Source organism: Exiguobacterium sp. s21, assembly GCF_018617975.1.
GTDB lineage: Bacteria > Bacillota > Bacilli > Exiguobacteriales > Exiguobacteriaceae > Exiguobacterium > Exiguobacterium mexicanum_A.
In genome coordinates this window covers 113,328-170,763 of record NZ_JACSLF010000003.1, presented here as the reverse complement: position 1 = coordinate 170,763, position 57,436 = coordinate 113,328, and the positions used below count along the sequence as shown (strand labels likewise).

58 protein-coding genes, 2 riboswitches and 2 other annotated features (2 of these 62 only partly in view) are annotated in these 57,436 nt (G+C 53.2%); of the genes, 40 read left to right on the top strand and 18 right to left on the bottom strand.

Going from position 1 to position 57,436, the window contains the following annotated elements:
- Positions 1-1,285, bottom strand: partial view of a magnesium transporter gene (mgtE, locus tag KNP06_RS05430; protein ID WP_214788027.1) — the 5' portion only. Its footprint begins 74 nt before the window's first position; the window shows 1,285 of its 1,359 coding nt (coding positions 1-1,285); the start codon lies at positions 1,283-1,285; its stop codon lies beyond the left edge, outside the window.
- Positions 1,286-1,627: 342 nt separating this feature from the next.
- On the opposite strand from mgtE, the gene arcA reads away from it, so the two are divergent.
- The 8 genes from arcA (at position 1,628) to cydC (ending at position 13,311) form a co-directional block, all read left to right on the top strand.
- Positions 1,628-2,857 carry an arginine deiminase gene (gene arcA / locus KNP06_RS05425; RefSeq protein ID WP_031199961.1) on the top strand — a complete coding sequence of 410 codons (1,230 nt, stop codon included), beginning with the start codon at positions 1,628-1,630 and terminating at the stop codon, positions 2,855-2,857.
- Between the two features lie 16 nt (positions 2,858-2,873).
- Complete coding sequence (argF, locus tag KNP06_RS05420) at positions 2,874-3,902, top strand: ornithine carbamoyltransferase (RefSeq protein WP_214788024.1); 1,029 nt, start codon at positions 2,874-2,876, stop codon at positions 3,900-3,902.
- A 53-nt stretch (positions 3,903-3,955) separates the two neighbouring features.
- Positions 3,956-5,431 (top strand): arginine-ornithine antiporter, encoded by a 1,476-nt coding sequence (gene arcD / locus KNP06_RS05415; protein WP_138858664.1) that lies wholly within the window; start codon positions 3,956-3,958, stop codon positions 5,429-5,431.
- Between the two features lie 15 nt (positions 5,432-5,446).
- Positions 5,447-6,409: a carbamate kinase gene (arcC, locus tag KNP06_RS05410; RefSeq protein WP_138858665.1), complete on the top strand. Its 963-nt coding sequence runs from the start codon at positions 5,447-5,449 to the stop codon at positions 6,407-6,409.
- Positions 6,410-6,588: 179 nt separating this feature from the next.
- Positions 6,589-8,931 carry a glycoside hydrolase family 31 protein gene (locus KNP06_RS05405; RefSeq protein WP_029594558.1) on the top strand — a complete coding sequence of 781 codons (2,343 nt, stop codon included), beginning with the start codon at positions 6,589-6,591 and terminating at the stop codon, positions 8,929-8,931.
- A gap of 129 nt (positions 8,932-9,060) precedes the next feature.
- On the top strand, positions 9,061-9,750 hold the full coding sequence (locus tag KNP06_RS05400) for a Crp/Fnr family transcriptional regulator (RefSeq protein WP_029594559.1): 690 nt from the start codon (positions 9,061-9,063) through the stop codon (positions 9,748-9,750).
- A 124-nt stretch (positions 9,751-9,874) separates the two neighbouring features.
- Positions 9,875-11,599, top strand: coding sequence for a thiol reductant ABC exporter subunit CydD (gene cydD, locus KNP06_RS05395; protein ID WP_214788022.1), 1,725 nt, complete (start codon positions 9,875-9,877; stop codon positions 11,597-11,599).
- On the top strand, positions 11,596-13,311 hold the full coding sequence (gene cydC / locus KNP06_RS05390) for a thiol reductant ABC exporter subunit CydC (protein WP_214764434.1): 1,716 nt from the start codon (positions 11,596-11,598) through the stop codon (positions 13,309-13,311). The genes cydD and cydC overlap by 4 nt, the downstream gene beginning before the upstream one ends.
- A 247-nt stretch (positions 13,312-13,558) precedes the next feature.
- On the opposite strand, the gene KNP06_RS05385 is transcribed toward cydC, so the two are convergent.
- From KNP06_RS05385 to KNP06_RS05375, 3 genes are all read right to left on the bottom strand, one after another.
- A complete protein-coding gene (locus KNP06_RS05385; RefSeq protein ID WP_138858668.1) occupies positions 13,559-14,083 on the bottom strand; it encodes a hypothetical protein in 525 nt (174 codons plus the stop codon).
- Between the two features lie 146 nt (positions 14,084-14,229).
- Entirely contained in the window at positions 14,230-15,300 is a 1,071-nt protein-coding gene (locus tag KNP06_RS05380) for a GGDEF domain-containing protein (protein WP_214788019.1), read from the bottom strand.
- Between the two features lie 90 nt (positions 15,301-15,390).
- A complete protein-coding gene (locus KNP06_RS05375) occupies positions 15,391-15,726 on the bottom strand; it encodes a hypothetical protein (RefSeq protein WP_214711292.1) in 336 nt (111 codons plus the stop codon).
- Between the two features lie 88 nt (positions 15,727-15,814).
- Between KNP06_RS05375 and KNP06_RS05370 the strand changes: the two genes are divergently transcribed.
- From KNP06_RS05370 to KNP06_RS05345, 6 genes are all read left to right on the top strand, one after another.
- Complete coding sequence (locus KNP06_RS05370) at positions 15,815-15,997, top strand: hypothetical protein (protein WP_138858671.1); 183 nt, start codon at positions 15,815-15,817, stop codon at positions 15,995-15,997.
- 81 nt (positions 15,998-16,078) lie between these two features.
- On the top strand, positions 16,079-17,029 hold the full coding sequence (gene msrA / locus KNP06_RS05365; protein ID WP_214711262.1) for a peptide-methionine (S)-S-oxide reductase MsrA: 951 nt from the start codon (positions 16,079-16,081) through the stop codon (positions 17,027-17,029).
- A gap of 13 nt (positions 17,030-17,042) precedes the next feature.
- Positions 17,043-18,338: a DUF2252 domain-containing protein gene (locus KNP06_RS05360; RefSeq protein ID WP_214711263.1), complete on the top strand. Its 1,296-nt coding sequence runs from the start codon at positions 17,043-17,045 to the stop codon at positions 18,336-18,338.
- 68 nt (positions 18,339-18,406) lie between these two features.
- On the top strand, positions 18,407-18,679 hold the full coding sequence (locus KNP06_RS05355; RefSeq protein ID WP_058764957.1) for a DUF5327 family protein: 273 nt from the start codon (positions 18,407-18,409) through the stop codon (positions 18,677-18,679).
- 105 nt (positions 18,680-18,784) lie between these two features.
- Positions 18,785-19,150: a rhodanese-like domain-containing protein gene (locus tag KNP06_RS05350; protein ID WP_035385631.1), complete on the top strand. Its 366-nt coding sequence runs from the start codon at positions 18,785-18,787 to the stop codon at positions 19,148-19,150.
- Positions 19,151-19,299: 149 nt separating this feature from the next.
- Positions 19,300-19,932, top strand: a complete 633-nt coding sequence (locus KNP06_RS05345; RefSeq protein WP_029594572.1) for an HAD family hydrolase — start codon at positions 19,300-19,302, stop codon at positions 19,930-19,932.
- Positions 19,933-19,970: 38 nt separating this feature from the next.
- Here the strand turns inward: KNP06_RS05345 and KNP06_RS05340 are convergent, their stop codons facing one another.
- Entirely contained in the window at positions 19,971-21,383 is a 1,413-nt protein-coding gene (locus KNP06_RS05340; protein ID WP_214711264.1) for an NAD-dependent succinate-semialdehyde dehydrogenase, read from the bottom strand.
- Between the two features lie 88 nt (positions 21,384-21,471).
- Between KNP06_RS05340 and KNP06_RS05335 the strand changes: the two genes are divergently transcribed.
- On the top strand, positions 21,472-21,987 hold the full coding sequence (locus KNP06_RS05335) for a glycerol-3-phosphate acyltransferase (protein ID WP_029594574.1): 516 nt from the start codon (positions 21,472-21,474) through the stop codon (positions 21,985-21,987).
- Positions 21,980-23,572 carry a GNAT family N-acetyltransferase gene (locus tag KNP06_RS05330; protein WP_214711265.1) on the top strand — a complete coding sequence of 531 codons (1,593 nt, stop codon included), beginning with the start codon at positions 21,980-21,982 and terminating at the stop codon, positions 23,570-23,572. Before KNP06_RS05335 ends, KNP06_RS05330 begins: the two co-directional genes overlap by 8 nt.
- Here KNP06_RS05330 and KNP06_RS05325 read toward each other — a convergent pair.
- Complete coding sequence (locus KNP06_RS05325) at positions 23,511-25,148, bottom strand: ABC1 kinase family protein (RefSeq protein ID WP_214711266.1); 1,638 nt, start codon at positions 25,146-25,148, stop codon at positions 23,511-23,513. The genes KNP06_RS05330 and KNP06_RS05325 overlap by 62 nt on opposite strands.
- Before the next feature lie 100 nt (positions 25,149-25,248).
- On the opposite strand from KNP06_RS05325, the gene KNP06_RS05320 reads away from it, so the two are divergent.
- The 3 genes from KNP06_RS05320 to KNP06_RS05310 all read left to right on the top strand — a co-directional run bounded on the left by KNP06_RS05320 (position 25,249) and on the right by KNP06_RS05310 (position 28,223).
- A complete protein-coding gene (locus tag KNP06_RS05320) occupies positions 25,249-25,848 on the top strand; it encodes a trimeric intracellular cation channel family protein (protein ID WP_214711267.1) in 600 nt (199 codons plus the stop codon).
- Positions 25,849-25,862: 14 nt separating this feature from the next.
- Entirely contained in the window at positions 25,863-26,228 is a 366-nt protein-coding gene (locus tag KNP06_RS05315; protein WP_029594578.1) for a DUF423 domain-containing protein, read from the top strand.
- Positions 26,229-26,687: 459 nt separating this feature from the next.
- Positions 26,688-28,223: a murein hydrolase activator EnvC family protein gene (locus tag KNP06_RS05310; protein ID WP_029594579.1), complete on the top strand. Its 1,536-nt coding sequence runs from the start codon at positions 26,688-26,690 to the stop codon at positions 28,221-28,223.
- A 96-nt stretch (positions 28,224-28,319) separates the two neighbouring features.
- Here the strand turns inward: KNP06_RS05310 and KNP06_RS05305 are convergent, their stop codons facing one another.
- On the bottom strand, positions 28,320-29,687 hold the full coding sequence (locus KNP06_RS05305; RefSeq protein WP_371743441.1) for an amino acid permease: 1,368 nt from the start codon (positions 29,685-29,687) through the stop codon (positions 28,320-28,322).
- 189 nt (positions 29,688-29,876) lie between these two features.
- Positions 29,877-30,106: a binding site (T-box leader), on the top strand.
- A gap of 50 nt (positions 30,107-30,156) precedes the next feature.
- Positions 30,157-30,381, top strand: a binding site (T-box leader).
- Between the two features lie 56 nt (positions 30,382-30,437).
- Here KNP06_RS05305 and trpD point away from each other — a divergent pair.
- From trpD to trpA, 5 genes are read left to right on the top strand one after another with little or no spacing between them, the layout of a single operon-like run.
- On the top strand, positions 30,438-31,427 hold the full coding sequence (gene trpD / locus KNP06_RS05300) for an anthranilate phosphoribosyltransferase (RefSeq protein ID WP_138858678.1): 990 nt from the start codon (positions 30,438-30,440) through the stop codon (positions 31,425-31,427).
- Positions 31,424-32,185, top strand: coding sequence for an indole-3-glycerol phosphate synthase TrpC (gene trpC / locus KNP06_RS05295; protein ID WP_214711268.1), 762 nt, complete (start codon positions 31,424-31,426; stop codon positions 32,183-32,185). The genes trpD and trpC overlap by 4 nt, the downstream gene beginning before the upstream one ends.
- Positions 32,161-32,733 carry a phosphoribosylanthranilate isomerase gene (locus KNP06_RS05290; protein ID WP_058764939.1) on the top strand — a complete coding sequence of 191 codons (573 nt, stop codon included), beginning with the start codon at positions 32,161-32,163 and terminating at the stop codon, positions 32,731-32,733. Before trpC ends, KNP06_RS05290 begins: the two co-directional genes overlap by 25 nt.
- Positions 32,715-33,896 carry a tryptophan synthase subunit beta gene (trpB, locus tag KNP06_RS05285; RefSeq protein ID WP_021066001.1) on the top strand — a complete coding sequence of 394 codons (1,182 nt, stop codon included), beginning with the start codon at positions 32,715-32,717 and terminating at the stop codon, positions 33,894-33,896. The genes KNP06_RS05290 and trpB overlap by 19 nt, the downstream gene beginning before the upstream one ends.
- Complete coding sequence (gene trpA / locus KNP06_RS05280; RefSeq protein ID WP_138858681.1) at positions 33,896-34,672, top strand: tryptophan synthase subunit alpha; 777 nt, start codon at positions 33,896-33,898, stop codon at positions 34,670-34,672. The genes trpB and trpA overlap by 1 nt, the downstream gene beginning before the upstream one ends.
- A 26-nt stretch (positions 34,673-34,698) precedes the next feature.
- On the opposite strand, the gene KNP06_RS05275 is transcribed toward trpA, so the two are convergent.
- Both KNP06_RS05275 and KNP06_RS05270 read right to left on the bottom strand, forming a co-directional pair.
- On the bottom strand, positions 34,699-35,142 hold the full coding sequence (locus KNP06_RS05275) for an Hsp20/alpha crystallin family protein (protein WP_214709815.1): 444 nt from the start codon (positions 35,140-35,142) through the stop codon (positions 34,699-34,701).
- Positions 35,143-35,257: 115 nt separating this feature from the next.
- Entirely contained in the window at positions 35,258-36,754 is a 1,497-nt protein-coding gene (locus tag KNP06_RS05270) for a potassium/proton antiporter (RefSeq protein WP_138858682.1), read from the bottom strand.
- 154 nt (positions 36,755-36,908) lie between these two features.
- Between KNP06_RS05270 and KNP06_RS05265 the strand changes: the two genes are divergently transcribed.
- Entirely contained in the window at positions 36,909-37,844 is a 936-nt protein-coding gene (locus tag KNP06_RS05265; RefSeq protein WP_214711269.1) for an ATP-grasp domain-containing protein, read from the top strand.
- 15 nt (positions 37,845-37,859) lie between these two features.
- Here KNP06_RS05265 and KNP06_RS05260 read toward each other — a convergent pair whose 3' ends face one another.
- Positions 37,860-38,006 (bottom strand): hypothetical protein, encoded by a 147-nt coding sequence (locus KNP06_RS05260; RefSeq protein WP_021066006.1) that lies wholly within the window; start codon positions 38,004-38,006, stop codon positions 37,860-37,862.
- A 77-nt stretch (positions 38,007-38,083) separates the two neighbouring features.
- Positions 38,084-38,857: a hydrogen peroxide-dependent heme synthase gene (hemQ, locus tag KNP06_RS05255; protein WP_021066007.1), complete on the bottom strand. Its 774-nt coding sequence runs from the start codon at positions 38,855-38,857 to the stop codon at positions 38,084-38,086.
- 338 nt (positions 38,858-39,195) lie between these two features.
- On the opposite strand from hemQ, the gene pta reads away from it, so the two are divergent.
- The 4 genes from pta to KNP06_RS05235 all read left to right on the top strand — a co-directional run bounded on the left by pta (position 39,196) and on the right by KNP06_RS05235 (position 41,481).
- Positions 39,196-40,185, top strand: a complete 990-nt coding sequence (pta, locus tag KNP06_RS05250; protein ID WP_138858684.1) for a phosphate acetyltransferase — start codon at positions 39,196-39,198, stop codon at positions 40,183-40,185.
- Positions 40,186-40,261: 76 nt separating this feature from the next.
- Positions 40,262-40,981 (top strand): DUF2711 family protein, encoded by a 720-nt coding sequence (locus KNP06_RS05245; RefSeq protein ID WP_138858685.1) that lies wholly within the window; start codon positions 40,262-40,264, stop codon positions 40,979-40,981.
- A 36-nt stretch (positions 40,982-41,017) separates the two neighbouring features.
- Positions 41,018-41,317, top strand: a complete 300-nt coding sequence (locus tag KNP06_RS05240; protein WP_021066010.1) for a rhodanese-like domain-containing protein — start codon at positions 41,018-41,020, stop codon at positions 41,315-41,317.
- Positions 41,293-41,481 (top strand): hypothetical protein, encoded by a 189-nt coding sequence (locus KNP06_RS05235; protein WP_138858686.1) that lies wholly within the window; start codon positions 41,293-41,295, stop codon positions 41,479-41,481. Before KNP06_RS05240 ends, KNP06_RS05235 begins: the two co-directional genes overlap by 25 nt.
- A gap of 35 nt (positions 41,482-41,516) precedes the next feature.
- On the opposite strand, the gene folE2 is transcribed toward KNP06_RS05235, so the two are convergent.
- Complete coding sequence (folE2, locus tag KNP06_RS05230) at positions 41,517-42,425, bottom strand: GTP cyclohydrolase FolE2 (RefSeq protein WP_021066012.1); 909 nt, start codon at positions 42,423-42,425, stop codon at positions 41,517-41,519.
- 266 nt (positions 42,426-42,691) lie between these two features.
- On the opposite strand from folE2, the gene KNP06_RS05225 reads away from it, so the two are divergent.
- The 3 genes from KNP06_RS05225 to KNP06_RS05215 all read left to right on the top strand — a co-directional run bounded on the left by KNP06_RS05225 (position 42,692) and on the right by KNP06_RS05215 (position 45,274).
- A complete protein-coding gene (locus KNP06_RS05225) occupies positions 42,692-43,525 on the top strand; it encodes a TerC family protein (RefSeq protein WP_214711270.1) in 834 nt (277 codons plus the stop codon).
- A 144-nt stretch (positions 43,526-43,669) separates the two neighbouring features.
- Complete coding sequence (locus KNP06_RS05220) at positions 43,670-44,542, top strand: HipA domain-containing protein (RefSeq protein WP_214711271.1); 873 nt, start codon at positions 43,670-43,672, stop codon at positions 44,540-44,542.
- Positions 44,543-44,545: 3 nt separating this feature from the next.
- Entirely contained in the window at positions 44,546-45,274 is a 729-nt protein-coding gene (locus KNP06_RS05215) for an HIRAN domain-containing protein (RefSeq protein WP_214711272.1), read from the top strand.
- 161 nt (positions 45,275-45,435) lie between these two features.
- Here the strand turns inward: KNP06_RS05215 and KNP06_RS05210 are convergent, their stop codons facing one another.
- Genes KNP06_RS05210 through KNP06_RS05195 form a run of 4 tightly spaced genes read right to left on the bottom strand, consistent with a single transcriptional unit; the run spans position 45,436 to position 48,401 of the window.
- Positions 45,436-45,969: a 1,2-dihydroxy-3-keto-5-methylthiopentene dioxygenase gene (locus KNP06_RS05210; RefSeq protein WP_021066014.1), complete on the bottom strand. Its 534-nt coding sequence runs from the start codon at positions 45,967-45,969 to the stop codon at positions 45,436-45,438.
- A 13-nt stretch (positions 45,970-45,982) separates the two neighbouring features.
- Positions 45,983-46,600, bottom strand: a complete 618-nt coding sequence (locus KNP06_RS05205) for a methylthioribulose 1-phosphate dehydratase (protein WP_128123584.1) — start codon at positions 46,598-46,600, stop codon at positions 45,983-45,985.
- A complete protein-coding gene (locus KNP06_RS05200) occupies positions 46,597-47,247 on the bottom strand; it encodes a 2-hydroxy-3-keto-5-methylthiopentenyl-1-phosphate phosphatase (RefSeq protein ID WP_214788016.1) in 651 nt (216 codons plus the stop codon). The genes KNP06_RS05205 and KNP06_RS05200 overlap by 4 nt, the downstream gene beginning before the upstream one ends.
- Entirely contained in the window at positions 47,244-48,401 is a 1,158-nt protein-coding gene (locus tag KNP06_RS05195) for a 2,3-diketo-5-methylthiopentyl-1-phosphate enolase (RefSeq protein ID WP_214788013.1), read from the bottom strand. Before KNP06_RS05195 ends, KNP06_RS05200 begins: the two co-directional genes overlap by 4 nt.
- A gap of 69 nt (positions 48,402-48,470) precedes the next feature.
- Positions 48,471-48,572, bottom strand: a riboswitch (SAM riboswitch).
- 203 nt (positions 48,573-48,775) lie between these two features.
- A riboswitch (SAM riboswitch) is annotated at positions 48,776-48,878 on the top strand.
- Between the two features lie 81 nt (positions 48,879-48,959).
- Between KNP06_RS05195 and mtnK the strand changes: the two genes are divergently transcribed.
- The 5 genes from mtnK to KNP06_RS05170 are packed head-to-tail and all read left to right on the top strand — an operon-like array spanning position 48,960 to position 54,587.
- A complete protein-coding gene (gene mtnK, locus KNP06_RS05190; RefSeq protein ID WP_214711275.1) occupies positions 48,960-50,111 on the top strand; it encodes an S-methyl-5-thioribose kinase in 1,152 nt (383 codons plus the stop codon).
- The gene (gene mtnA, locus KNP06_RS05185; RefSeq protein WP_214764417.1) at positions 50,108-51,142 is read left to right on the top strand and encodes an S-methyl-5-thioribose-1-phosphate isomerase; all 1,035 of its coding nucleotides are present in this window, start codon (positions 50,108-50,110) and stop codon (positions 51,140-51,142) included. The genes mtnK and mtnA overlap by 4 nt, the downstream gene beginning before the upstream one ends.
- Positions 51,135-52,211 carry a sugar ABC transporter substrate-binding protein gene (locus KNP06_RS05180; RefSeq protein ID WP_214788010.1) on the top strand — a complete coding sequence of 359 codons (1,077 nt, stop codon included), beginning with the start codon at positions 51,135-51,137 and terminating at the stop codon, positions 52,209-52,211. Before mtnA ends, KNP06_RS05180 begins: the two co-directional genes overlap by 8 nt.
- Complete coding sequence (locus KNP06_RS05175) at positions 52,211-53,584, top strand: sugar ABC transporter ATP-binding protein (RefSeq protein WP_214788007.1); 1,374 nt, start codon at positions 52,211-52,213, stop codon at positions 53,582-53,584. Before KNP06_RS05180 ends, KNP06_RS05175 begins: the two co-directional genes overlap by 1 nt.
- A gap of 1 nt (position 53,585) precedes the next feature.
- Positions 53,586-54,587, top strand: a complete 1,002-nt coding sequence (locus KNP06_RS05170; protein ID WP_214711277.1) for an ABC transporter permease — start codon at positions 53,586-53,588, stop codon at positions 54,585-54,587.
- A gap of 9 nt (positions 54,588-54,596) precedes the next feature.
- On the opposite strand, the gene KNP06_RS05165 is transcribed toward KNP06_RS05170, so the two are convergent.
- Positions 54,597-55,082, bottom strand: a complete 486-nt coding sequence (locus KNP06_RS05165; protein ID WP_214711278.1) for a GNAT family N-acetyltransferase — start codon at positions 55,080-55,082, stop codon at positions 54,597-54,599.
- A 79-nt stretch (positions 55,083-55,161) separates the two neighbouring features.
- On the opposite strand from KNP06_RS05165, the gene KNP06_RS05160 reads away from it, so the two are divergent.
- Positions 55,162-55,542: a VOC family protein gene (locus KNP06_RS05160; protein WP_214788005.1), complete on the top strand. Its 381-nt coding sequence runs from the start codon at positions 55,162-55,164 to the stop codon at positions 55,540-55,542.
- A gap of 26 nt (positions 55,543-55,568) precedes the next feature.
- Here the strand turns inward: KNP06_RS05160 and KNP06_RS05155 are convergent, their stop codons facing one another.
- Entirely contained in the window at positions 55,569-55,874 is a 306-nt protein-coding gene (locus KNP06_RS05155; protein WP_021066025.1) for a winged helix-turn-helix transcriptional regulator, read from the bottom strand.
- A gap of 117 nt (positions 55,875-55,991) precedes the next feature.
- Between KNP06_RS05155 and KNP06_RS05150 the strand changes: the two genes are divergently transcribed.
- Positions 55,992-56,483 (top strand): lactoylglutathione lyase family protein, encoded by a 492-nt coding sequence (locus KNP06_RS05150; RefSeq protein WP_214711280.1) that lies wholly within the window; start codon positions 55,992-55,994, stop codon positions 56,481-56,483.
- Between the two features lie 2 nt (positions 56,484-56,485).
- Positions 56,486-57,436: the 5' portion of a zinc-binding dehydrogenase gene (locus tag KNP06_RS05145; RefSeq protein ID WP_214711281.1), read on the top strand. It continues 30 nt past the right edge of the window; 951 of the gene's 981 nt are visible here — the first part of the coding sequence; it begins with the start codon at positions 56,486-56,488; its stop codon lies beyond the right edge, outside the window.

Here is a 57,436-nt window from a genome sequence, read left to right as displayed (position 1 = left end):
TGAACGGACCGGACGCGACGGCCGGATCAAGTTTCAATCGATTGATGAGGAGCGGCACGAGTGTCCCGACGATGGTCGCCACGCTGAGCGACGCAAAAATCGACAGACCGACAATCATACCGATTAAGGCACTGTCATAGAGGACGGTGATGACGCCGAAGATGACGACCATACAGGCGAGACCGAGCAATAGCCCCGTCCCGAACTCACGGCGAATCATCTTCAACACGTTCTTTCGATTGATTGTGCCGAGCGCAATCGAGCGGACGGCGACGACGAGCGATTGGGTGGCGGCATTACCGGCCGAACCCATGACGAGCGGCATGAAGACGGCGAGCAAGACGATCGTTTCGAGCGTGTCCTCGAAACCGCCGATCGTCGACGCCGTGATCATCCCGAGAAACATGAGGCTGATAATCCACGGTGCCCGTTTCATCGCCGCCTCGACCGGTCCCATGTTGATGTCGGACGAACCTTTCGTCGCCGACAGCTCTTCGAAATCCTCGGTCGTCTCTCGTTCGATGACGTCCATGACATCGTCGACCGTGATGATTCCAAGCGGATGGTCCTCGCTATCGATGACAGGCAGGGCCAATAGGTCATATTTCTGAACGGTCCGGGCCAAGTCTTCCTGGTCGGCGAGGACGTGGGCCGACACGACGCGCCGGCCCATGATGTCCGCGATTTGCACGTCGAGCGGGGAGACGATCAAGTCGCGTAGCGAGACGACGCCGACGAGCCGGCGATCAGTATCGATGACATACAAGTAATAGATTGTCTCAGCTTCCGGTCCAAGTTCGCGCAAGTCTTCGAGCGTCGCACCGACGGTCTTGTCCGCTTTCAACACGATAAATTCGGTCGTCATGATGGCACCGGCCGTATCGTCCGGATAACGCATCAAATCTTTGACCTCGGTCGCCTCGGTCTCGTCCATCAACTCGAACAGTTCGTTCATGAAGTCGTCAGGGAGCTCGGTCATCAAGTCGGCGGCGTTATCCGAGAACATGTCGTTCAACACACGCACGGCGAACGGACGGGGCATCTCTTGGATGAACTGTTCCTGCTCATCGAGCTCAAGCTTTTCAAACAGGTCAGTAAACTCTTCCGGGGACAGCGCCTCATAGACGAACTCACGGCCCGGACGTTCAAGTTCGATGAACAGGTCGGCCTGTTCACCGGGGTGGAGGGTGAGGAACACGTCGCGGAAATCGACCGGGTCCCCTTTTTGAATAAGCGCTGTCACTTGGGCTTCATGACGGGCGCGTTCTGTACGTTCGATTGCCATCGACTCACTTCCTTTTCACATCATTTGTCTATATTATGGCACGACTGGCGAAAGGCTCAAACAAAATCAAAAAAACGCTATGATTTTTTTTCACAATCTATACAGCGTGTATACGTCACTTTCCCTCGATTCGAGGGACCACACCGTTTCTCGAGTGATTGTTCATTCAAATCATGTCATGCTCTATGCACTATTCTGTGGAATCCACCACAGTCCGAACGTCGGACTTGCCCATCGTGGAAATGGGTAAGTTGATAATGTAAGGGTAGCAACACACCCGAATCACAAGGAGGAAGCGAGATGATATCGATGACGGATCAACAAACCGCACGGGACACGACGCTGAAACATCCGATCCACGTGTATTCAGAAATTGGTGAACTCAGGACCGTCCTGTTAAAACGTCCAGGACGCGAACTCGAAAATTTGACCCCGGAATATTTGGAACGACTCTTGTTTGACGACATTCCCCATCTTCCAGTCATTCAAAAAGAACACGACTACTTTGCGAGCGTGCTGCAAAATCGAGGCGTCGAAGTGCTTTATCTCGAAAACTTAATGGCTGAGACGTTGTCGTTGCCGGGTGTCCGTGAACGTTTCGTCGCTGATATCTTGTCAGAGTCCAAATCAAATATCAACGGTTCGTACGAGACGCTGAAAGAGTATTTGCTCGCCTACGACAATGAAAAGTTGATTGAGACCGTCATGGCCGGAATTCGAAAGTCCGAGATTAAGCCCGAAAAACGGCGCCACTTACACGAGATGATTGAGGACACGTATCCGTTCTATCTCGATCCGATGCCGAACTTATACTTCACCCGTGACCCGGCGGCAGCAATCGGCAACGGGCTATCCATCAACCGGATGAAAGAGCCGGCTCGTCGTCGTGAATCGTTGTTCACGCAATATATTATGCGCTATCACCCACGATTCGCGAAACATGACATCCCGATTTGGTCGGACCGCGACTACCGCTTCGCGATGGAGGGTGGGGACGAGCTCGTATTGTCGAAGGAAGTCGTCGCCATCGGGATTTCCGAGCGGACGACGGCCCAAGGGATTGAACGGGTCGCCCTCAACTTGTTGAAAAACGGCGGCACATTCAAAAAAGTCATCGCCATCGAAATTCCGAAGTCACGTGCGTTCATGCATCTCGATACGGTCTTCACGATGGTCGACCATGACAAGTTCACGATTCATCCGTTCATCCAAGGTCCAGGAGGCAAGATGAATATCTTTGAACTGACGTTGAACGCTGAAGGCGAACTTCACATCACGCAGCATACGGATCTGTTGAACGTGTTGAAAGCCGCACTCGGTCTCGATGAGATCGTCTTAATCCCATGTGGGGGCGGGGACCCGATTGCCGCTGCCCGCGAGCAATGGAACGATGGGTCGAACACGCTCGCCATCGCCCCAGGCGTCGTCGTCACGTACGACCGCAACTACGTTTCGAACGAGTTGCTCCGTTCCGAGGGCGTTGAAGTCATCGAAATCATGTCGAGTGAACTGTCGCGTGGCCGTGGGGGTCCACGCTGTATGAGCTGTCCGATTATCCGCGAAGACATTTAACGAGGAGGAAACGAGCATGTCCACAACGTACAACTTTGATTTGAAAGGCCGTCATTTTCTATCATTGAACGATTTTTCAGGAGACGAGTTGAACTATTTGATCGATTTATCGGCCGCCTTCAAGCGTCAAAAGCAACAAGACGTCCCGCACCGCATCTGTGAAGGGAAGAACGTGGCGCTCTTGTTTGAAAAACCATCGACACGGACGCGTTGTGCGTTTACCGTGGCGGCCATCGATCTCGGCATGCATCCGGAATACCTCGGGAAATCGGATATCCAGTTCGGCAAAAAAGAATCGGTTCGAGACACGGCCATCGTGCTCGGACGTATGTTCGACGGCATCCAGTTCCGTGGGTTCGCCCATGAGACGGTCGAAGGTTTGGCCAAAGATGCTGGTGTCCCGGTATGGAACGGGTTAACGGACTTATATCATCCGACTCAAATCTTGGCCGACTTCTTGACCGTCAAAGAACAGAAAGGCGAGTTGTCTGGCATTCGCTTCGTCTATGTCGGCGATGGACGCAACAATATGGGCAACACACTCTTGATTGGTGGTGCCAAAGTTGGGATGGACATGCGTATCTGTGCACCGAAATCGCTTTGGCCGTCGGATGAAGTCGTCGATTTTGCCCGCTCGGTCGCTGCTGAGACCGGGGCGAAGATCACGTTGACCGAAAGCATCGACGAAGCGGTCGCCGACGCCGACGTGATTTACACCGATGTGTGGGTGTCGATGGGCGAAGAGGCCGAGTTCGCCGAGCGCATCAAACTGCTTCACCCGTATCAAGTGAACATGGACATGCTCATGAAGACGAATAATCCGGACGTCATGTTCCTCCACTGTCTGCCTGCCTTCCACGACTTGGAGACCGAAGTCGGCCGGGCGATCTATGCGGAGTACGGATTGACCGAGATGGAAGTCACGGACGAGGTGTTCCGGAGTCGTCATTCCTTCGTCTTTGATCAGGCGGAGAATCGGATGCACACGATTAAAGCGGTGATGGCGGCGACGCTCACCGACACGAACGAATGGCTTGAACGCTGACGGACGGGAGGGGTTTCCCCTCCGGTTCGTACTAAACGAAAGGGATGAGTTCAATGTCTACGAAAATAGCGCATGACTCAAGTGGAACGGCTGGCGTACAACCGGAGAAAAAGGATCGACGATTAGGGCTCGGGGCGTTGACGGCACTCGTCGTCGGTTCGATGATTGGCGGGGGAGCCTTCAACTTGGCGGCCGATTTGGCCCAAGGTGCGAACGCGGGGGCGATTTTGATTGGGTGGGTCATCACCGGAATCGGGATTATCGCACTCGGTCTCAGTTTTCAAAATTTGACGATGCGTCGTCCAGACCTCGACGGAGGGGTGTACAGTTACGCCCGGGCCGGCTTCGGTCAGTTCATGGGGTTCAACTCGGCGTGGGGCTACTGGCTCTCCGCATGGCTTGGTAACGTCGCCTATGCGACGCTCCTGTTCAGTTCGGTCGGTTATTTCTTCCCAATCTTTGAAGGCGGTCAAAACATCGCCTCCATCATCGGCGCCTCGATTATGCTGTGGCTCGTTCATTCGCTCATTTTACGAGGCATTCATGAAGCATCCATGATCAACATCATCACGACGATCGCGAAACTCGTACCGATTTTTGCTTTTATCACCATCACCTTATTCTTCTTCAACCTCGATAATTTCACGTTCGATTTCTGGGGCCAGGGTGGTTTCTCATGGGGTAGTGTGAGAGACCAGGTCGTCTCGACGATGCTCGTCACACTATGGGTGTTCATCGGGGTCGAAGGGGCGGTCGTCTTATCCGGACGGGCCCGCAAGCGCTCGGACGTCGGGAAAGCGACGGTCATAGGATTGCTCGGGACGCTCATCATCTATCTGCTCATCTCGGTCATGTCGCTCGGTCTCATGAATCCAGAGAACGTGGCGAACGCCTCGCAACCGGCGATGGCGTACTTGCTCGAGTCGGCGGTCGGACCGTGGGGCGCGATGCTCATCAACGGCGGTCTCGTCATCTCTGTCCTCGGGGCGTGGCTCGGGTGGACGTTACTTGCCGCCGAGATTCCATTCGTGGCCGGGAAAGACGGCGTGTTCCCGAAATGGTTCACGAAAGAGAATAAGAACAGCGCGCCGGCCAACGCACTCTGGCTCACGAACGGATTGATCCAGCTGTTCCTCTTCACGTTCCTGTTCTCGGATGCGGCGTATAATTTCGCTTTCTCGCTCGCTTCGAGCGCCATCTTGATCCCGTACGTCTTCTCGGCCTTCTATCAAGTCAAAGTCGCGAAGAACGGCATCGGCTATAACGCCGGTGAACGCCGGACCCGCGACCTCATCATCGGAGCCGTCGCCTCGATTTACGGGATTTGGCTCATCTATGCGGCTGGAATCGACTATCTGCTCTTGACGACCTTACTGTACGCACCAGGTACGTTGCTCTATATCAAGGCGCAACGTGAGAACGGCATCAAGACGTTGACGAAGACGGAATGGATCGTGGCCGGGGTCTTGACCGCGCTCGCCATCTTGGCCGTCGTGCGCATCGTCTCAGGAAATATCTCAGTCTTTTGATCGGGGGAAACCAATATGCGGAATAAACGAGTAGTCATCGCACTAGGTGGAAATGCGATTCAACAAGGAAAAGATGCGACGGCCGAGGCTCAAATTCGAGCCGTCGAGGCGACGGCTGAATCTCTGGCCGCGCTTGTCGCCGAAGGGATTGAGGTCATCATCACCCACGGGAACGGGCCGCAAGTCGGGAATTTGATGTTGCAACAGGCTGCGTCAGATAGTCCGGCGACGCCGGCCTTGCCACTCGACGTTTGCGGGGCGATGACACAAGGGATGATTGGCTATTGGTTCGAGAATGCCCTCACGAAAGCTCTGAGATCGCGCGGTTTGGAACGTTCGGTCGCACCGATCGTCACGCGGTCGGTCGTCGACCCGAACGATAGTGCTTTCAGTCACCCGACGAAGCCGATTGGTCCCTTCTACGACGAGGCGGAAGCGCAGCAGCTTGAACGGACGACCGGTTATGTGTTCAAAGAAGACGCCGGTCGCGGCTATCGCCGCGTCGTCCCGAGCCCATTTCCGGTGGCGATTCTCGAACACGCGGTCATCCGTGACCTCGTCGCCCATGAGCACATCGTCGTCGCCTCTGGCGGCGGGGGGATTCCTGTCATCGATACAGCCGATGGCTATGTCGGCGTCGAGGCGGTCATCGATAAAGATTTTGCCGCTGCGAAACTCGCCGATCTCGTCGACGCCGACATGCTCCTCATCTTGACGGCCGTCGAGCACGTGTTCGTCGATTTCGGGACACCGTCGGCCCGGGCGCTCGAGGAGACGACGAAAGAACAACTCGAGACGTATATCGCCGAGGGCCAGTTCGCACCGGGCAGCATGTTGCCGAAAGTTCGGGCCGCCCTTCAATTCGCCGAATCAGGACACGACCGGGTTGCCGTCATCACGTCGCTCGAACAAGCCCTTGCGGCGGTCCGAGGTGAGGTCGGGACGCGCGTCCGACTCGCCGCGACGCTCCAACAATAAGCACGAAACCGCAGATGTCCGCGTCTGCGGTTTTTTTCCTGAAATGGTATCTCGTCGTTTTTTATGGTCCGACATGGGGAAGGGAAGTTGTATGTCGATTTAGACATTGTTATCATCGTTAGTGTAAACGTTTGCACAATTTAGAAGGGAAGTGACAAAGAGCGGTAACGCTCGAGCTTATGCGTCTATTTGAAGAGGAGAACGTCTATACGCAACAAATGAAACCGCAGGCAGATGATCGGGCGATCGTCCAAGGGAGCTGCTATCGCTTCACGGTACTGACGAGCCAACTGATTCGGATGGAGTATGCCGAGGATGGGGTGTTCGAAGACCGGCCGACCCAAGTCGTCTTTAACCGGGCGTTCGTAGTCCCAGAGTTTCGCGTGATTGAGGATGAGACGGAATTGCAAATCATCACGGAGCACGTCCACCTCTACTACACGAAAGGGCCGTTCGCGCCGAACACGCTTTACGTCGACGTGAAAGGGAACTTCAGTACGTATTATAGCCGCTATACGTTTAACGGACCGGAGCGGACGTTGAAAGGGACGGCGCGAACGCTCGACCACGTCGACGGGGCGACCGAACTCGGTGAAGGCATCGCCTCGAAACAAGGGTATGCCGTCATCGATGACTCTGATTCGTTCATCATGACCGAGGACCGTTTCGTCGAACCGCGGCGTAAACATATCCATGACTTGTATTACTTCGGGTATGGGCATGAGTATAAGCGTGCACTCCGTGACTTCTATCAATTGACCGGCCCGACGCCGCTGTTGCCACGAAAAGCGCTCGGCAACTGGTGGAGCCGCTATTGGCGCTACGACGAGACGGAATATAAAGAACTCATGCGTCGGTTTAAGACAGAGGACATCCCGTTCTCGGTCAGCGTCATCGACATGGATTGGCACGTCACCGACGTCCCCGAAGAATACGGGAGCGGATGGACGGGCTACTCATGGAATAAGAACTTGTTCCCGGACCCGAAAGGATTCTTGACGTGGCTCAAGCAAGAAGGGTTGCTCGTCACGTTGAACTTGCATCCGGCGGATGGCGTGCGTGCGTTCGAAGACCAATATGTGGCGATGGCCGAGGCGATGGGCATCGATCCGTCCCAAGGCGACCGCATCCCGTTCGACTTTTCCGATAAACGCTTCATTCAAGCCTATTTCGAGCAGATGCATCATCCGCATGAAGACGACGGCGTCGATTTCTGGTGGATCGACTGGCAACAAGGCTCGACGTCGAAAATGGAAGGGCTCGACCCGCTCTGGATGCTGAACCACTATCATGCGGCCGACATCGCCCGGGATGGTGATCGACCAATCATCTTCTCCCGTTATTCGGGCCCGGGCAGTCACCGCTATCCGGTCGGTTTCTCGGGAGACACGTTGATTTCGTGGGCGTCGCTCGCGTTCCAGCCGTACTTTACGGCGACGGCTTCCAATATCGGCTATGGTTGGTGGAGTCACGATATCGGTGGGCATTACCGAGGTTCAAAAGACGATGAGCTCGCCGCACGTTGGGTCGCGTTCGGTGTGTTCAGTCCGATTATGCGCCTGCACTCGACGTTCAGTACGTTCAACGGCAAGGAGCCGTGGCGCTTCGGTCTCGAGGCGGAGCGGTCGATGAAGACGTTCTTGCGTCTGCGCCATCAATTGATCCCGTACATCTATACGATGAACTGGCGGAACCACGCGGGTGCCTTGCCGCTCATCTTACCGATGTATTATGAACATCCGGATGAGGACGCGGCGTATGAAGTACCGAACGAATACTACTTCGGCAGTGAGCTCATCGTCTCTCCGATCGTCGAGCCGATGAATAAACAGCTCCACGTCGCAGCGACGAACGTCTGGTTACCAAAAGGTGACTGGTTCGATTTCTTTACCGGTCATCGCTATGCGGGAGAGAAGTCGGTTCGGGTGTTCCGGGGACTTGACGAACAAGCAGTGTTCGCGAAAGCAGGGGCCATCATCCCGATGGCACGGCATTACTCGGGCCGTAACGATACGGATAACCCGTTCGAATTGGAAGTTCTTGTCTTCCCGGGCGCGTCGAATACGTTCACGCTCTATGAAGACAACGGGTCGGACCGTGACTATGAGACGGGTGCTTACGCTGAGACGACGTTCACGCTTGATTGGGAGGAACGGAAACTCCACATTCACGTTACAGGTGACCGGACCGTCTTGCCGTCTGACCGTAACGTCACGTTACTCCTCCGAGGTGTGACCGGTTCTGGTGAATACAATCGAGAGACCCAGACACTGCGCCTCGAACTCGGTCCGATTGATGAAGAGATGACGGTGTCGCTCCCGGTCGAACTGACGGCAAACGATCACCGGCTCGATCGTTTGTATCGTTTCTTGGACCGCGCCGAGATTTCTTATGATTTAAAAGACAAGTTGTATCGATCGGCGGCAGCGAAGACGCGGCTCGAGGCATGGCTGTTCGATTTGCACGCGCTTGAACTCGACCGTGACCTGCAAGATGCGATCATGGAGTTGATGCTCGACTGAATAACGTGCTGTGACGAAGAGGGTGAAAGCCCCTCTTTTTTTGTCAGAAAATCGTTGGATTTTGTAAGCGTTTTCAAATTGAATCCAACTATACTAAAAGGAGAGGCAAGATAGATTGGAGGGTTCAACATGAAACCGAAATGGACCGTAGACGACTTGCGGCAACTCGATGTATTCACCAAATGTACCGCCCGTGAGCTCGAGGCACTGTTGCCCCATGTCTATTGTCGAACGTACCGGAAAGGACAGCTCTTATTCATGGAAGGCGATCCTCGGGAGCGCGTCTACTTTTTAATCAGCGGTTACGTGAAGCTCGAGCGCAACAACGAGACGGCGACCCATCAATATACGGACTACTTGAAACCGAAGCAACTGTTCCCGTATCGCGGCTTGATGACGGAACCGTATTATCAACATTCGGCGGAGGCGTTGACCGATATCGAGGTCATCTATATGCCGACGGACCGATTCGAACAACTCGTCTCTCGGAACGCGTCGATGTTACTCCATATCGTCGGACAGATGAATCGGATTCTCGACTTGCACGAACGACGGGTGCAGGACATCATCACTCCGAGTGCGACCGAACGCGTACTCAACACGATCCATTACTTGATTGAAGACCTCGGGGAACCGGAAGCAGAGGGGGTTCGCGTCCGGTGTCCGTTCACGACGATTGAAATCTCACGCTTATCCGGCACGTCACGGGAGACCGTGTCGAACATCTTATCGCGCTTACGAAAAGAAGAGGTGCTTCACTTCGATGCGCGTGAATTGATGATTGGCCATCCCGAATACTTTGAACAGTCGACCGTATGACGCCACGTGATATACGCGGCGTCTTTTGCATGTCTGGCTAAGCGAAGCGTTCGCCATGGTCGTGTGCATCAGTTATAATTAGTGAGAATCCTCACAAAGAAAAGTTTTGGATAGTATAGAAAGGATGAACGCAGTGAAACGACTGCAAGCTCTCGCTTTAGCTGAAAAACGCCATATCGTCGGACTCGTCATCGCCGCGGTGATGATCGGATTGTCGATTTTGGCGCAGGCGTATTTAATCGTCGATATCGTCGACCAGGTCTTTTTAAAAAATGCATCGTTTGAAAGCATCATCCCGGCGCTCGGCTGGCTCATTCTCGCCCTCGTCACGCGTGCTTTGTTCGGCTACATGTCAGGACGAATCGGAGCTAGTCTAGCGGAGAAAGCGAAACGGACACTCCGGTTGCAGTTGCTTGACCGTTATACATCGAATCCGATCGAGACATCTTTGTCCGGCCAGTCCGGAAAGAAAGTCAGCGTCTTCATGGACGCGGTCGATGAAGTCGACGCCTACTTCAGCCAATATTGGCCGCAAGTCATTCAAACGTCGATCATTCCGCTGCTCATTCTCGTCGTCGTCTTCAGCCAACATTGGATCTCGGGCGTCATCATGATGGTGACGGCGCCCTTCATCCCAATCTTTTTCATTATCATCGGGATTGCGACGCAGAAAAAATCCGAACAACAGATGGAGAAGATGAACCAGTTCTCCGGAAAGTTCTTGGACGTGTTGCAAGGATTGACGACATTGAAACTCTACGGTCGGACCGAGCGTGAGGCGCAAGCGATTGAAAAGAGCAGTCTCGACTTCCGCGACGCGACGATGGTCGTCTTGAAGACGGCGTTCTTGTCGGGTCTCATGCTCGAGTTCATCTCGATGCTCAGCACAGGGGTCGTGGCGCTCGAAGTGGCGCTGCAAATGGTCGTCTGGCAGAACTTGACGTTCTTCTCCGGCTTTTTGATTCTCGTCTTGGCTCCGGAATACTATTTGGCCATCAAAGACCTCGGCGGTGCGTTCCATACCGGACGCGGCAGCATGGGGGCGGCCGATCGTATTTTCGAGGCGCTCGACGCACCGGATGAACGTCTGCAGTGGGGCGACCGGACGTTGACGAGCCGGACACCCGACCTCGAGCTCGACGAAGCATCATTCGCCTATGAAGGGGGGCGTTTCACGCTCCAGCCTTTAAGCGGCGTGATTCCTGCCGGTGCCCACGTGGCGCTCGTCGGGGCGAGCGGGTCCGGGAAGACAACCGTCTTGAACGTGTTATCGGGGCTCGTCAAACCTGACAGCGGACGTGTCCTCGTGGACGGTGAACCGCTCGAGACGTACACCGATACGTCATGGTATGACACGATTGGCTATATCTCACAAAATCCGTATTTGTTCGCCGGCACCGTCGCCGATAATATCGCCCTCGGTGAGGCGGCGGACGAAGCGAAGATTCTCGAGGCGGCGACGGCAGCCGGGTTGAACGATGTCATCGCTCAGTTGCCGAACGGTCTTCATACCGAACTCGGTGAAGGGGGTTACGGCTTATCCGGAGGCGAACGGCAGCGGCTCGCCTTGGCCCGGGCCTTCTTGAAACGTCCCGGCATCATCTTGTTCGATGAACCGACGACCGGACTTGATTTAGTGACCGAACAAGTCGTTCGGCGCTCAATCGATGAGTTGTCACGTGAGTCAACGCTCGTCACGGTCGCGCATCGTCTGCATACGATCAAACAAGCCGATGCGATTTGGTTCATGGACGAAGGGCGTCTCGTCGCCCAAGGCACACATGACGAACTGCTCAGCGTTCCGCAATACGCTGACTTATTCACGCTACAGAAAGGGGTGAGAGGATGAATTCCCTTTGGACGATCACGAAATGGATGATGCGAGAGAAAAAGGATATCATCCTCTCGGTCTTCTTTGGTTATGTCGCTGGCATCGCAGCCGTCGCTTTGTTCGCGGCGAGCGGATACCTCGTCTCACGGGCTGGGCTCGTGCCGCCGCTGTATGCGCTCATGGTGCCCGTCGTTTTGATTAAACTGTTCGGTGTGATTCGGGCGAGTGCGCGCTATCAGGAGCGTCTCGCCTCGCACCGGGCGACGTTCACGATTTTGAGCGAACTCCGGGTCCGATTTTATCGTCAACTCGAGCCGCTCGTCCCGAGCATCTTTGCCAAATATCGGAGTGGGGACTTGCTCGCTCGCGTCGTCGGTGACGTCGAGAGCTTGCAGAACTATTTTTTACGGGTGTTCTATCCGCCGATTATCTTGGTACTCGTCTTCTTGAGCACGATTTTCTTCGTCACATACTTCTCGGTCTGGGTCAGCGTTTGGATCTTGTTCGGCGTCTTCGTGACCGGTTTTTTGATCCCGGCCTTCTTCGCCCGTGTCCGTGCCAAGCATGACCGGGAACTCCGTACCTTGCGAGGAGACCTGTCGAGTGGGATGACGGAGATGATGTACGGCTATCGCGACCTGTTGTTGCACCATCGGCTTGGTCAAACGCGCAACGAACTGCTTGAACAGAGCGACCGCTACGCCGATGCCCAAAAACGAGATGTGACGAACCAGTTCTTCAACTCCTCGCTCGTCGTGGCGGCGTCCTTACTCGTCTCATGGGGTGTTTTGGCCATCGGGGCCTATCTTGTCGTCGACGGGGAATTAAATGGCCTCTTCTTGGCCATGCTCATCATGATGTCGCTCACCGCGTTTGAGAACGCGACACCGATGGCAGTCTTCCCAGGCCACTTTGCTGACAGCAAGCAAGCGGCCGATCGACTGCTCGAAGTGGTCGAGCCGAGTGAAGCGATTGTCGCTGCCGAGTCGGCCCGTACCGACGTAGCGCTCGAGACAGCACCTGACGTATCGTTCGAACGCGTGAGCTATCGCTACCCGGACACGTTCCGTGACGTGCTGAGCGGCGTCGACGTGACGTTACGAGGCGGTTCAAAGACCGTTATCGTCGGACCGAGCGGCTCAGGGAAATCGACACTACTTCAACTGTTGCTCGCTTTTGTCAGACCTGAGTCTGGTGAGATCCGATTGAATGGACAGCGGTTGGACGATGTGACCCAAGCATCGGTCTGGCGTGAAGCCAGCGTCGTCCTTCAAGAGAACCACTTCTTCTTCGGGACGGTGCGAGAGAACTTGGAGCTCGCCGGTAATTTCTCGGACGCTGAGATGGAAGCGGCACTCGCGAGTGTCCGCCTCGGTTTCTCGCTCGACGAGCCCGTCCTTGAGAAAGGGACGAACTTATCGGGCGGCGAGCGGCAACGTCTTGCCATCGCCCGAGCCTTGTTGAAGAATGGATTGCTCTGGATACTTGACGAAGCGACATCGGCCCTCGATGCGCGGACCGAGGCGGACGTGTTCGCCGAGATTTTGCGTCAAGCCGATGAAGCGACGCTCGTCATGGTCAGCCATCGTCTGACTGGGCTCGAACGTTTCGATCACATCATCGTCATGGAGTCCGGACGCATCGTCGAGACCGGATCGTATGATGAACTGATGCAGGCACACGGTGTCTTCTATGGCTTGAAACAAATCGAACAAGATATCTTTGCATGAAAAAACGAGCGGCTCCGTCGGAGAGCCGCTCGTTTTTTTGGATGGCAAATTTGGGTGCAACAAATGGGGGTTGTCGCATTGCTTTCAAAAAGAGTGTCGTGGAGGGGAATCCACGTGACGTATTGGTTTGGGGAACGTTTACGTCAAGCTTTGGGAGCTACAACTAAAGTATAAGTGATAACGATTCTCATTGTCAATTAGTAAAATGTACAAAAAAACCGCAAACCAAACTGTTTGCGGATTGTTGTCAGCTCGACGGTACGCCCTTGCGAAGCGTGAAGCGAAGTAAGCTGAACAAGTAACGAGTATAGAAGAGCGCGAACGCATAAAATACCGCGATGGCAGAAGCACCGAGTTCAACACCTGGAATGTTCATCAAGAACTCGAGGATGAGAATCGACAGCAAGAAAATGTAAAGACCTGCATCAAGATAGAGCGGCATTAATTTTCCGCGTTGGTGCCAGAACGTCCGGACGAGCGGTGCGACGATCATCCCGATGATGCGTTCCGCGAACCCGATGCTGAGCACGGCAATCATGAAGGCGGCGACCGTCTCGAACGATACGAGTTCTGAGAAGGCGAACATGGAGATGAGTAGGAGCGGACCGATAAAAATCATCATCGAGAGGGACGTGCGTAAAAAGATAAACAAGTTCCGTTTCATCGTATCGACTCCCCCGAAGAGCGACTGCCGGAACGTCTTGCCACGTTGATAGTCGAGGATGAACGATCCCACAAACATCAAACCGAATAGTGATAACAATACTGTCATGAAATGTGTTTCCCCTTTTTCTGTCCAAATCTATGATCACTGTAAGGATAGTCGAATCAAAGTCTAGCCTAGTGTACCGATTCACTAGTTGAAAGTAAAGCGGGAAAACTGCGGAAAATCGCAATCTTTTGCGAACATGAGGCGCTTTACGACGCCAGAATGAATCGATTTCGTCCCGATTCCTTTGCGTGGTATAACGCTTCGTCGGCATGTTTCAACACGCTGTCGACTTCGATATCGTTCGAATGGCAGGCCCCGAGCGAAACGGTGATATGGAGCGTCCCCGCGCTCGTCTCGAACGGGAACGTCGAGACTTTTTCTCGTATAGATTCAGCGAGGCGAGTCACTTCATCTCGATTGGCGTTCGGCATGATGATTAAAAATTCTTCTCCACCGAAGCGACCGACGAGATGTCGTTCCTCGCTCTCGGCGACGAGTAGCATGCCGAGTTCACGTAATACGTCGTCGCCGACGTCATGGCCGTACGTGTCGTTGACGCGTTTGAAGTGATCGATATCGACGAGAATCAAGGCGTATTCTTTCGCCTCGACGTTCAAATTGGCCATCGCTTCATTCAACAAGCGCCGGTTGGCGATGCCGGTCAGTGCGTCCGTCCGGGCAAGTTGTTGCTGATGCTGGACGTTCTCAAAGTGACGGCGCAGCTCATGCAACAGGCGATAGGCCGCACACGCTCCGACGTATGCCATGATGGTATAGACAAATAAGATTGGATAAAGCAGCTCCAGTGGTAACGCATAATAAAGAGCCGATCCAAAGACGCCAACGCTGATGGTCGTAAAAACGAGTAGTGTATTTCGGGTATTGTCGAGTTTCAAGCGTAATAGACTGGTCGGGACGACAAGGCTAGTCATTGTAAGGACAGCCAAATAAAAGCCGACATACTCACCATCCGTGATCATAAAGAACCGACCGATCAAAAAGATGATTCCGGCAACGGCTCCACTGACCCAACCGCCGAACAGGACGGCGAGTGAGATTGGGATGGAGCGCAAATCAATCAGGATACCTTCAAGCGGCAGTGCGTTCGCCAGTAAAATCAAGGCGACGACCCCGGTTTGAACGCCGAGCAGGATTCTGCCTTTCAACGGCGATTTCGGTGTGAGTCGTGGATGGTTGCGGAAAGGGAGAAACGAAATCGTGAATAACGTGAACAGGATACACAGATTCAGAAAAAATGAGTTGATGATTGTGAGCATGAACGCATCCCCTAACGTGAAATGGAAATAATTAGTTTCAGTTTAGCATATTCAAATCAAGTTGACGCTCTTTGAATGAAGGGAATGTGTTCACCATTCCCGCCATTCTTCCGTCACGTCTTCTGTTGTCTCATAACCAGCTAGAACGGCACCGGCTTGTATGAAGTCGTACAATTCCTCACGCTCGACCGTCTCGATGAAATGGTCGTGATCTTCATCAATTTCGTTTAAACGCAATACGACGTCGCGGACGGCCGTTAACACGTTTACTTCCGTCCCGTCTGCATGTGTCAAGGCGGTCACGTACCGTCGGAGCACGGCATCGACTGCAAAGATGATCTCGACGGTATACACGTCATCGCCTTCATTCATCCGGTCTTCCCACATCAGCGTCGGGCGATTGGCCCATAACCGTTCAACCTCCATACTAGGTGCCTCCTTTAAAATGGAACATCATCTTCCACTCTATCTTAACAAATAAGTTTGGTATGATAGAGAAAAAGGGGGACTGTCCGTGCGGTATTGGGATCATTTTAAGCGAGCCTTCATTCCGATCGCGCTCATCTTGATCGGGTTAGCCATCTTTTATACATTATCGGCTCGAGGGAATATGGCGTTGACCGTGCTCGGGGCGCTTATCGTCGGCGTCATCTTATTTTTAGTGATGCGGCACATGAATCAGGTCGAGGAAGACTAAAACGAGAACACGTTCGTGGTTCTCGTTTTTTGTTGTCGACGAGATTTTTTGGGTACACTACATAGTAAGGAGGGATTTATTATGGCAAAAGCTACATTCGCGGGAGGCTGTTTTTGGTGCATGGTCAAACCGTTTCATAAATACGAAGGGGTCGAGCAGGTCATTTCTGGCTACACGGGCGGGCACGTCGACAACCCGACCTATCAACAAGTCTGTTCGGAGACGACCGGTCACCTTGAGGCGATCGAGGTCACGTTTGACCCGGAAGTCATTTCCTATGAGGAACTGTTGCGCATCTATTGGCGTCAAATCGACCCGACCGATGGCGGCGGACAATTCAATGACCGCGGTGAATCGTATCGACCGGCCATCTTCTATCATTCGGAAGAACAGCGCGTGGCAGCGGAACGTTCAAAGCAAGAAATCGAGGACTCAGGTCGATTCGACCGACCGATCGAAGTCGAGATTCGTCCCGCGAAAACGTTTTGGGAAGCCGAAGACTATCATCAAGACTACTATAAGAAAAATCCGTTCCGTTACGAGATGTATCGGGTCGGTTCAGGCCGCGCCAAGTTTGTGAAAGAGGCGTGGAGCGACAAGAAAATTCAGAAAGAACTGAAAGACCGCTTGACGCCGATCCAATATAAAGTCACGCAAGAGAACGGGACCGAGCCCCCGTTTCAAAATGAGTATTGGGACGAGGAACGAGAAGGATTGTATGTCGACGTGATTGATGGTACGCCGCTCTTCACGTCGCGCGACAAGTTCCAGTCGAATTGCGGCTGGCCGAGCTTCGCCCGTCCGATCGAGGAAAAGCGTATCGACATGAACATGGACACGACGCACCATATGGTCCGGACGGAGGTCCGCTCGAAAGGAGCCGACAGTCACCTCGGTCACTTATTCGATGACGGCCCGAAAGAACTAGGCGGTCTGCGCTACTGCATCAACTCGGCAGCACTCCGTTTCATTCCAAAAGAAGAGTTAGAGTCTGCAGGTTATGGAGAGTACAAGCACTTATTCGATACGTGAAGGAGAGAAGGTCATGTTCACATCCGTCAAACAACAGATCCGTCGTGAGACGCTCGCGACCGTCTTGGACTATTACGACAAATCGATTCGGAATCTATCGGAAGCCGCCAGAGACGAGAAGTATAACAAGATGAGCGCGACACCGTTCTCGTTTTTCCGGGGGAGTTCGCACTTGTTCTATTACGACTTTGCGAAAGTCCCGCTCGCGTTCGATACGGATGCGTCCCATCCGACGTTCATTCAAGGAGATCTCCATTTTGAGAATTTCGGTGTGTTCGAGGATGGCGCCGGGACGATCATTTACGATGTGAACGATTTTGATGAGGCGTATCTCGGCTCTTATTTGTTTGACGTGCTGCGCATGGCCATCTCGGTCGACTTGTTTGCCGCCGAGTCAGGTTTTGACGCAACTCGGGCCATCGAGACGTATGCCGACACGTATGCGCGCGCGATGGAGCGCTATGCGAATGGGAAAGACGAGGATGTCCAATTCACGAAAGCAAACACGTGCAAAGCGATCAAGAAAGTGATTAAAAAGGCCGAGAAGAAGAAAGACGCGTTCATGGCCGAGCGGACGGAAGTGCGGGATGAGGAGCGTTACTTTGCGACGAGTGACGACCTCGTTCCGGTCAGTCCGAAGACGGCGAAGCAAATCAAGCAGGCATGGCCTGACTATTTGGCATCCTTGTCGGAAAAGCATCGTCACCACGCCGACCATTATGAGATTAAAGACATCGCCATCAAACGGGAGAGCGGTACCGCTTCAATCGGGCTCGAACGGTATTATATTTTGATTGAAGGCGCGGACGAGGAGCATGACGAGGATATCATTCTCGAAATGAAGCAGGCGCAATCAGCTGTCCCGTCTCTCTTCTTGCCGACGCATCCATTGTTTGAGGACGGGCTGTCCCATCAAGGGGCCCGTGTCATCGCGGCTCAGCGTGCCATGGTGCACAGTCGTAACCCGTATCTCGGCTACTTGACGATTGATGGGAATGAATACTACGTCCGTCAGCGGTCACCGTATAAGCGAAAAGTGAAAGCGAAGCACATCAAGAATGAGGAATCGCTCATCGAGACGTTGAAAGTGCAGGCGGAGATCACCGCCAAGATTCATGCCCGGGCGGACGCGGACGCAAACGTGCTCGATTATGAGGCGAGTGAACGGATTGCTTCGGCCATCGGCGTCTCCCGGCCGCTGTTCATCCGTCAAATCACAAGGTGGTCCCAATTTTACGCCAATCAAGTCAGGTTCGACTTTGAGGCGTTCCAATCTTGGCTTAAGACGCGTGCGGAGACCCACGTCTGACGAGCATCGGACTTGCGGCCAGCCCCTCGTTTGCCTCAGAATGGAACGGTAAAGGATGTGTGCGATAGATGATTACGGAACAACAGGTCATCCTGCAGATGAAGCAAGTGATGACACAAATCGAACAATCGAGCGGAGAGGCCCAGAAGCGCCACTTGGCCAAGCTGATGGGGTATTGCGAGCTACTGCTCGCCGATTCGGCTCCGACGCAACAAGCAGTGGTTCCTGTGGCCCAACCGGTCGAGTCGAAGCCGCCGCTCGATCGCCAGATGGCGGCGTTCCTTGGAATTCCGCTTGAAGAAGAGGATAAACCGAAAACTGATTCATTGCTCGACTTTTAAGCTGTGCCCTGTGGCACAGCTTTTTTTGTGAGGCGTTCGCGTTGACTTATATACCATAGGGGGTATAATTAGGTTAACTAAAATATAGCTAACGGAGGCGTGACTATGCTTGACTTCTTGTTTGTTGCAGTAGTGATTGGATTGATTTATTTTTGGTGGACGAAGCGAAACAGCGTCAAAACAGTTTCGACGGATGAATTGAAACGGAAGATTGCCGAAGAGCGAAACATTCAACTGCTCGACGTTCGTGAACCACACGAATACCGGGGCGGGCATATCAAGCAAGCGAAAAATGTGCCGTTATCGGGATTCGGGAACGCGAGTGCCCAATATCCGAAAGATAAAGAACGTCCGGTCTACGTCATCTGTCAAAGCGGGATGCGAAGTCAACGGGCCGCGGCCATGTTGAAGAGCGCGGGTTATACGGACGTCTACTCGGTCAAAGGCGGTATGAGTTTCTGGCGTGGCTGACAGTTCTCGGTTGAACATTTGTTCAGCCGTTTTTTTATGGACTCTGAATTTCACTTTTAGAGGTGAGATTTGCGTGTGACGTTTCCGCTTTCGGTTTTCAGGGGATTCTGCTACGGTAGGAACATAGGAAAGAGAGAGGGGACCAGACAATGGCAGTCATTTTATTTGATATCGATGGGACGCTCGTCGACACGACCGGACCGATGACGCAAGCAATCCACGAGGCGTTGGAACAACTTCCACATTTACCGAAACCGAGCGAGGACGCGGTCCGATCGGGATACGGATTGGCCGGTAACGCATTTTGGGAGCACGTCATCCCGGAGGCGACAATCGAGGAGATCCGCCAAATTCGCAAACTTCGTCATGAGACGCTCGAACGAGCGATGGAAGGCCAACACGTCTTGTTCGACGGGATTTACGAGATGCTCGAGGCGCTTCATAAAAAAGGGCATACGTTGACGACCGCGAGCAACTGCGGCGTCCATTATTTGAACCTGATTCTTGACTCGCAAAACATTCGCCAGTTCATGACGGCGCCAGAATGCCTCGAATCCGTAAGTGGTGAGAAAAAAGCCGACATTTTGACGGCGCATCGCCTCCGTCACGGCGAGAACGACTATGTGATGGTCGGGGACCGGAAATCGGATGTCGAAGCAGCTCGGGCCCATGACTTCCCGGTCGTCTTGACTGGCTTTGGGTTTGGAAACGAGGATGAATGGGCTCTCGCGGATCATGTGATTGCGACGCCGAACGACTTGATTACGTATATCGAATCATAAAAAAATCCGGTTGAACATCGCGTTCAACCGGAATTTCTTTAAAGGCCAAGCGAGATATATTTGATTTCCAAAAATTCTTCGATGCCATGGTGACCACCTTCACGTCCGAGACCGCTCTGCTTCCACCCGCCGAACGGTGCTTGCGGTGTCGACGGGAGACCGTCATTGACTCCGACGATGCCGTATTCGAGCGCTTCGGCCAAATAGAGGGCCTCGTTGATGTCTTGTGTGAACACGTAGGCGGCGAGACCGAACGGGGTCGCGTTCGCCCGCTCAATCACTTCCTCGAGCGTATCGAACGACGCGATTGGGGCGACGGGCCCAAACGTCTCCTCGTTCATACATAGCATATCCTCATTCGCATAGCGGACGACGGCCGGTCGGACGAACAATCCGTCGAGCTGTTCGCCACCCGTGATTTCCCCGCCCCGGATTTGGGCGTCTTCCAAGTGCTTCATGACTTTATCGACCGCAGCCTCGTCGATGAGCGGGCCGATGTCTGTCCCTTCATCGAGTCCGTTCCCGACTTCGAGCGCCGCGACGGCCTCGATGAATTTTTCGGAGAACGCATCGACGATGGACTGCTCGACATAAATCCGGTTGGCGCAGACACACGTCTGTCCGCCGTTACGGAATTTCGTGGCGACGGCTTGCGGGACGGCCTTGTCGAGATCTGCCTGCGCCGTTACGATGAGCGGGGCGTGACCACCGAGCTCGAGCGAGATTTTCTTCATTGTATCGGCGGCGCCGCGCATGAGCGTCTTGCCGACCTCGGTCGAACCGGTGAACGTCAATTTGCGGACACGGGGGTCGTGTTGCCACGTGTTCACGATGTCAGAAGCTTTCCCGGTGACAAGATTGATGACACCGGGTGGGAAGCCTGCTTTCTCAGCCAGTTTGACGAGTTCGATCGCCGTCAATGGTGTCGCTGATGCCGGTTTCAATACGACGGTACAACCTGCGGCAAGCGCCGGCGCCAATTTTCGGGTGATCATGGCGGCCGGGAAGTTCCATGGGGTGATGGCGGCGACGACGCCGACCGGTTGTTTAATGGCAAAGATGCGTTTCTTGTTTGACGATGCCGGAATCGTCTCGCCGTACACGCGCTGACCTTCCGCGGCGTACCACTCGATAAAGCCGTTCGCATAGCGGACTTCGCCGATGGCTTCTTGGAGCGGCTTGCCTTGCTCTTCGACCATCGTCCGAGCGATGGCTTCCGTATGTTCATCGATCAGTCGATTCCATTCGAGCAGGAGGGCGCCTCGTTCTTCTGCCGTTTTCTCTTGCCAGTCCTTCAAGGCGTCGTGGGCGGCATCGACAGCCTGTTTCGCTTCGGCGGTGTCGCTCTTTGTCACCGTGGCCATAATGTTGCCGGTCGCGGGATTCCGCACCACGATCGTGTCCGATGTATCAATCCATTCTCCGTTGATGAAATTGTTCTCCACTCGCATCTTGATTTCCCCTTTCGTCTAGGTGCACATTAAGAAGGTACCCGATTTCAAAAATCATACACAATTTTACAACGGGGGAGGGGTCGCTATGTGGGTCATCATCTTGGGCTATGTCGTCGGCAGTATACTTGGCGGGCGCTTATACGGCAGGTGGAGCGGTCAAGACTTGGCAACGAGTGGGTCGGGAAACACCGGTGCCCGCAATGCGTTACGGATTGGCGGGAAGCGAGCGTTCTTGTTCGTTTACGGATTCGACGTCTTGAAGACGGTACTCGTGTTGTCAATCAGCGGTCCATATTTTTTTGAGACCGGACTCGCCTTGACGCTCGGGCACATTTATCCGATGTGGCATATTCGCACCGGTGGGAAGGGGTACGCCGTATTTTCTGGAATTATATTAGCGTACAGCCCGTTATGGTTTTTAGCAGGACTTGCCATGTTGCTCATTCTCATCAAACTGACGCGTAACTCGCGCGAGACGGGGCTTGTCATGCTCATGCTCTTGCCGCTCGCGGCCTGGGGGGACGCAACAGATGTCAGTGTGGCCAGTTTGACGATGATTTTGATCATGTACCATCATATAAGGGGGAAACAACGTGCTTGAATTTCGAAGAGCGACGCCGGGGGATGCGGAAGCGATTCATCGATTGAACTATGAGACGTTTGTCGAAGAAATCCCGCAACACCATCCGAACGAGGAGCGACGACTCGTCGATCGCTTCCATGATACGAATACATACTGGATTGGGTTGGCAGACGGGCAGCTCGTCGCCATGTGTGCCATCCGTGACGAACACCCGTTTTCACTTGAACAAAAAGGTGTGACGCTGCCGCCGGGAGAGTGGATTGAAGTCCGACTATTGGCTGTGACGCCCGCCTATCGGAACACAAGGACGTTTGCCGGACTTATGCGAGCGATGCTCATGGAAGCGACAGACCGGGGTGTGGAAGGGATTGTCATCAGCGGAACCGTACGCGAACAGAAGCTATATCGACGGTTCGGGTTTATCCCGTTCGCAGAACCGGTCGGGACGGCGGAGGCGTTATACGTGCCGATGCAGTTGACGCGCTCTGGGTTCATGCAGTCAGAGACCGCTCGAACGTTGCGGCCAAAGTTACTCCTCGCCGGTCCCGTCGAACTGTCGAATCAAGTGCGCGCTGCGCTTGCCGCTCAGCCGGTATCACATCGGTCGACTGAGGCCAGCCGTTTGCTCCATTCGGTCCAGTCGAGGCTGAGCCATCTCGTCAAGTTGCCTCATGTTTACACATTACTCGGGAGCGGGACGATTGCGAACGATGCCGTCGCTGCCCAGTTGCACGGACGTGGCGTGATCATCGACACAGGGGAGTTCGGACGGCGGCTGATTGACCATGCCAATCGGGCTGGTCTTGAATTTGATGTCGTCCCGCTTTCGGCTGGGCGTCGTCTCGACTTAAAGCGAATCGGACAACATGCACCAGATTGGATTTGGACGGTCCATTGCGAGACGTCGACGGGGAAGCTGGTCGATTTGGACCAGTTGCGTAAGTATGCACACACACATCCGACGAAGATTGCGATTGATGCCATCAGTGTGGTTGGGACGAAAGTGACCGACTATTCGTTCGCGCATCTGGTGACGTTCGTCTCGGGCAAAGCGCTCCGAAATGCCCCTGGATTGGCGTTTGTCGCCATGCGAGATCGAGCCGTCCCGAACCCGTCGATTCCGCGTTATTTAGACTTGGCAGGCTATGACCCAATCGCCTTCACGCAATCGGTCCCGCTCATTCAAGCGATGGACGTCGCCTTGCGCGAACTGACGGACGCGGAGATTGCGACCCATCAATCCAAACTTGATGCGTTCGTACATGAACTGGTGCGCCGCGGTATATCGGTTGAACTCGGGGACGATCAAGCGCCCGGCATTTTTTCGCTCGCGCTGCCAGACACACTGTCCTCGATTGAGCTAGGATATCAATTGGCGTTCCATGGCTATCAAGTGCAGTACGAGAGCGTTTATTTGCGGCGTGCGAACTGTCTCCAAGTCTCCACGATGGGATGGACGACCGACCGGGATTTGCAGCAAGTCGCCGCCTATATCGGTACGTGGCTCCAGAAAAAAACCGCCACTCCAGGGAGTGACGGGTTCAGACGCGGAAATCTTGGCGGGCCAAATGACGAATCTTTCGACCGAGGCGTCTTGAGTTGAAGTAGGCGACGACGGCGACGACCCCACCTGACCAAAACAGCCACTCATCCGGTCGGAGATAGCCGAATAGCCCGACGACGAGGCCGAGGATGATGACCCCTGAGTTGAACGTCTGGCGGTGGAGCAGTTCTTTCGACTCGAGCTCACGTTGGAACATCGCTTGTTCGGACAGGCGCTTCCGGGTCGGCTCTTTCAAATAGTTATCGAGGAGTGGCGGGGCGTTCAGCAACTTCTTGCCGTAGTTGAGCGCCGTCATGACGTAACGGTTTTGAATTGTCGTGCCGTCGGCCTCGAGCCATTGAATGACAATCGGTTTACCGAGCGTAAACAAATCGATTTTTGAATCAAGGATTTGCAGAATCCCGAGCAACGTCGAAGCGGCCCGACCGAAGAAGGCGAACTCGGCCGGCAGTTGGATCGGCTCGTTCTTGACGAGCAGTTGGATATCTTGCAACACTTTTTCTATCAGCTTCGTATCGACCGTATCGATATCGGTCTCTAAATAGAACGTGACCGCTTTTTCAAGCGCTTGACGAATGTTATGCTTGTTCGCCGTCGGCAACAGGAAACGCAAGTCCTCAAGTCCGTCGACGACACCGTCATAATCAAGCGAGATGAACGCCTGCAAGATTTTACGGATCGTCGCCATGTCTTGGGCAGTCGATGACCCGACCATTCCGAAGTCGAGCAGGATGATCGTCCCGTCGGCCCGGATTTGGACGTTTCCTGGGTGGGGGTCGGCGTGGAATTGTCCGCCGAACAACAGTTGCTCGGCTGCCATCGTGAACAACCGTTTGGCAAGTGCGGAGCGGTCGATATTATTTTCTTTTAAGAAAGCGAGGTCGGTGATGCGGCGGGCTTCGACCCAATCCATCGTCAACACCCGATTCGTACAAAGGTGGTCATAATAGTCCGGGATGTACACGTCGGGGTTATCGGCGTATTTCGCTTTGAAATAATGGGCGTTCTTCAATTCGGTTTGGAAATTTAACTCGTCCCCGATGACAAAAATCATTTGGCGATATAAGCTATCTAAGTCGGTCGATTTTGCCAGCGATGTCCGCTTGAGCATCGTCGTGACGATTCGCATCGCTTTGAAGTCGGTCCGAATGATCTTTTCAATGTCTGGACGCTGGATTTTCAAGGCGACGCGCTTCCCGTTCTCAAGCAACGTCGCGCCATACACTTCCCCGATTGAGGCAGAGGCGACGGCGTCGATTCCGACGTCTTTCACAACTTGTGTATACGGGACGCCCCATTCTGCTTCCAGGATGGCGCGGGACTTGTCCCAGCCTGATGTAGGGACACGGTCGACGAGCTCGGATAACTCGTTCAATACAGAAGGAGGCAACAAGTCGGCCCGAATCGATAGAAACTGCCCGAGCTTGATGAGCAGCCCTTCGAGCCGGAGTGCGTTCCGCTTATACTCGCGGGCAAGGTTCAACATGAGCGTCTCATACTCTTCGGTTGACGCGAGACCTTGTTGCTGTTTGCGGGAGAATGCATAAATTTTAATGATGAATCGGGCGAACATCGTGACGATAATCCATATGCGGAACAAGGCGATTCGTTTCATAAAAGTACCGACATCCTTTACAAGCAGTCGCTCGACTGATCTGATTTTTTATATCTTAACTTTACCACAGAATGCTTTAAAGAAAGGGCAAGGGATATTTATGGAGTGGGAATTACTCAACGTCGTCGGAACGATTGCGTTTGCGGCGAGCGGTGCCATCATCGCGATGGACGAGAAATATGATATTTTGGGGGTATGGTTGCTCGCTTTCACAACAGCTTTCGGTGGCGGGGCCATCCGAAACGTCTTGCTCGGAAACCCGGTCAGTTTGATTTGGCAACAAAATGATCTCTTCATCCTTTGTTTTCTTGTCGCATTGCTCATCTTCCTGCTGCCAAACGTTGTTTTGCCGCATTGGGAACGCTGGGGCGTCATCGTAGACGCAATCGGTCTCGTCGCCTTCGCGTTTCAAGGAGCACAGGTCGCCATCAAGCTTGATTTACCATTATCGGCCGCGATTGCAGCGGCCGTTTTGACGGGTGTCGGTGGCGGGGTCGTCCGTGATTTGTTGGCCGGCCGAAAGCCTCTCGTCCTACAATCGGAAGTATATGCGATTTGGGCGATCATTATCGCGGTCGTCACATATTATTTCCGTCTTGAAGGAGGACTTCCTGTCTATACGTTACTTGTTGTCGTTGCGGCGCTTCGAGTGATATCCTACTATCGAAAGTGGAATTTACCTGCACGTAAAGTGCGATAAGGGGGAAATTAGTGATGAAAGCTTTACTTATTATTGGCGCCGCTTTAATGGCGCTCGGCGTCGCGTTCGGTGCGTTCGGGGCCCATGCGTTGAAAGAACGTCTGGCACCGAATATGCTTGCGAATTGGCAGACCGGTGTGCTCTATCATATGATTCACGCTATCGGCATCATCGCTTTAGCGAGCATTTTGATGAAAGTGAGCATTAGCCAGTTCAACACAGCAGGATGGCTCATGTTTGCCGGGATTCTCTTTTTCTCAGGCAGCCTGTATGTCATGGCATTGACCGGAATCACGAAGCTTGGAGCGGTCACACCAATTGGTGGCGTGCTGTTTATCGCCGCATGGGTGTTCGTCATCATCGGCGCATTCAAATTGTAATCAAACGTTAACGTCTGATTAACAGTCTTCCTGTATCATTCAAGGTGTGAGACCCCTTGTCTCCACACCGACGAACAATTGGCCCGTTTAGCCTTTTTCGCCTGGAGCGAGAGACTAAATAGGCCCTTTTTACGTTTTTTGGAAATGGTTAGACTTAGAAAAATACCTGGATTATACTTTTTTAATATAAGGTCAATAATTTCCTATTTTCATCTATTATTACAACTATGTTTCGAGAAAAGAAAAGTGAAAAAATGTTGAAATATAAAGGGGTGGGGAGCCGTATAAGGTTTCCCACCCCTTCGTCGTAATAAAAGTGAAATATAACTTTAACAGGAAAACATTCGACACTTCGATATAATTAGTCGTGTTGAAACTAAAAAAATAATCGTTTTTGTTACATAGCAAAACGACTGACCTTTAAATAGTACGTGAACCCTAACCCCGTCAATAGAAAGGATGTCCCCATTGATCAATTGGAAACGCACCGTCTCGACACTCACGCTTAGCGCGCTTCTTCTTGGGACGCACTCGGTGGCTGATGCCTCGACGTCAATCAAGGAGAAACAAGAGCAGCAGAAGAAAGTGCAAGAGCAACGGAATAACGTCAAACAGAACCAATCGAATACGTCTTCGAAAATTAAGCAAAATAAAAATGAAATCTCGAAAGTTCAAGCTGAAGTCAACAAGATGGATGCCCAACTTCAAGACATCATCAATGATGTCGCAGCGAAACGCCAAGAAATCAAGCGTACTGAGTTGAAAATTGAAGACCTCGAAGCTGACATTAAAGGCTATGAGAAGAAGATGAAGGCTCAAGAAGCAATGATGAAAGAGCGTATGGCCACGATGCAAACGAATGGCGGCGGCTCAATCAATTGGGCTGAGTTCATCTTCGGTTCGAAAAACTTCTCGGACTTGATCACACGGATGATCACGGCCGGAACGATTCAACGAAGCGACCAAGAGTTGTTTGAAGACTATGAAGCGACGCGTCAATCGTTACAAGAAGCGCAAGCATCACTTAAAGAAGAACGCACATCGCTCTTGAAGCAACAAAAAGCGCTAGAAGTACGTCAAGCTCAACTCGAGAAGAAGATGAAACAGCGCGAAGCTCGCATCAAAGAGCTCGAGGACAAGAATATCAAATTCGAATCGCAAATCTTCGACCTTCAAGAAATCGAAGCGACGTTAATCGCGCAAGAAGAAGCGATTGCGGCTGAGATTGAAGCGCAACGTCGTGAGGAAGAAGAAGCGCGTCGTCGTGCTGAAGAGGCGGCTCGTCAAGAAGCAGCCCGTAAAGCTGAAGAAGCTCGCCAAGCAGAAGCGGCGCAAGCAGCAGCAGCGGCCCGTCAAGCAGAAGAAGCAAGAGCGGCAGCGGCTAAAGCCGAGGCAGAACGAGCAGCAGCTCAAAAACAGCAGAACAATAACAATAATACCCAGTCGTCTTCATCTTCAAACCAGACGACACAAAATAGCACACCGGCACCGAAACCGGCTGCGCCAGCACCAAAGCCGGCGCCGGCACCAGCGCCTAAACCAGCTCCGATGGCACCGACCACATCGGCACCGGCACCATCGGGCGCAATGTTCATTCAACCGACAACGGGACGTTTCTCACAAGGATGGGGACCGGCAAGCGGTCAATTCGGCTACTCGTTCCATAACGGCGTCGATATCGCTGGACCTGTCGGAACACCAATCCGTGCCTCGGCAACGGGAACGGTCATCCGTGCCGGCTGGGGTGGCGCATACGGGAATCACGTCATGATTGCCCACGTCATCAACGGACAAGTTTGGACGACGGTCTATGCCCACATGAACTCGGTCTCAGTAAGCGCCGGTCAACGTGTGACACAAGGCTCGAACATCGGGACACTTGGGAACACGGGTAATTCTTCAGGCCCGCACCTTCACTTCGAGGTTCATCAAGGCAGCTACTCGTACTCAGGAACGAGCGCGGGTAGCACAGTCAACCCACGTCAGTTCTTCTAATGATCAACGAGGACCCGTCAATCGTGACAGGTTCTCGTTTTGTGTCCCATCAAAACCAAAAAACAAGCGCCTATCCGTTGCGGACAGGCGCTTGTTTCAGTTGGCTTGTTCGATGTCGTTTAATTGTTCGTTCGCTTTGCGGAAGTGCTCACGCACGAGATAGATGACGGTCAATCCGACCAACCACGGAATCCCGAACTTGAGCAAAATGTTGAAATCGGTGAACCATGTCGTGATCATGAGGCTGAGCAATAGTCCGGCACCGAGTAACGGCAAGAACGGGTAACCGATCATGCGGACCGGTAATTTGCGTCCTGTCCACTTTTTGCGGAAGAACAGGTGCGAGACGAATACCATGAACCATGTGAAGATGGCTCCGAACATCGAGATCCCCATGAGGAACGGATACGACGATTCCATGAACACTTGAAGCAGCGCCGCGAGAATGATTCCGCCTGTAGAGACGAGCAAGGCGGGCATTGGAATCCCGCTAGTGCTGACTTTTTTAAAGAGACGCGGAGCATCACCAGCTTCGGCGAGGGAATACATCATTCGCGTTGAAGCATAGAGCTGAGCGTTCATCGCTGACAACGCAGCGATCAAGATGACAAAGTTTAAAATGCCGGCTGCGCCAGGCACGTCGAACTGCTGCATGACGAGAACGAATGGGCTTTGATCAATCCCGGCTTGCTGCCAAGGGATGAGCATGAGCATGATGGCGATTGTGACGAGATAAAAGAACGTCAACCGGAATACCGTCGCACGTAGCGCTTTCGGGACGGCGCGGTCCGGGTCTTTCGCTTCGCCGGCCGTGACGGCGACGAGCTCGGTCCCGAGGAAACTGAAGAGGGAGATGAAAATCGTCACCCACATGCCGTAAAATCCGAAAGCGAAGAAGCCTTCATCGCCGGCTGTGATGGATTCAATCGGTGAAACGGGTTGACCGAACAGCGTGGCGGCACCGAGCACGATAAATAGAATGATGGCCGTTACTTTGATGAACGATAACCAGTATTCGGTCGTCCCGAACGTATGGACGTGCCGGGCGTTGACGTAGATGAGCAATCCGCCGAATACGGCGACCCAGACGAATCCGTTCACGTCGGGGAACCAGTACCGCATATAGATGGCGATTGCGCTCACTTCGACGCCGATGGCGAGGACGTTGGCGACCCAGTACGAGTAACGGACCAAAAAGCCGGCGAGCGGATGGACATAGCGTTCGGCGATTGTGCCGAACGAGCCCGAGGTCGGATGGGCGACGGTCATCTCAGCGAGACAGCCCATCAATAACAGGACGATGAAGGCTCCGATGGCGTAACTGACGAGCACACTCGGTCCTGCCGTTTGGATAGCGAGCCCGCTTCCGAGGAAGAGGCCCGTCCCGATGGCGCTACCGAGCGAAATCATCGTCAACTGCCGCGTGGACAGTTCACGTTTTAATTTGCTAGTTTCCAAAGTCAATTCTCCTTTAGTTGAGTGAAGTGTTGTTGGGGACGACTATAGCAGACAAAAAAATCAAGTGTCAACTCGCGAAATCGCAAAAGACGGTATCGATTCGGCCGCACCTATAGAAGCAAAGTTTTTTTACATGCTTTTGTTTGACAGGAGGTTTCTCGACCTGTATAGTACGAGTTAACTTAATTGAAACGAATAAAGGCGTCGACGAAGAGAAGTAACGACGGTCCCCGTATGACAGAGAGCTGATGGTTGGTGTGAATCAGTATGCGGGACGTCGCGAATGGACTTCCGAGCTCTAAACCGAAACTTTTAGTAGGCTTTAGCGGGTCACCCACCGTTACCATGGGAAAGCGGATGTTTGTCCGTGAAGTGGGTTCTACGGAACCAACGAAGGTGGCACCACGGGGTTACTCGTCCTTCTCATAGCGCAAGCTATGAGTCGGGCGGGTGACCCTTTTTCGTTTCAACACATCATAAATCAGTGATTGAGAAGAGTAGCGTGAACAAGTCTCGTTCAGAGAGCCGGGGGTGGTGGGATCCCGGCCGAGGCCATCACGTGAATGGGCTCATGAGAGCATGGCTGAATCAAGTAGGTCATGACGGTTTCCTCCGTTATCGGGATACGATGTGATAGCATCGGAAAGTGGGATCAATCGATCCAACGAGAGGTGGCACCGCGGTCCATACCGTCCTCCATACGACAGACGTCGTATGGAGTTTTTTTATACCCAAAATGCTTGAGGAGGAACGGACATGTTAACACGACTATTGACGAACCCATTGACGACGAATGAAATGAAACTGGCAGCGGCCGAGCTGTTCCAAGCCGATGAAGCGCAAATCGCCGAGGTGTTACTCGCCATGAAAGCGCGCGGTGAGACGGCTGAGGAGATGGCCGGACTCGCTGACTATATTCGTGAGGCGGCAACGTTCCCCGAGACGACGCTCCCTGTGCTCGACGTCTGTGGCACAGGCGGTGACGGGGCGAACACGTTCAACATCAGCTCGACGGTCGCGTTCGTCTTAGCGGGGCTCAACATCCCGGTCGCCAAACATGGGAATCGCAGCGTGTCGAGCCGGTCAGGCAGTGCCGACGTCCTCGAGTCATTGAATATCCCGATCGTCCAAAGTCATGAGGCGATGCTCGCCGACCTTGAGCGGACGAACTTGAGTTTCTTGTTCGCCCAACACATCCATCCGGTCATGAAACACGTCATGCCGGTCCGGAAACGACTCGCAACGGCGACCATCTTCAATCAAATCGGCCCGTTGACGAACCCGCTCAAGCCGAAGCGGCAATTGATCGGCGTGTACCATCCATCGCTCATCGAGAAGATGGCGACGGCGATGCGCCACCTCGGCGTCGAGCGCGGAATGGTCGTCCATGGGGCGGGCGGGCTGGATGAAGCGAGTCTCGCTGGAAGAAATGACGTCTTGTTCTTCAACGGCGACAAAGTGGCCCGTTACACCGTCGACCCGCGCGACGTCGGATTGATGCGAGCTCCGCTGTCGGCCTTGCAAGGCGGGACACCAGCTGAGAATGCGGCGACGCTCCTGGCCGTCTTGAACGGAGAGCAGGGATCGGCGCGAGACGTCGTCTTATTGAACGCCGCGCTCGCCCTCTGCACATATGGGACGGTCCAGACGCTTCGCGAAGGCGTCGCCGCGGCAACGGCAAGCATTGATGAAGGGCACGCCATCCGCGTGCTCAAACAATTACAACGAACGGAGGTTGGCGCATGAGCTACTTGACGAAAATCATCGGAACGAAAATTGAAGAGGTCACTCAAATGGAAGACATCGAGGTGACGCGGACGACAGCCATCTCATTACCGCTTTTAATGAAGGACGGCTTTCATGTCATCGCCGAAATTAAGCGGTCCTCCCCGTCAAAAGGAGTGATTCGCCAAGAAGTGGACGTCGTGAGCCGGGCCCGCACGTATGAACAGGCAGGGGCGACAATGATTTCCGTTTTGACGGATACGACCTACTTCAACGGTTCGTTCAACGACTTGCATGATGTCGCGGCCGCTGTTGAGATCCCAGTCCTCTGCAAAGACTTTATCATCGATGAACGACAGCTCGACCGGGCGAAGGAAGCTGGAGCGAGTGCGGCACTGCTGATTGTCGCGGCGCTCCATCCGAGCCGGCTTCATACCTTAAAACAGTATGCGCGGTCCATCGGCCTCGACGTGCTTGTCGAAGTTCATGATGAGGCCGAGCTCCAGACGGCGCTCGAACTGGGCGATGTATTGATTGGCATCAACAATCGAAACTTGAAGACGTTCGAGGTCTCGCTCGACACGTCGGTCGACTTGATGACGAAGTATCCAGATGTCGCGTTCGTCAGCGAGAGCGGCGTCAGCACAGGCGAGGCGGCCCGTCGGTTACAGACGGCCGGGGCCCGAGCGATTCTCGTCGGGGAGGCGCTCATGCGACAGGACGACCCGACAGCCTTGATTGAGGAGTTGACATCATGTTCGTTAAAATATGTGGACTGACGACCGAGGCCAGTGTCGCGACGGCGGTAGAGGCCGGAGCGGACGCCATCGGGTTCGTCTTTGCGGATAGCCCGCGCCAAATCGACATCGCGACGGCGCAACGGCTTCGAGGGTTCATCCCGGAAGATGTCCGAGTCGTCGGCGTATTTCTCGATCCAACAATTAAAGAGGTCGAAGCTGCCGTCGCTTGCGGGTTGACCGACATTCAATTGCACCGTCGGACACGGCCACTTGAAACGTTCCGTCAGTTCGGTCTCCCGATCATCGAAGCGGATCACGAGTCGGAGGCCGACATCATTTTACTCGACGCGCCAACGCCGGGTAGTGGGCAGGCGCTTGATTGGGAGACGCTCGAACGGCCGGAACAGACGTTTTGGCTCGCCGGTGGATTGAACGTCGACAATGTCGGTGCGGCGATTCGCGCCATGCGACCGGACGGCGTCGATGTCTCGAGTGGTGTGGAGACGAACGGACAGAAAGATCACGATAAGATTCGCGCGTTCATCCGACGCGCCAAGGAGGAAACACAATGTATACACAACCAGTGAACGGAAAGTTTGGACCATATGGCGGAAAATATATCCCTGAGACGCTCATGCAAGCAGTCGAAGAGCTCGAAGTGGCTTACGAGGAAGCGAAACAAGACCCTGAATTCCAGGAACGCTTCAACGATCTCCTCAGCGAATACGTCGGTCGAGAAACGCCACTCTATTATGCGGAGAACATGAGCCGCCGCCTCGGGACGAATGTCTATTTAAAACGAGAAGATTTGAACCATACCGGTGCCCACAAAATCAACAACACGATCGGCCAGGCGCTCCTCGCCAAACGAATGGGCAAACAAAAAGTCGTCGCCGAAACAGGGGCCGGACAGCACGGAGTCGCTACGGCGACGGTATGTGCGCTGCTCAATCTCGAATGTACGATTTTCATGGGTGAGGTCGACGTCGAACGTCAAGAATTGAACGTATTTCGAATGGAGTTACTCGGTGCGAAAGTCGTTCCCGTTAAGTCGGGGAGTCGAACGTTAAAAGATGCCGTCAACGAGGCGCTCCGTTACTGGGTCAAACATGTCGATGACACGCATTACGTGATGGGGTCGGTGCTCGGACCGCACCCGTTCCCGACGATGGTCCGCGATTTCCAAAGCGTTATCGGGACAGAGACACGTCGTCAAGTGCTCGAGAAGACAGGTCGTCTCCCTGACGCGGTCGTTGCCTGTGTCGGCGGCGGTAGCAATGCGATGGGCATGTTCTATCCGTTCTTGAATGACGAAACAGTCGCCTTATACGGTGTCGAGGCAGCAGGGAGCGGTGTCGACACGGACAAGCATGCGGCAACGCTCACGAAGGGCGAGGTCGGGGTGCTTCACGGGTCGCTCATGTACGTGCTCCAGGACGCAGCCGGGCAAATCCAGGAAGCCCACTCGATTTCGGCCGGACTCGATTATCCGGGTGTCGGACCAGAACACAGCTTCTTGAAAGATATCGAACGGGTCCGCTACGCGGCGGTCACGGACGAGGACGCACTCGCAGCCTGCATGTCGCTCAGCCGCCAAGAAGGGATTATTCCGGCACTTGAGTCATCGCATGCGCTCGCTTATGCGGAAACGCTCGCCCAAACGATGGACGAGGACGACGTGCTCGTCATCTGTCTATCTGGTCGCGGGGATAAGGATGTTCATACGATTCGAGAAAGGGTGACTCAATGATGAGATTAGATGAAGCGATTCGACAGCGGAGTGAAGGGACGGCGTTCGTCCCGTACATCATGGCCGGGGACGGCGGACTCGATCACTTGATTCCGACGATTGAACGGCTAGAAGCGATGGGAGCGACGGCCATCGAACTCGGAATTCCATTCTCGGATCCGGTGGCAGACGGTCCCATCATCGAGGCGGCTGGAATGCGCGCCCTCGAACAAGGTGTGACGTTGACGGACGTGTTGGACCATTTAATAGAAGGAACGGGTCGTTTTTCGGTGCCGATCGTCTTGATGACGTACTTGAATCCGGTGTTCCGGTTCGGGGTCGAGCGTTTCTTCGAGCGGGCGGCAGCGTCTGGGGTCAGTGGCGTCATCATTCCCGATTTGCCGTTTGAAGAGAGCCTCGATTTGTTCGCTGGCATCGATCGTCACGGAGTCGCGGTCGTACCGCTCGTCACGTTGACGAGCAGTCAGACCCGCATCGACACGATTCTGGATCAGGCGGAAGGATTCGTCTATGCGGTGACGCTCAAAGGGACGACTGGGAAGACGGACGTGTTCCCGGATGAGTTACTCGAGCACTTGCGTTCGTTGACGGCACGTTCGCCCGTACCGGTGCTCGCCGGTTTTGGTGTCCATCGCACCGATCAGGTCCGGACGCTCGGATCAGCCTGTGACGGGGTCGTCGTCGGTAGTTTCATCGTCGAGGCGCTCCATGCGGGACGTGAACAGGACGTGGCCACGTTGATTGCATCGGCGCGGACGGTCAACGCAAAAAAATAAGGGTCGTGCCTCGGCACGATCCTTATTTATTCTTCGATTTCAATGGTGCGGGTGCTCGAGCCGTCATCGGCTTTCGGTACGGTCAAGTGGAGCACGCCGTCTGACAGTTTCGCTTTGATGGCATCTTCTTTCACGTTCGGTAGATAGAGTGAACGTTGCATCGATGTGACGCGGCGTTCCCGATAGACGTAGTCTTTGTCTTCTTCCCTCTCTTCACGTTGGTCGACCGAGAGGATGAGATAGTCTTTGTCGTAGCGGATGTGAATGTTATCTTTTTTGATACCTGGCATCTCGGCCTCGATGACGTATTGGCCGTCCTGGTCCCGGACGTCGAGTTTGAACGAGTCGAGGAACGACGTCGCCCCGTCTTTCGGGTCGAACAGATGATTCATCCGATCAAAGACATCCCCAAACAAGTCTTTGCGCAATCGATCGAGTTCATTCTTCCGAAATGGCGTCAAATCGAACATACAAATTCCCCCTTCAAAAAAAACGGACAGAGTAGAAGTGTTGTCACTTTTACTGTGTCCGTTTTTAGCTAGGGATAAACGTAATCGACGTGACAGTTTATTGAAGAAACGAGAGTCACAATTCGACGCGTTCTAACCCGTCCTCCCCGAATTTTCGGTCGAGTTGGTCGTGGCGATACGTCGAGGCGAGCACGTACAACAAGTCACCGGGTTCGATTTTTGTCTGTCCCGTCGGTGGGATGAGATAGTCTTGACGGACGATCGCATTCACGACCGTGTTCGGTGGCAAGGTGATATCAGCAAGCGTCTTGCCAATCATCGAGGATTCCTCGGTCGCCACGTAAGGGACGAGCTGATGCTGCGATTGCTTGCTCGAGACGAGTGCGATCGTATAGGGCGATCGAATTTTATCCGGTCCGAGCAAATCGAGTTTCGCCGCGAGCGGTGTTAATGTCGTTCCTTGAATCAAGGCACTCGTCACGACGACGAAGAAGACGGCGTTGAAAATCAATTGGGCGTTGTCGATGCCTGCGATGAGCGGGAACGTAGCGAGGACAATCGGCACGGCGCCTTTCAGTCCGGCCCACGAGATAAACAGTTTTTCTTTGTGGGTAAACTGCATCTTGATTGTCGATAAATAGACGGCAATCGGCCGGGCGATGAACATCAGGATGAATGAAATCAATAACCCTTTCCAGATGAGCTCGGGGTCAAGCAACTGTCTCGGGAAGACGAGCAGACCGAGGATGACGAACATGATGATTTGCATGATCCAGGCCAAAGCCTCAGAGAATTGAACGATTGTCACTTCATGGGCCGTGTGCGCATTCCCAACAATCATCGCGGCGAGATAGACGGCAAGTAGTCCGCTACCGGCAAAGTAAGCAGCGACCCCATACGTCATAAAGGCCATCGAAATCATGAGGACAGCATGCAGACCACTCGACTCGAGACGCAAATGGTTGAGCATGAGTCGGGACAAGTTTCCGAGCATGTAACCGACGAACGCGCCGACAATGATTTGCAGGATGAACATCCAAATACCGTCCCAAATCGTCGTGTCGGGTTTTAACATGAAGTCGAGGGCGAGAATCGTCAAGAACATCGCCATCGGGTCATTCGTGCCGGACTCGGCTTCGAGTGTCGAACCAACTTTCGGTGAGATATTCTTTCCTTTGAAGGCGGCGAAAACAGCAGCCGCGTCAGTAGAGCCGATAATGGCGCCAAATAGGAAAGATTCCACCCAGTCGAAGCCAAATACGAAACGAACGGCCACAGCGATGAGCCCGGTCGTCAACAGCACGCCAATCGTGGCGAGTGAAGCGGACGGGGCGAGCACGCTCCGGATCGACGACCATTTCGTCTGTAAGCCACCTTCGAACAAGATGACGACGAGGGCCGCGACCCCAATCATTTGAGCGAGGTTGGTGTCATCGAAGAAAATCAGCCCGGTAATATCGCTGCCCATCAGCATGCCGATGCCCATAAACAAAATCAGGGCAGGTAAGCCGAAACGCGTCGATACGCGAGTGGCCAACACGCCGGCGACAAGTAGCAGACCGAATAAAAGAATCAAAAAATCGGTACTCAAAATCGGTGCGGTCAAACACATCACTTCCTTTTTCACGTTGATATTCACATGTATTATTAAGTTCATTATACCATGAAATGGTTATAAATTAAGAAATGACGCATCGAGAATTATGCACATTGGAATAATCGGATATAGATGTGGTACAGTAGGGGCATCAAAAAGGGGGATTCACATGACTAAAATTCACGTGCTCCATGAAAACAACGAATGGACGAACCATCTCGTCCGACGACTCGAAGAATTATCATTGCCGTATGAACTGTGGCACCTCGATCAAGGGACGATCGACTTGGCGAGCGAACCGCCGGAAGGTGTGTTTTACAACCGGATGAGCGCGTCGTCGCATACGCGGGGTCACCGCTACGCGCCGGAACTGACGGAAGGGGTGCTCGCATGGCTCGAAGCGAACGGACGGACCGTCTTCAACGGGACGCGGGCGATTCGGCTCGAAGTGAGCAAGGTCAATCAGTATACGGCGCTTCAACGAGAAGGCATTCGTGTACCGAAGACAGTGGCAGCCGTCGGGAAGAAGCAAATCATCGAGGCGGCCGAGAAGCTCGGGATGACGCCGTTCATCACGAAACACAACCGGGCCGGTAAAGGGCTCGGGGTTCAGTTGTTTCATTCCGTTGATGCGTTGAAGGCATACGTGAACGGACCGACGTTCGAGGAATCGATTGACGGGATTACGCTCATCCAACAATATATCGAGGCACCGAAACCGTTCATCACACGCTGTGAGTTCATCGGGGGCAAGTTCGTTTACGCGGTACGAGTCGATACGTCAGACGGCTTCGAACTCTGCCCGGCCGACGCCTGCTCGATTGAAGACCAGTTTTGCCCGGTCGGCGAGACGCCACCGGCGAAGTTCGAGATCGTCTCTGGTTTCGACGACCCGATTATCAAGCAGCTAGAGGCGTTTCTGAAGAACAATCACATTGCCGTTGCTGGAATTGAAATCATCGAAGACGAGGATGGAAACGTGTACGCGTATGACGTCAACACGAACACGAACTACAACTCGGACGCCGAAGCGAAAGCAGGGCAGTACGGTATGCTCGAACTCGCGACATTCCTCGGGGACGCCTTGACGGTCACGACTAAATAAAGACAGAAGAAAGGGTCAGGCTTTTGCCTGACCCTTTCGCTGTGTATGTTGTAATTGCTGTTCAAATCGAAGTTGGACTAGTTCTGCCGTCGGTGCCATTCGTTCGATGAACGAATCTAAACGTTTCGCCGTGTCTCGATCTGATTCCTTGAACACGCGCATCGTTGTTCACCTCATTGATCATTGTTATGTTGCTTCTACAACAAGGATTCCCGAGGGCATGATAGCGTAAACCTCGATTACCCGAGGAATGTGCCGAGTTCTTCTTTTGGAAGGATGTTCCCGACATAAAAGTCGCCGAACTCGCCATATTTGGCACTGACTTCATCAAAACGCATCTCATAGACGATCTTTTTGAATTGGAGCGAGTCTTCCGCAAACAAGGTGACGCCCCACTCCCAACCGTCAAAACCGGTCGAACCGCCGATGAACTGTTGAATCTTGCCGGCGTAGCTGCGGCCGATCATGCTGTGGCGATACATGAGGTCTTTGCGCTCATCCATCGACAACGTGTACCAGTTGTCCCCGTCGCGACGAGCCTTGCTCATCGGGTAGAAGCAGATGTGGGCCGCTTTCGGGAGTGTCGGATAGAGGCGGGCCCGAATGTGAGGGTTCTCGTACGGGTCACCGTCTCCTGAACCACGGTACATGCCGAGTTCGATGACAGACACGTATGAATAGCTTGGAATCATGTAATCGTACAATTTCGTCTTCCGAAGAGCGAGTTCGACTTGCTCGAGCTCTTTGAACGTCGGACGAAGGACCATCAAGACGACGTCCGCCTTTTGACCAAGGATCGAGTAAAAGGCATGGCTTCCTTCACCGCGTGTCTCGACCTCTTCGAGTGAGCCGAGGAAGGCGACGAACTCGTCAATCATTTCTTGACGGGCGGTTGGGTCGACTGCTTTTAAACGAGTCCAATCGATGGAGCGGAAATCATGGAGCGTATACCAACCGTCTAACGTGGCGGCTGCGTGTTGCGTTTCGGTTGTCGGTGCTGGACGTTCTGACATTAAAAAAACTCCTTTCGAGACTAGGCTTCGCTGACTATTTTACCATACACGTTTGACCGTCTGGCAAATTTGACGCCGCCGTGAGGATAGTCACACTCCGGGCGGGGTAAAGAGATAGGGAGCAAGATTTTTGAAAACGGCTTCACGATGGGCTGTATCAGTCGGAAATGGTAAACTGTTCTATTCATATAATGATTGATTTCAAGCGATTTATGACGAAATGGGCAGAATAGTTTATTTTAAAAATCGTACTGTGTATAATAAAACTCGCATATGGACGAGAGCGTCCGAGAGAGAAAAAATCCGATTTCTTCTAATCGAAAAGGAGTTCATTCACTATGAAACTATTTGACACGTTGAAACAAAAAGTCAGCCCGATTCGCCCGACCATCGTCTTCCCAGAAGGGATCGATGAGCGCGTCCTCGGTGCCGCTGTCCGTTTGAAAAATGATGGCATGGTTGAACCGATCGTCATCGGACCAAAAGCTGAACTCGAAGCGGTCGCTTCGAAGCACGGCTTTGACATCTCAGGTTTGATGCAATACGACCCAGCGACGTACGAAGACATCGACACACTCGTCGAGTCGTTCGTCGAACGCCGTAAAGGTAAAGCGACACCGGAACAGGCACGTGAATTGTTGTCTTCAGACGTGAACTACTTCGGTACGATGCTCGTCCACACAGGAAAAGCAGAAGGTCTCGTCTCAGGCGCGATGCACGCGACAGCCGACACGGTCCGTCCGGCCCTTCAAATCATCAAGATGCAAACAGGCATCAAAAAGACGTCAGGCGTCTTCATCATGGTACGTGACGACGAGCAGTACGTCTTCTCGGACTGCGCGATCAACATCGCACCGGACGCGGCTGACCTCGCCGAAAACGCCTACTTGTCAGCGTTGACAGCGAAGACGTTCGGCATCGAGCCGCAAGTCGCGCTTCTCAGCTTCTCGACAAAAGGCTCAGCGAAATCGCCAGAGACAGAAAAAGTCATCGAAGCGACACGTCTCGCCAAAGAGAAGGCACCAAACCTTCCAATCGACGGCGAACTTCAATTCGATGCAGCCTTCGTCCCGAGCGTGGCGGCGAAGAAAGCACCAGGCTCTGAAGTAGCCGGAAATGCGAACGTGTTCGTCTTCCCAAGCCTCGAAGCCGGAAACATCGGCTACAAGATGGTTCAACGTTTCGGTGGATTCGAAGCGATCGGACCGATCCTTCAAGGTCTCAACAAGCCGGTCAACGACTTGTCGCGCGGCTGTAACGAAGAGGACGTCTACAAATTGACGCTCATCACAGCGGCACAAGCCATCGACGAGCGTAACGAAGCGTAAGTCGCAAGCATCCTTCCTGAGCGGAGGATGCTTTTTTTGTGGTCACATTGTAAACTATTGGAAAGGGGGCGAGGAAATGGATGAAGAGGAAGGCATCATCACATTGCCGGAAGGGCATCGGTACGCCATGTTCGGTGGCGGGGATGATTATCCGATCAAAACGTATTACAAAGGGGTGTTCGAAACAGTATTCGTCGTGTTTCATCCGTTTCTGATCCCGAAAGACGACCCGACCGCGGTTGACCGTTATGTCGAGTTGGATAAAAACGAGGTCGAACAGCAATTTCGGGCCATCACATGGGCAGATATGTGTCGCCGACTTGATTTCGATGACATCAAACGCATCGATCACGCGCTCCGGACGATGATTGCGGCGCTGAAACCGCATGCCGAAGATCAAGAAGGTGCGAATCGAATCATCGAATTTTGCAATCGCGAGAACGTACTTCCACCAGGCGAAGGAGAGCTGTCGAATCTTTTAGAGAATCAGGTGTTACGAGCACTTCTTGGGATGGGAGAAGAGTGGATGTGGAGCGGAGACGAGTTCTGCACGGAACGGCATCTCATCAACATTCGGGAGACGCTAACCTCCGATACGTGGGGGATGCGGCATCGGACGTTCTTCGGACATCAACATGATTGGCTCATCGTACCGCCTTGGGATAGCCATTTCACGTTGATTTGTGGCAGCCGAGCTTGGGTCGAGCAGGTGGTCGAGCGGTGCGAACTCGAAGGCTTCTATTGTGATGAAAACACGACAATCAATTGGAGTTTGCTTGATCGAAAACTGAGGTAAACTAGTAGGGGACAACACTATTAAGGGGGAACTACCATGCAAAACATCCATGCAACTGAATTACGTGAAAAGCTTGAGAACGGCGAAACGCTCCATATCATTGACGTGCGCGAACAAGACGAGTACGACGCGGGCCATATCCCGCACGTGCCGCTCTATCCGCTGTCTGAATTTCCTGGTGTCACGGACAAGCTCGCGAAAGATAACGTTTATCACGTCATCTGCCGCTCAGGCGGCCGCAGTGTGACGGCATGCGACTATTTGGAGTCGGAAGGCTATAAGGTCGTCAACGTCGAAGGCGGCATGCTCGCGTGGGACGGCGATATCGAGGCGTGATGCTCGACAATCCATGGGTCGTCATCCCGCTGTTAATCGCACTCTATTTGACCGTCTATACGTTCGTCAAACGAGTCGATGGCGATAAATGGAGGCTCGTCTGGGCTGTCTGGCTCATCGTCATCGTCATGATGTTGACGATTCAGCTCGTCCAAAGTCTATAAAAAATGAGTGAAGCCCGCACAGGCTTCACTCGTTTTTAGTTATCGCGCTTATCGAATGTGATTGAGGCAATCGCATCGTGCTGATGAATCGACTCTTCGTTGCGGCATTCGACGAAGAAGTTGACGACTTGTTTCATTTCATACAAGTCAGCCGCGATCAAGCGGACCATGTCTTCGACGAAACGCGGGTTCTCGTAGGCGATTTCCGTGGCACGCTTCTCATCCGGACGTTTCAAGACAGGGTGAAGCGGGGCCGATGCGTTCGACTCAGCTGCCTCAAGAAGCGCGAGACGCCAGTCGAAACCGTCGAGCGATGCTTCATCGAGACCGGCTTCAATCGTGATGTAGCCGCGTTGGTTGTGGGCGCTGTACTCGCTGATTTCTTTCGAGCATGGGCAGAGCGTTGTCACGTTGATGACGAGACCAACCGTCACGCTTGCCATCCCTGTCTCGAGGTTGTACGTCACGTTGTGCATGACGTCCGCATTCATGAGACCGCTGAGACCTGTGGCCGGGGCTTTCCGGCTGAAGAACCATGGGTAACGGACCGTCAATTGACCTTCCGTCTGTTCCATGCGCTCGGCGAGTTCTTGCGCGAACTCGATGAGCGAGCGGTTCGATAACGTCCAGCCTTGCGTGTGGTACGCGTCGAGCTGTTCTGTCAGACGTGACATGTTGATGCCTTTACGGTCTTGGACGAGCGAAGTCGTCAACTCGAACGTGGCGACCGTCGCTTGGATGCCGTCTGGCGTCTCGATGTTGACTGGGTGTTTGACGTTTGAGATGCCGACGCTGTCGAGCGCGAACAAGAAGTTTTTTGGTGTGTTTTGTAGATCGACCATTTTATCTTTTTCAGTTGGTTTCGTGCCTTTGATCGGCGGGACCGAACCGAATAATTTATGTCGTTCTGCTTTAGTAGGTAAAGCGACATGGCTTGTAGACATAATCGGATTCTCCTTTTTTGAGAGGGCAAATGACTGCCACTCGTTCTTGTTAGGATTTTATCACGAAATGTACATCGACCGGGTACCATTTTGCTCTTTGAACGTGCTTTGAACGTGCTTTGCAGTCCTTATAAATAAAAAAACTTCAGCAATTGAAGAAAAGAAGATTGATTTCGATATGAATCGGGAATAAAATGTTCCTGTGAACTTAAAAAATAGATCACTGTTAAATATGAAGGAACACAACAAAAAAGGGGATGTTTTTAATGGATTGGCAGTTAATTCTGCAGTACGCCTGGATCATTGTCGTACTCGTCGGTCTCGAGGGGCTACTTTCTGCAGACAACGCGCTCGTCTTGGCGGTCATGGTCAAGCACTTGCCGCGGACAGAACAGAAAAAGGCACTATTTTACGGCTTGCTCGGAGCGTTCATTTTCCGCTTCATCGCATTGTTCTTGATCTCATTCTTGATCAACGTCTGGCAAGTCCAGGCGCTCGGTGCGCTTTACTTGATCGGAATGAGTGCGCGGCACCTGTATATGACCTATAAGGCCCGTAAGATGGAGCCGAAACAAGACCTCGCCGCTGAGGCGAAAGAAGAGACGGCCATCACGGAGAAGCCGGTCACGAAGAAAGAGTTCTGGTGGACGGTTGCTAAAGTCGAGTTCGCCGATATTGCCTTCGCGGTCGATTCGATTCTCGCAGCGGTCGCGCTCGCGGTCAGCTTGCCGCCACTCGGTCTCGGTGAGATCGGCGGCATCGACTCAGGTCAGTTCTTCGTCGTCTTAACAGGTGGACTCATCGGGGTCATCTTGATGCGTTTCGCTGCGCGAATTTTCGTCAAGCTGTTGCATCAACGTCCGACACTTGAGACAGCCGCCTTCATCATCGTCGGCTGGGTCGGCGTGAAGTTGACGGTGCTCGTCCTTGAACACCCTGGCTTCAAGAAATTGATTGCCGGCACACCGTTCGAATTCATGGGTCTTCCGGACGGATTCGTTCACTCGACGGCATGGACATTGTTCTTCTGGTCGGTCATGGTCGGCATCGCGGTATGGGGTTGGTTCTCTTCAAAACCGACAGCCGCTGCCAAATCATAATTGAATAACTAATCTCTATAAAATAATGTAAAGTATAGTATAGACGAATCAGTTTTAGTAACTCGAAAACTGGTTCGTCTTTTATTATGAACATTAATAAATATAAAATATATATTGTATCGATACATTTGGGGGTCGAATATAGTGATTGATGTAACAGATTGGGAGTTGATTGGTTACGGTGAAGACAGTACTCTCGAAAAAGAAGAACTAAGAAATTCGAAAGGTGAACTGTATTTAATAAAATACGCTAGAATTTTTGAGGTTGGTTCTTCCTGGGAAGACTTGACGGAAGAAATAGCTGCTCACGTGGGTGAATTGTTATCGCTGAACATGATGAAAGTTCAAATGGCTTATAGGAATAATCGACGCGGCTGTTTGTTAAGAAATTTTGTAGATGATTATAAAGCTTCTGAGGCATACCCAGGTGCATTTTTACTTCAAGGTGAGTGTCCAAATCAGTATATTGAAATTCAAGCAAGGACATTGAAGGGTGAATCACTTATAGACCATGCGTTTGAAATGATTAGTAAGTTGTCATATTGGGGAAAAATTAAGAGAGATTTTATTTTTATGCTCCTCTTCGATTTTGTCATTGGTAATCAAGACCGTCATCCGTATAATTGGTCCTTGCTTTACACTGAAGAAGGAGTGATGATGTCTCCACTGTATGACAATGGAGCTTCGTTAGGATTTCGCTTTGAAGATGACAAACTTGAAAGTTATTTGGAAGATGAGGTCAAACGAAAGAAGTACTATAGAAATACAAAGGTAAAGTTTGGTTTGTGTGAAAAGGATCAAGTAAAAATGATAGATTTGTATTCTTTTTTACACAAAAACTTTCTTTTAGAAATTAGTGATTTTATTGGCCGAATTGAAAACTTTGATTATAATCAATTCTCAAAGCGACTTGAAGAGAACTCCTGCTTGTCAATTGCTCAGAAAAAGTGGTTAAATCAAGTAATAGCAGAAAGAAACGAAATATTGGTTAACTTATTTAGAGAGAGGGAGGGATGAGGTTTGTCATACCAAAATAAAAAGCTAAATGTTATTTGGCAAGACAGAGATACTCGATCTTGTTTTCATGTTGGTACTTTAATTCATGATGAGACAGGATACATCTTTAGCTATAATCACAATTCTTTATCTTTTAAAGAAGCAATAAACCATGGATACAAACCTCACCCACTATTCCCGAATTTAGATGAAGTGTATAAATCAATAAATCTTTTTACAGCCTTCGATCGACGCATCCCATCTAAAAATCGACATGATTATATTATGATTTTACGTGATCTGGGATTAGACGAAGCTGCAGACAAAATGGATATCCTAAAAGCTACTCGTGGCAAGATAGCTAATGATACTTATTCATTAGAAGAGCCCATTACGAAACAAGAGAGTGAAATCCAAACAAGCTTTTACATTCAAGGTATGCGACATCAAAATAATCTTCATCAGTTTGAGAAGAAGATTAACTATGATACTCCATTGATATTGGAAAAGGAACCAGGGAATCAACATGATTCCTGGGCTATAGCAATTTACACACAGCATGGAACTAAATTAGGATATGTACCAAGATACTATAGTAAGTATATTTGTATGTTAATTGACAACGATGCAGACGTTCACGTAAAGATAACGTATATAAATGAAAAGTCCAATCCACATTGGTGGGTTAAAGTTGATTTTTGTGCTTCGATACTACAATGTGACCAAAAAATATTACAAGAAATATTAATATAATTTTGAGGAAATCAAAAAACAGATAATGTAGTGTGTTTTTGTAACTGGGACATGACTGCGTAAATCGATAAAAGAGGCAATCTGGAACGAATCATTCGTCCAGGTGGCCTCTTTTTGTTAAAAACTTTTCAAATTGTCTAGTTATTTCCTAACCTCATTTTTTATGCAGTCACGTCCTGTTTCTCGTAAATCGGCACCCAGCCCTCTGTCGTCACGAAGATGCGGACGGCGACGACTTTGCGGTCGTCTTGGAGCGTGAAGTAGTGGCGCGTGTTCACCGGCACCGAGATGAGGTCGCCGGGGTTGAGCTCGATGTTGAAGTAGCCACGCTCGGCGTCATCGATGGCGAAGATGCCATGGCCGCTGACGATGAAGCGGACCTCGTCATCCGTATGATGGTGCTCCTTTTGGAAGTTGACGAGCAATTCGTCCAAGTTCGGCGTCGCGTCTGACAATGAGATGACGTCTGCCGTCTCATAGCCGCGGCGCTCCGATACATCACGAATCTCGTCACGGAACGTCGACAAGATCGCTTGTTTGTCCTCGTCCGTCAACTGATAGTTCTCTTGCAGGTTTTCCGGTAGCTTCGTGATGTCCCACTGCTCATATAAAATCCCGCGAGACTCTAAAAAGGCGCTCACTTCAGTTTGATCGACGTAACGCTCTTCGGTTTGTTGGAAATAGACAGTTGCCATGGTTGGTTCCTCCTTATGAATGGACGCCTAGGGCGCGTAGTTTTAATGTATAGCTGAACAAGAACTCGTAAGCCTCTAAATAGCGTTTGGCCGCGGCCGGGGTCTCGCCCCAGACGGTGATGCCGTGATTGCGAATGAGGACGGCACCGGCGTTTGCGTGAATGTGAGGGGCGAAAGCGGCCGCAAGAGTCGGAATGTCCGCATGGTTCTCGATAATCGGTACGCGGACGACCGCATCCTCGTCCCAGAAGCCGAGCGCTTTGATGATTTCTTGACCGGTGAAGACGACTTCGCCGGTGGCGGCATGGAGCTCGGAGATGACATTATTGTCGACCGTATGGACATGGAGCGAACACGTCGCATCCGTCCGATTGAACACTTCGACATGTAGCAGCGTCTCGGCGGATGGTTTTCCTGTCTGTTCGCCGATTAAGCGTCCGCCCGCATCGACATGAACAAAGTCGTCTGGCGTTCGTTTCCGTTTATCGCGTCCACTCGCCGTGACGAGAAATTCGAGCGGGTCGTCAGAGACGCGAATCGCCAAATTCCCACTCGTTCCGGGGAACCAGTCGCGGGCGGCGAGTTCGTCTTTAATCTCGGCCAGTTCAAGCCAACGTGCCGTAAGGCTCATACGGCCACCTCCTTCAAGTGATGGGTGATGTCGTCGAACGTCTCGAACGGGGCGTAACGGATGCCTGCGTCTTCGCAGAGCGTGATGAGTTGACCCCGGGCGTAGACGAAGTCGGCACGCTTCGCGACCTCGAAGTCGGTCACCGAGTCGCCGATGATGATTAAGCGGTCACTCGGATTGACGATACGGCGGGCAATCGTCGGCTTGCAACAGCCGCAATCGTTCGTACACTGTTCGTCACAAGCGTGCGGCCACGTGACGGTTACCGTCTCGTCGGAGAAGTCGGCGACGTTACAGTAGATGTGCTCAGGGGCGACGTGACCATCTAAGACCGGCTGGACGAAGAAGTCCATCCCGCCGCTGACGACGTCAAACTTCCAACCGTGCGCCCGAACCTGTTCTAAAAATGATGGGAACCCTTGGCGGAGCGTGATCCGCTCCAACAAATAATCGCGGTAGTCCGGGGCGGCCTCGCTCGGCAATAGTTGAAACATTTGACCGACACCGGAGCGAATGGAAATCCGTTGTTCGAGGACCGCATCTTTCAACTCGACCCAAGCCGGCGGGGCGAATGCCTTCATCAACGCGATGATATTGTCTTCCGCCGTGATCGTCCCATCGAAGTCGCACAGGATGTGGACCGTCATCGTGACGCCCACGCCTTTAACGCGGTATCGAGTTCGTCCGTCTGTCCTTCGGTGGGACCGAGGACGTGAGTGATGGCTTGGCGGAAAGCACGGGCCCCGGCGGCTGCACCGTCCGGGTGACCATGAATGCCACCGCCGGCGTTGATGACGACCTCCGTCCCGAAATCACGAATGATATCGGCGACAAGCCCCGGATGAATCCCGGCTGACGGGACCGGTAAAATTGGTTTCGACCAATGCGGTTCGGCGCTCAAGTCACGAATCGCGAACGCCTCGTCCCGTGGTGTCGCGAGCGAACCGTATGGAGACGGGAAGAGCGTCAAATCGGCCCCGGCGAGACGTGGGAGTTTACCGAGTAAGAGCGAATGACTGATGGACCCGGTCAAGGCGCCGGCAAAGGCCGGGTGGGCCAAAATCGGCACACGGATGTCTGGGTCGTTCGCAAGTTCGCGCAGTGCGTCAAGACCGTACGTATAGACGTTGAATAGGAGCGCCGTCGCACCGGCCTCGATCAGCCGGAGCGCCTGGTCGCGAAGACCGAACACAGGGCCGCTCAGCGTGATGGCGTAGAGGACACGTTTCCCGGTCGCCTCAAAGTGCGCTTGAATGACGGCCGCTCCGATCCGGGCCCGTTCGAGCGACGGCGTGAGCGGATTGTCGTATAAAATCTCGTCGTCTTTGACGATATCGATGCCGCCGGCGAACTGATCGCGGAGTTGCTGCTCGAGAAACGCGAGGTCACGCCCGATGACGCCTTTGAAGATGCTCATGACGAGCGGACGGTCATGGACACCGAGCAACTCGCGAATCCCGTCGACGCCGAACTTGGCGCCTTTGAAATGAGGGGCGAGCGTTTCGGGCAACGTCAAATCGATTAACCGAATCGAATCGTCGAGGGATAGTTTCCCGAACGTCGTCGTCAAGATGGATGAAAAGTCAGGGCTGACATTATGTAACGGATAGCGGATCGTGAACCGGCTCGTCGTCTCAGTATGGGTGGTCGATACGACCTCACCCCGGTACGCCTGTAACTGCTCTTGCTCTAAATGACGCAGCTCGGTCCATGTGCCGACGGTCAGCTCGAGGGTGATTTTGTCGGCAATGCTTGCGACCGCATCCGTTCGTTTGATTTCATATGTGGCAGTGATACTCATATGGTTCCTCCTTCCAGGCAAACAAAAAATGACCCCATGCCGAGGCAAGAGGTCATCATAAAAAATGAACTCTTATCTCTCAGCTTTCGCTGCAAGAATTAGCACCGTGCCATCTCTGGTCGGTTGCTGCGACATCATCGGGCTCGTCCCTCCGTCTGCTCTTGATAAGAATGTGATTTGAAGTTGTGAAATTTAATTGAATTTTTACACAGATTCGTCACGTCGTCAATTCCTTTTTTTCCAAAAAAATATTTTGGGAAGTTGTTTCCATATATGCACAAAAAAAGACGAGTGGCACGGAGAAAAGGACGTTGACAATTGTGACGTCGAGTCCGTAATATTCATCACATAAGTTCACCGAATCGAATAAACCACTCTTATCGCGAGTTGGCAGAGGGAATTGGCCCGATGACGCCGCAGCAACCGACCATTAGGCACGGTGCTACATCCACCAGACGAATGTCTGACAGATGAGAGGAACAACCATTTTGGCTGTGCCTCTTTCTCGCGGAGAAAGGGGCTTTTTTTGTGGGCAACGTACAGGAAGGGGAAAACATCATGTCATATCAACCATTTACAGAACAGTCTGTTGTCGAGCACGTCCGTCAATTAGGATACTTGCAAGACGGAATCGCCGAGTGTGAGGAAATCGGGGACGGCAATTTGAATCTCGTGTTTCGGATTCGCCAAGGCGAACAGCGCCTAATCGTCAAACAGGCGCTCCCATACGCTAAAGTCGTCGGTGAGAGCTGGCCGCTTACACTCGAACGGGCATGGATTGAACAGTTGGCACTCCGTGAGTTTGCGAACGTGGCGCCGCGTTTCGTCCCGGACGTCCTCGGTAGCGACCGGACGCTCGCCTACACGATTTTAGAAGATCTGTCTGATTATGAGATTGTCCGCACCGGTTATTTGAAAGGGGAGAGCTATCCGGAACTCGCGCGTCATGTCGGTGAATTTTTAGGCGAGACGCTGTTCGCGACGTCGGATTATGCGGCCGGCCCGATCGCGAAGAAGCGGATTGAACGTGACTATTACAACCCGGAACTGTGTGACATCACCGAGAAGCTCATCTTCACCGACCCGTTCAAAGACGCGGAGTCGAACAACATCGAGGCGGCGCTTCGAGAAGATGTCGAACGCCTCTGGCAAGACCAGGCGCTCAAGGTCGAGGTGACGAAACTGAAAGTCGGATTTGTCACGAAACATGAGGCGCTTCTGCACGGTGACCTACATACAGGCAGCATCTTCGCGACTCAACAAGAGACGAAAATCATCGATCCAGAGTTCGCATTTTACGGACCGTTCGGCTTTGATTTGGGCCAAATTATCGCCCATTTGACGCTGTCGACGTTCCATGACCCGCTCAAACGCTTCGAACGTTTCACGGACGTCTTGACGGTGTGGGAGACGTTCGAGAAGACGTTCCGGGCCAACTTTGAGCGAGCCGTCGAGCCGTTCAATACGGACGGTTTCGTCGACGAATTGTTGCGGACAATCTTCAGCGACACGATCGGCTATGCCGGTTGCGAACTCATTCGCCGTGCCGTCGGACTCGCCGGTGTCGCCGATCTCGAGACGTTGCCGGAAGCGACGCGGCTCGAACGAAAACGTGACGCGCTTGCCCTCGGGACGGCGCTCATTAAAGAACGCCACAGCGTCGAATCGATTGACGACTTGGTGACGCTTTTGTCGGGGGTGCGCGTATGACGGTCCAAAACATCCGCTTTAATTCGCAAACGGACGAACTCATCCTATTGGATCAGACGTTGTTACCACATGAAGAGCGTTACGTGACAATCGAGACGCTCGAACAGGCAGAACATGCCATCGAGACGCTCCAAGTCCGTGGTGCCCCGGCCATCGCGTACTTCGGGGCGTTCGTCCTCGCCAAAGAGGCAGGCCGGTTAGTCGACGACCCGGACTTCACCCGTCGACTCGACCTCGTTGGACGCCGCTTGATTGCGACAAGACCGACGGCGGTCAATCTGCAAAACGTGATCGAATCGCTCCTTGATTTAAATGTCGGGGACGACTTTGAGGCGATTGCCGAGGAAATCAAACGCCGCGCCATCGCTTTGTACGACCGGGACGTCGATACATATCGGGCCATCGGCGAGCATGCGCTGACGGTGTTGCCGGCCGGGGGGAACGTGTTGACAATCTGCAACGCCGGTGCCATCGCGACATCGCGATACGGCACAGCGCTCGCGCCGTTTTACGTCGGAAAAGAACAGGGCGTATCTTTCAACGTCTTCGCCTGTGAGACGCGGCCGCTCCTGCAAGGGGCACGCCTCACTGTCTGGGAACTCGACCGGGCCGATATCGACGTGACGCTCATCACCGACAATATGGCGGCTTGGACGATTCAGTCAAAACGAGTCGACGCCATCATCGTTGGAGCTGACCGTATCACACGGACGGGTCACGTCGCCAATAAAATTGGGACGTTGCAGCTCGCCGTCCTTGCCAAACATTACGGCATTCCGTTCTATGTCGCGGCGCCGCATTCGACGTTCGATTTGACGGCGGATGACACGATTGAAATCGAGGAGCGGAACCCGTCAGAAGTGACACATATCGGTGGTCAACCGACGGCACCCGTCGGCATCACCGTCTTCAATCCGGCGTTCGACGTCACCCCACCGGACCTCATCACCGGACTCATCACCGAGGCGGGTGTGTTCGAGCCGACAGAGACTGCCATCACACATCATGTAGGGGGAACAATTCATGTCTAAAAAACTATTAATTTTACTATTCACATTCGTCTTGGCGCTCGTCGGTTGCACGAACGAACAAGCGGCCCCATCGAAGCCGGCTGAGAAGACGCCGGAGACGAAACCCGTCTCGGTCTCGAATGCCACACTTCCGAAAGATATCGATATTGCCCTGATCATGCAGATGTCGATCGGGACGTTCTCGTCGCAGTATATCAACGGGGTGACGGAACAAGTCGAATCGTTCGGCGGCAACGTGAAAGTGTACAACGCCGACAACGACCTGTCGAAGATGGCGAGCTATGTCGATACGGCGACGACGCAAGGCGTCGATGTCATCTTGATCGACCATGGCCGTGCCGATGCGTTGAAAGAACCGGTCCAACGCGCGCTCGATAAAGGCATCAAAGTCGTCGCGTTCGACAACGATTTGACGAACGAAGGCGTGACCGTCATCGACCAAGACGACTATTCGCTCGCTTGGCGTTCACTCAAGGCACTCGCCGAAGATTTGGACGGTGAAGGCAAAATCGTCACGATTTGGGTTGGTGGCTTCACACCGATGGAACGTCGCCACACGATTTATGATGCGTTCTTGAAGCGTTACCCGGGTATCACAGAAGTCGCCAAGTTTGGTTCGGCGACGAACAATACGGCGCTCGACACACAGAGCCAGATGGAAGCAATTTTGAAGAAGTATCCGGAAGGTGAGATTGATGCCGTGTTCGCGATGTGGGACGAGTTCGCTAAGGGTGCGAGCCGTGCCATCAAACAGGCCGGACGCGATGAGATCGCCGTCTATGGGATTGATTTGAGCGATGAAGATTTGCAGCTCATGCAAGAGGACGGTAGCCCGTGGAAAGTGACGGCCGCGACCGATCCGGCTGAAATCGGACGGATTCAAGTCCGTTACGCGTATCAAAAATTAGCTGGTGAAGAGACGCCGTCGATTCATTCGGTCGACCCATATCTCGTCGACCGCGACGTCTTGCCGGACGAGAAAGTAACGATGGACGACCTCGGTCAATACGTCCCGAACTGGGGCGCATCAGACGCGGCCTGGTCGGACTGGATGAAAGGGACGGACTGATGTTACGGCTTGAACGCGTCACGAAACGCTATGGTGATGTCACGGTGCTCGATGACGTCAGCTTCACGCTCCGCCGTGGCGAGATTCATGGCTTGCTTGGGTTGAACGGGGCCGGGAAGAGCACGCTCGTGAAGCTGTTGAGTGGCGCCATCATCCCCACATCCGGGACGATCGAGCTCGACGAGACACCGGTCACATTCACACCGGCCGAGGCGATACGCCGTGGGATCATCACGGTGTCGCAAGAAGTCGATGACGCCCTCTATCTCGAGTTACCGATTTATGAAAACGTCGTGCCGTGGCAGGCGGTCGAACGGATTCGTCCTCGTGAACTAAAACAGCGAGCGGCCACCTACTTGGAACGTGTCGGACTAGAGATTGACGTGACCGAACCGGTCGGACGATTCCCGCTCAGCGTCAAACAACGTGTCTTGATTGCCCGGGCGCTCGCGAGTGATGCGGCCTACCTCTTGCTCGACGAACCGACGGCCGCCTTGTCGACGGAAGATGCGACGTCACTGCTCACGTTATTGCAGTCGCTCGCAGAGGAAGGTGTCGGCATTCTTCTCATCACGCATCGGTCGGACGAACTGTCGCGCGTCACCACGACGACGACGTTCCTCCGGGATGGCCGTATCGCCTATGAAGGGCCGTTTCAGGCGTTGTCAGAACGGGATATCCATACGTATTTGAGCGGATCTGACATGGCAGAAGCGGTAGAGAAAGCCGTTCCGGAAACCGAGATGCGGATTCAGGCAGAGCTCACGTTACCGGCGTTCGGGACGAGTTTGCCGTTCACGGCGTATAAAGGCGAAGTCGTCGGCATCGGCGGTGTCACCGGGAGCGGGAAGACGGAGTTGATCGAGGCGCTATTCGGTCTCTCCGGCGTTGAACAACAGATGACGTTGGACGGGAAACCAATCAAGATTCGCGAACCGCGTCAGGCGGTCCGGTCCGGGTTCGCCCTCGTACCGGAAGAACGCCGGAAACAGGGACTCTTCCTCGACGATTCGATTGAACGGAACGTCCTCGCGATCGAAGGGAAGGCGAACGCAGTCACGCGCGTTTTGGCCTCGCTCCGTGTGAAATACGACCAGGTCGGGCAACCGGTCCGAGAGCTGAGCGGGGGGAATCAACAAAAAGTTGTCCTCAGCAAATGGCTCCTCGAGGACCGGGACGTCTATCTGCTCGACGAACCGACGAAAGGCGTCGACGTGACGGCGAAACGGGATATTTATGAACTCGTCACCCGCCTCGCGAAAAGTGGAAAGACTGTCATCTTTACGTCGAGTGAACCGCATGAACTAGAATTGATCGCCAACCGGACGCTTTGGCTCGACCGCGGCCGTTGGCAACAGAAAGGAGGGGTTTAACATGGCCCAACTCGTCATCAAACAACGCACGAAACGCTTCAGCGGCATCGGTCAATACGGGACGTTGTTCGCGATTCTCGCACTCATCGCCGTCTTCGGCGTCACGAACGACCAGTTTTTGACGTACGCGAACTTCAGCGACATCATCAAGTCCGTATCGATCGTCTCGCTGCTCGCCCTCGGAGTGACGTTCTCGCTCATCGTCGGCGGGTTCGACTTATCGGTCGGCTCAACGGCGAGCCTCGCGACAATCGGTGCGGCGTCGAGTCTCGTATTACATAGTCAAGAACTGCTCGTCGCTTTGCTCGTCCCGATTGCCCTCGGCGTGCTCGTCGGACTGTTGAACGCGCTCGTGACAATCAAGTTTCGGTTACCGGATTTGCTCGCGACGCTCGCCATCATGTACGTCATCAATGGGGTCCAATTGACGTATACGAAGGGTTTTTCAATCTACGACAATATGCCGATTGAAGGAGGGACGGCACCGGGACGATTCATCCCGTCGTTCCTCTTCATCGGCCAAGGTTCGATCGGTCCTGTCCCGTTCGTCGCCATCTTGATGCTTCTCTTCTTCGCCGGGGCCCATCTATTTTTGACGTATTCGAAGACGGGACGCGAATTTTATTACGTCGGCTCGAACGTCGAGGCGGCCCGCCGCTCCGGCATCGCCGTCACACGGATCAAGCTGTACGCGTATGTGTTGAGTGGTCTGTTCGCAGCCATCGGCGGCATCATCTTGGCGTCGCGCATCGGTACCGGACAAGTATCGGCCGGAGCACCGCTGTTGATGGACGCCGTCGCGGCTGCCTATATCGGCTACGCCGTCTTCGGGACCGGACGACCGAACGTCGTCGGTACGTTGATCGGTGCCATCTTGATTGGGATTTTGCTGAACGGACTGACGATGTGGGACGTGCCATATTACGCCCAAGACATCGTCAAAGGCACAATTTTGATAGCGGCGCTCGGCTTGTCATACATCCAAAAGAAGCAGCTCACATAGGAAAAGTCCTCAGAACGGTTGGTTCTGAGGACTTTCTTGACGTTCCATTTGGATGAAGGTGAACGTGCTACCGTTCGTCGGTTGTTGAAACGAACCGGTCTGCGTGAACCCGCACGCCTCATAGACACGGATTGCCCGCACGTTGAAGGCGGCGACGGACAAGGTGATGCGATGAGGTGAGTACGTCGCTTTGACGAAGTCGAGAATCGATGTGACGAACGCTCGTCCGCTCCCGTTCCCGGTCAAATCGGGCTTCATGCCGAGCCCGATATCGACCGTTTCATCATCCGGTTGCGCGACGCTCACGAAGCCGACCAATTCCTCGTCTGAGGTGATGGCGAACACCGACTGTCCGCGCTGTTCGGCGTCTAAAAATTCGGCTAAATCGTCCTGATCGGCCTCCATATCATAAAATGCATACTCGCCTTCGTAGTGCCACGTGTAGGCGATCGTTTCCGCCTGTGGCTGGGTCAGGACAGCGAATTGATGGGTCATTTGAATTTCCTCGTTTCACAAGCAATATGTAATGCTACACTCATCATAGCACCACCAACTTGGAAAATGAGGTGATCACATGGGAATCAAGCTAGATATGATTGGCATCGTCGTCGAAGACATGAAACGGGCGCTCGATTTTTACCGTTTGCTCGGCCTGTCGATCTCGGATGCGATGGATGGGGAAGCGCACGTCGAGGTCGATGACGGCGGTGTCCGGCTCGCCTTCGATACGGTCGAAGTGGCCGAATCGGTGTATGGGGAATGGAAACCGGCGACGGGGCACCGGATCGAACTCGCCTTCTTGTGCGACAGTCGGGATGAACTGGATGCGTGCTATGAAGCGATTGTCGGGCACGGCTATGCCTCACATCGCGAACCGTGGGATGCGTTTTGGGGACAACGTTATGCCATCGTCATCGACCCGGATGGAAACCTCATCAGTCTATTCGCCGCATGACAAAACCCTCGCCGGATGGCGAGGGTTTATTCGTCGTGTGTCTCGCCCCAAGAGCAGAGCGCCTTCATCGCCGGTTGTAGGCTGAACGCTTCCTCGGTGAGCGAATATTCGACGTGCAGCTGTTTCTCGGTCGAATAGTCGATGCGGCGGACCATGCCAAGTTGTTCGAGTTCACGGAGTTGGTCGGTCAACACCTTGCGGCTGACGTCAGGGATGGCGCGTTGAATCTCTGAGAAGCGGCGCGGGCCGTTCTCGAGCGTACAGTACACCTGAGGCCGCCATTTACCGCCGATGATGTCGAGCGCCTTATTGACAGGGAACGGGGTCGTCATGTTCAATTCGCCTCGCTTTCGGGTAGTTACTTGAATGTGCGTACTTTTTTTATTGCTTCGATGAAGGTATCGTATCGTTATCCATCAAATTGAGCAAACAAAAAGGAGCAGATGACAGTGACATATCCACGTACATTCTCACATATCGGGCTATCGGTCCCGAGTGTGACCGAAGCAGTTAAATTTTATGAGGACGTGATGGGCTGGTACACCATCATGCAACCATCGGACGTCGTCGAGGACGACTCGCCGATCGGTGTCATGTGCACGGACGTATTCGGACCGGGCTGGGGCAGCTTCAGAATCGCCCACATGTCGACGGGTGATAAGATTGGCATCGAGCTGTTCGAGTTCCCAAACAATGAGAAGCCGGAGAATAATTTCGAGTTTTGGAAGACGGGTATTTTCCACTATTGTGTTCAAGACCCGGACATCGAAGGGCTCGTTGAGAAAATCGTCGCCCATGGCGGAAAACAACGGATGCCAATCCGGGAATATTACCCGGGCGATAAACCGTACCGGATGGTGTATTGTGAAGACCCGTTCGGCAACCTCGTCGAAATCTACTCGCATTTTTATGAACTGACGTATTCGGAAGGAGCGTATTGAGCATGAAGGCTTGGCTACTTGATCAACCTGGATTAGAACATCTATACATCGGTGAGGTGGAGCGACCGACACCAGATGCGGGCGAACTGCTCATCAAAGTCGAAGCGGTCGCCTTGAACCCGGTCGACTATAAAGTCGGCACGAACGGCAACCCGAACTGGTCGTACCCACACATTCTCGGCGTCGACCTGGTCGGGGAAGTCGTCGAAGTCGGTTCGAGCATCGCCAATATCATTACCGGTTCACGTGTCGCCGTCCATACGAGCCTTGGAAACAACGGCGGTTTCGCCGAGTATGCGGTCGTCGATGCGCGCGCTTGCGCCGTCGTTCCGCCGGACGTGAGCGACGAGGCCGCTGCGGCGATCCTCTGTGCCGGCATGACGGCGTATGAGGCCATCATGCAGAAGTTGAACACACGCGACAAAGAGACGATTCTCGTCCACGCCGGAGCGGGCGGGGTCGGCGGTTACGCGATTCAACTTGCCAAAAAACTTGGGCTTAAAGTGTTCACGACGGCATCACCGGAGAACTTTGACTGGGTCACATCACTCGGTGCCGACGTCGCCATCGACTATAACGTCGAGGACGTGACGGAGAAAATCATGGAGCACACGGACGGTCGTGGGGTCGACCTGATTTTGAACACGGTCGGACGTGACGTGGCGACGGCGGACCTCGACCGGCTCGCGTTCAGTGGACAGCTCGCTTATATCGCCGGTCCACCTGACATGTCGAACATGAAAGGGTTCACGCTGTCGCCGTCGATTCATGAAGTCGCCCTCGGTGCGGCCCATGCGAGTGAGAACGAGCGGGCCATCCGTAACTTGTCGTATATGGCCGAAGAGATGATGAAGCTACTCGAGGCGGGTGAATTGAACGACCTCGTTACGGACGTTTTGCCATTTGAACAGTTAAAAGATGGCTTGGAACAGCTACAAACACGAAAAGTACGC

Coding starts and splice junctions, on each gene's coding strand:
- KNP06_RS05355 (WP_058764957.1), top strand. CDS start 18,407: ATGATTACGGAACAACAGGTCATCCTGCAGATGAAGCAAGTGATGACA.
- trpA (WP_138858681.1), top strand. CDS start 33,896: ATGAGATTAGATGAAGCGATTCGACAGCGGAGTGAAGGGACGGCGTTC.
- KNP06_RS05380 (WP_214788019.1), bottom strand. CDS start 15,300: ATGCTCACAATCATCAACTCATTTTTTCTGAATCTGTGTATCCTGTTC.
- KNP06_RS05335 (WP_029594574.1), top strand. CDS start 21,472: ATGTGGGTCATCATCTTGGGCTATGTCGTCGGCAGTATACTTGGCGGG.
- KNP06_RS05340 (WP_214711264.1), bottom strand. CDS start 21,383: ATGCGAGTGGAGAACAATTTCATCAACGGAGAATGGATTGATACATCG.
- cydC (WP_214764434.1), top strand. CDS start 11,596: ATGAATTCCCTTTGGACGATCACGAAATGGATGATGCGAGAGAAAAAG.
- KNP06_RS05290 (WP_058764939.1), top strand. CDS start 32,161: ATGTTCGTTAAAATATGTGGACTGACGACCGAGGCCAGTGTCGCGACG.
- KNP06_RS05175 (WP_214788007.1), top strand. CDS start 52,211: ATGTTACGGCTTGAACGCGTCACGAAACGCTATGGTGATGTCACGGTG.
- KNP06_RS05165 (WP_214711278.1), bottom strand. CDS start 55,082: ATGACCCATCAATTCGCTGTCCTGACCCAGCCACAGGCGGAAACGATC.
- KNP06_RS05225 (WP_214711270.1), top strand. CDS start 42,692: ATGGATTGGCAGTTAATTCTGCAGTACGCCTGGATCATTGTCGTACTC.
- KNP06_RS05240 (WP_021066010.1), top strand. CDS start 41,018: ATGCAAAACATCCATGCAACTGAATTACGTGAAAAGCTTGAGAACGGC.
- KNP06_RS05205 (WP_128123584.1), bottom strand. CDS start 46,600: ATGAGCCTTACGGCACGTTGGCTTGAACTGGCCGAGATTAAAGACGAA.
- KNP06_RS05320 (WP_214711267.1), top strand. CDS start 25,249: ATGGAGTGGGAATTACTCAACGTCGTCGGAACGATTGCGTTTGCGGCG.
- KNP06_RS05315 (WP_029594578.1), top strand. CDS start 25,863: ATGAAAGCTTTACTTATTATTGGCGCCGCTTTAATGGCGCTCGGCGTC.
- KNP06_RS05375 (WP_214711292.1), bottom strand. CDS start 15,726: ATGGAGGTTGAACGGTTATGGGCCAATCGCCCGACGCTGATGTGGGAA.
- hemQ (WP_021066007.1), bottom strand. CDS start 38,857: ATGTCAGAACGTCCAGCACCGACAACCGAAACGCAACACGCAGCCGCC.
- msrA (WP_214711262.1), top strand. CDS start 16,079: ATGGCAAAAGCTACATTCGCGGGAGGCTGTTTTTGGTGCATGGTCAAA.
- KNP06_RS05325 (WP_214711266.1), bottom strand. CDS start 25,148: ATGAAACGAATCGCCTTGTTCCGCATATGGATTATCGTCACGATGTTC.
- arcC (WP_138858665.1), top strand. CDS start 5,447: ATGCGGAATAAACGAGTAGTCATCGCACTAGGTGGAAATGCGATTCAA.
- KNP06_RS05160 (WP_214788005.1), top strand. CDS start 55,162: ATGGGAATCAAGCTAGATATGATTGGCATCGTCGTCGAAGACATGAAA.
- cydD (WP_214788022.1), top strand. CDS start 9,875: ATGAACGCAGTGAAACGACTGCAAGCTCTCGCTTTAGCTGAAAAACGC.
- folE2 (WP_021066012.1), bottom strand. CDS start 42,425: ATGTCTACAAGCCATGTCGCTTTACCTACTAAAGCAGAACGACATAAA.
- KNP06_RS05155 (WP_021066025.1), bottom strand. CDS start 55,874: ATGACGACCCCGTTCCCTGTCAATAAGGCGCTCGACATCATCGGCGGT.
- KNP06_RS05385 (WP_138858668.1), bottom strand. CDS start 14,083: ATGACAGTATTGTTATCACTATTCGGTTTGATGTTTGTGGGATCGTTC.
- KNP06_RS05360 (WP_214711263.1), top strand. CDS start 17,043: ATGTTCACATCCGTCAAACAACAGATCCGTCGTGAGACGCTCGCGACC.
- KNP06_RS05265 (WP_214711269.1), top strand. CDS start 36,909: ATGACTAAAATTCACGTGCTCCATGAAAACAACGAATGGACGAACCAT.
- KNP06_RS05260 (WP_021066006.1), bottom strand. CDS start 38,006: ATGCGCGTGTTCAAGGAATCAGATCGAGACACGGCGAAACGTTTAGAT.
- KNP06_RS05400 (WP_029594559.1), top strand. CDS start 9,061: ATGAAACCGAAATGGACCGTAGACGACTTGCGGCAACTCGATGTATTC.
- KNP06_RS05180 (WP_214788010.1), top strand. CDS start 51,135: ATGTCTAAAAAACTATTAATTTTACTATTCACATTCGTCTTGGCGCTC.
- KNP06_RS05350 (WP_035385631.1), top strand. CDS start 18,785: ATGCTTGACTTCTTGTTTGTTGCAGTAGTGATTGGATTGATTTATTTT.
- KNP06_RS05200 (WP_214788016.1), bottom strand. CDS start 47,247: ATGACGGTCCACATCCTGTGCGACTTCGATGGGACGATCACGGCGGAA.
- mtnK (WP_214711275.1), top strand. CDS start 48,960: ATGTCATATCAACCATTTACAGAACAGTCTGTTGTCGAGCACGTCCGT.
- KNP06_RS05195 (WP_214788013.1), bottom strand. CDS start 48,401: ATGAGTATCACTGCCACATATGAAATCAAACGAACGGATGCGGTCGCA.
- pta (WP_138858684.1), top strand. CDS start 39,196: ATGAAACTATTTGACACGTTGAAACAAAAAGTCAGCCCGATTCGCCCG.
- trpB (WP_021066001.1), top strand. CDS start 32,715: ATGTATACACAACCAGTGAACGGAAAGTTTGGACCATATGGCGGAAAA.
- KNP06_RS05210 (WP_021066014.1), bottom strand. CDS start 45,969: ATGGCAACTGTCTATTTCCAACAAACCGAAGAGCGTTACGTCGATCAA.
- KNP06_RS05405 (WP_029594558.1), top strand. CDS start 6,589: ATGCGTCTATTTGAAGAGGAGAACGTCTATACGCAACAAATGAAACCG.
- KNP06_RS05345 (WP_029594572.1), top strand. CDS start 19,300: ATGGCAGTCATTTTATTTGATATCGATGGGACGCTCGTCGACACGACC.
- trpD (WP_138858678.1), top strand. CDS start 30,438: ATGTTAACACGACTATTGACGAACCCATTGACGACGAATGAAATGAAA.
- arcD (WP_138858664.1), top strand. CDS start 3,956: ATGTCTACGAAAATAGCGCATGACTCAAGTGGAACGGCTGGCGTACAA.
- argF (WP_214788024.1), top strand. CDS start 2,874: ATGTCCACAACGTACAACTTTGATTTGAAAGGCCGTCATTTTCTATCA.
- KNP06_RS05275 (WP_214709815.1), bottom strand. CDS start 35,142: ATGTTCGATTTGACGCCATTTCGGAAGAATGAACTCGATCGATTGCGC.
- KNP06_RS05270 (WP_138858682.1), bottom strand. CDS start 36,754: ATGTGTTTGACCGCACCGATTTTGAGTACCGATTTTTTGATTCTTTTA.
- KNP06_RS05245 (WP_138858685.1), top strand. CDS start 40,262: ATGGATGAAGAGGAAGGCATCATCACATTGCCGGAAGGGCATCGGTAC.
- trpC (WP_214711268.1), top strand. CDS start 31,424: ATGAGCTACTTGACGAAAATCATCGGAACGAAAATTGAAGAGGTCACT.
- KNP06_RS05170 (WP_214711277.1), top strand. CDS start 53,586: ATGGCCCAACTCGTCATCAAACAACGCACGAAACGCTTCAGCGGCATC.
- mtnA (WP_214764417.1), top strand. CDS start 50,108: ATGACGGTCCAAAACATCCGCTTTAATTCGCAAACGGACGAACTCATC.
- KNP06_RS05310 (WP_029594579.1), top strand. CDS start 26,688: ATGTCCCCATTGATCAATTGGAAACGCACCGTCTCGACACTCACGCTT.